Here is a 57,158-nt window from a genome sequence, read left to right on the forward strand (position 1 = left end):
TCGCCACAGCAAGCCCCCTCACCACAGCAAGCTCCCTCGCCACAGCAAGCCCCCTCGCCACAAAAGCCCCCTCGCCACAGGGTTATCTGTCGGTCTCAGTGGTTCACGGTGTAAGCCAACATCATCGACAACTGGCACATCGGCCGGCCACTCTCGGCGTGCCACTGGTTGAACGCGCCCTGCACCGTGGCCAGGTCCCGCAGGCTGGTGGGCACCTTGTCGACAATCTTCTGTGCATTCAGCGCCGCCACCACGTCATAGCTGGGCACGAACGTGTCCTTGCCCACCATCCGCAGAAAACGCGGCGCCGACAACCCGCCCAACTGATGGCCGTGCTTGCTCAGGTACTTCCACAAGCCGACGATATCGGTCACCGGCCAGTCAGCGATCAACGCACCGAAGCTGCCCTTTTCCTTCTCGATATCCAGAATCATCTGCGCGTTGCGCGGCACGCTCTTGAGTTTGCCCAGGTGGCGAATGATGCGGGTGTCCTGCATCAGCCGCTCCAGGTGCTCGGCGCCCATCAGCACGACTTTTTCCGGGTCGAACCCAAAGAACACCTGCTCGAACGCCGGCCACTTGGCGTCCACCACGCTGTGTTTCAGGCCAGCGCGGAATACCCGCAGCGACAGGGTCGACAGGTAGCGATCATCACTGATCTTGCGCAGTTTCGCCGGGGTCAGGGGCACAGGCAGATGGGCTTCCAGCTCGGCCGCCGAACCAAACCGGTTCAGACAATATTCGTGCAGCCACTTGTAATCGCGCATGCCCTCTCCTAAGGATTGAAATGAAAACGGCGCCCAGGAGCGCCGTCTGTCAGAGCGGTGAAAGCGCTCAGAGGTTCACTACGTTGACGAAGCGCGACGCCGCGGTTTCGTCGATACGCAGGCTGGTGAAGTCGAACAGGTTACGGTCGGCCAACTGCGAGGGCTGCACGTTCTGCAAGCTGCGAAAGATGCTGTCGACGCGGCCCGGGGTCTTGCGGTCCCACTCCTGGAGCATCTCCTTGACCACCTGGCGTTGCAGATTTTCCTGGGAGCCGCAGAGGTTGCACGGGATGATCGGGAATTGCTTGAGGTCGGAGTACGCCTGGATGTCCCGCTCATGGCAGTACGCCAGAGGGCGAATCACCACATTGCGCCCGTCGTCGGCCCGCAGCTTGGGCGGCATGGCCTTGAGGCTGCCGTTGAAGAACATGTTCAGAAAGAAGGTTTCGACGATGTCATCGCGGTGGTGACCCAGGGCCATCTTGGTCGCGCCGATTTCGTCGGCGAAGGTGTAGAGCGTGCCACGGCGCAGGCGCGAGCACAGCGAGCAGGTGGTCTTGCCTTCCGGGACCAGCTCCTTGACCACCGAGTAGGTGTCCTTCTCGACGATGTGGTACTCGACCCCCAGTTCCTTGAGGTAGGCCGGCAGCACATGCTCGGGAAACCCCGGCTGCTTCTGGTCCATGTTCACGGCGACGATCTCGAACTTGATCGGTGCAACCTTTTGCAGGTGCATCAGCACGTCGAGCAGGGTGTAGCTGTCTTTGCCGCCGGACAGGCAGACCATGACCTTGTCGCCCTCTTCGATCATGTTGAAATCGGCGACTGCCTCACCGGCCTGGCGACGCAGGCGTTTTTGCAGTTTGTTCTGGTTGACCGTAAGAGTGCCCATGGCGCTTGGATCCGCGAAAGGTGTGTGACGAAAAGCCGGGTATTTTACCGGGATGGACGACCGAGTTCCAATGTGGGCTTGTGTGGGAGCGGGCTTGCTCGCGAAAGCGGCCTGTCAGTCAATATGTGTGTGACTGACCCACCGCCTTCGCGAGCATGCCCGCTCCCCCAATTGACTGCATTCCAATCAACAGACCCCGCCGCGATTAAGCCCAATGTTTACAGCGCAATTTGCTCTAAAGCCCTACGGTTTTTCCGGTCATCACTTCCTATACTGCGACATAAGGTCGCACATATATCCAGACCTTTCAGGCCAATTGGCCCGTGGGCGCTCCACTGGGGGGCGATGGTAATAACGACAGGAGTGACTGGCATGATCCATCACGTCGTGGGACTTTTCACCCACCCCGATCAGGAATGGCGGGAAATCCGTGGCGATAAAGAAGAAAGCATCAGCCACATGTACCTCACCCATACGCTGATTCTCGCAGCGATCCCCGCGGTATCAGCCTTTATCGGCACCACTCAGGTGGGCTGGGTCATCGGCAGCCGCGCACCGGTGATGCTGACGGTGGAAAGCGCGTTGTGGATGACCCTCATGTCCTACGCGGCGATGCTCGGCGGCGTGGCGGTGATGGGCGCGTTCATTCACTGGATGGCCCGCACCTATGACGCCAACCCCAGCATGGCCCGTTGCGTGGCGTTTGCCACCTACACCGCGACCCCCCTGTTTATCGGCGGGCTGGCGGCGTTGTACCCGCATATGTGGCTGGGCATGGTCGTCGGCACGGCCGCGATTTGCTACACGGTGTACCTGCTGTATGTAGGACTGCCGACCTTCATGAACATCAACCCGGACGAGGGTTTTCTGTTTTCCAGCTCGGTGCTGGCGGTAGGCCTGGTGGTGCTGGTGGCGATCATGGCGTTTACCGTGATCGTCTGGGGGCTGGGCGTAGGCCCGATCTACACCAACTGACGCGGTTCAACCCGCAGGAAAAGCCACCGCAAGGTGGCTTTGTGCGTTATGCATGACCATTCGGCGCCTGACAGATTCGGATACACCCTGGTTTGCGGCATACTGGGCATCTCTGGAGATATGTACAGCATGCCCGAGCAACTCAATACCCGCGTCGAAGATTGTTTCCTGCAAGCCGAATCCTTTTTCAAACGAAGCTTCAAACGCCCCCAGGTCAGCCTCAAGCTGCGGGGCCAGAAGGCCGGTGTCGCGCATTTGCACGAGAACCTGCTGCGCTTCAACCCGCAGCTGTACCGTGAAAACAGCCAACACTTCCTTAAACAGACGGTCGCCCATGAAGTGGCGCACCTGATTGCCCACCAATTGTTCGGCGAGCGCATCCAGCCCCATGGCGAGGAATGGCAGTTGATCATGCGTGGGGTTTACGAACTGCCGCCCGATCGCTGCCACACCTATGAAATCCAGCGGCGACGGGTGACGCGGTATATCTATCGCTGCCCGTGTGCCGACAGCGACTTCCCGTTTTCGTCCCAGCGTCACGGGCTGGTGAGCCAGGGGCGGCGGTATTTGTGCAGGCGGTGCCGGCAGACCCTGGTGTTTACCGGGGAAACCAGGGTGGAATAAGGGCCTCATCGCAGGCAAGCCAGCTCCCACATTGGAATGCATTTCAACTGTGGGAGCTGGCTTGCCTGCGATAGCGTCAGCCCAGGCGCTACTGAATCACCTTGGCACGCCGCAGATCGTCTATCTGCTGAGCACTGAAGCCCAACTCCGCCAACACCTCTTCGCTGTGAGCGCCCAATGCCGCTCCGATGTGCCTGGCCGCCGGCAAGCCTTCGGAAAACTTCAACGGACAGGCTATCTGCGCCTGTGCGGAACCATCGCCCCGCGGCACTTGGCTGATCAGCTCCCGGGCCTTCAGCTGTGGGTGTTCAACGGCCTCGCTCAGGCTCAATACCGGTTCGACACACGCATCAATCCCGGCAAACAGCTCACACAACTGATCAAAGCTGCGTTTCTCGAACTCGACCTGCAACGCCAGCTTGAGGGCTTTCTGTTGCTCGGGCTTGGGCGACAAACCCTGCGCGGCCAACTCCGGCCGCCCGAGCGCCGTACACAACGGCTGCATAAAAGCCGGCTCCAGGCTGCCCACCGAGAACCAGCGCCCGTCCCGTGACCGATAATAGTCATAGAAACTGCCGCCATTGAGCACCTGGTTCTCCCACGCCGGCTCCACGCCACACGCCAGGTAACCCGCGCCGGCCATGGCATTCAGGCTGAAGGCGCAATCGGTCATGCTCACGTCCAGGTGTTGACCCACCCCGCTGTGCTGCCGGGCAATCACTGCCGCGAGCAAGCCGATCACCGCGTGCAACGAGCCGCCGCCCACGTCCGCCAACTGCACGCCCAGGGGCAACGGGCCGCTGTCCTGACGCCCGGTGTAGCTGGCGATACCGGCCAGGGCCAGGTAGTTGATGTCATGGCCGGCGCGGTCCTTGTAGGGGCCGGTTTGGCCGTAGCCGGTGATGGAGACGTAGATCAGCTTCGGGTTGATTGCCTTCAAGGCCTCGTAGCCCAGGCCCAGACGCTCCATCACCCCGGGGCGAAATTGCTCCAGCACGATGTCGTAGTCCGCCACCAACTGCCCCACGATCGCCACGGCCTCGGCCTGCTTGAGGTCCAGGGCCAGGCTGCGTTTGTTGCGGTTCAGGTAGGCGTGGCTGGCGGACACGCCGTGGTCATGGGGCGGCAACACCCGCAGCAGGTCCATGCGCGTGGGGGATTCGATGCGCAGCACCTCCGCGCCCATGTCGGCCAGCAGCAACGAGGCAAACGGCCCCGGCAGCAAGGTGGAGAAATCCAGTACTTTGAGGGACGCCAAGGGGCCTGACATGAAGACTCCGATTCCGGTTCGATAGCTCACAGAGTAGGCAAGCCTGACCATCAGCGGCAATCACCTAAACCATCATCCGCAGTGACCGATGTTTCCAGGAGGCCTAACGCGAGACGCAGAGCCTCAGTGGCGGCATTCCCACGCAGAGGGTGGGAACGATCGAACAGGCATAAAAAAACCCATCCGAAGATGGGTTTTTTACACGCGGTGCAGCCTTACTTGACGGCGGTTGGGGTCGGGCCTTCGGCCACACCCAGGTCGTCTTCTTCACGGGTCTCGGAGATACCGCGGCCACCGGAAGCCAGTTCGACTTGCAGCTTGTCTTCGTCCAGTTCCTTGACCCACTTGGCCACAACCAGGGTCGCAACGGCGTTGCCTACCAGGTTGGTCAGTGCGCGGGCTTCGGACATGAAGCGGTCGATACCCAGGATCAGCGCCAGGCCGGCAACCGGCAGGTGGCCAACAGCCGACAGGGTCGCGGCCAGTACGATGAAGCCCGAACCGGTTACGCCAGCCGCGCCCTTGGAGGACAGCAGCAGTACCAGCAACAGGGTGATCTGGTGGGTGATGTCCATGTGGGTGTCAGTCGCCTGGGCGATGAACACGGCAGCCATGGTCAGGTAGATCGAAGTACCGTCCAGGTTGAAGGAGTAGCCAGTCGGGATAACCAGACCCACTACCGACTTCTTGGCGCCCAGGCGTTCCATCTTGATCAGCATGCGTGGCAGTGCGGATTCGGACGAGGAAGTACCCAGTACGATCAGCAGCTCTTCACGGATGTAGCGGATCAGTTTCAGCACGCTGAAGCCGTGTGCGCGGCAGATGGCGCCCAGCACCAGCACCACGAACAGGATGCAGGTGATGTAGAAGCAGATCATCAGCTGGCCCAACTGCACCAGCGAACCGACACCGTAGGCACCGATGGTGAACGCCATGGCGCCCAGGGCACCGAGTGGCGCGAGCTTCATGATCATGTTGATGATGTTGAACATCACGTGGGCGAAGCGATCGATGAAGTCCAGCACCGGCTTGCCGTAGGCACCCAGGCGATGCAGGGCGAAACCGAAGATCACCGAGAACATCAGCACTTGCAGGATGTCACCGGTGGCGAACGCGCCAACGATGGTGTTCGGGATCACGTTCAGCAGGAAGCCAACGATGCTCTGGTCTGCACCGGCGGTCACATAGGCTGCGACTTTCGAAGCGTCCAGGGTAGCCACGTCGATGTGCATGCCGGCGCCCGGTTGCACAACGTTGACCACGATCAGACCGATCAGCAGGGCGATGGTAGAGACGACTTCGAAGTACAGCAGCGCGTAGCCGCCGGTTTTGCCGACCGATTTCATGCTTTGCATGCCAGCGATGCCGCTGACAACGGTGCAGAAGATGATCGGGGCGATGACCATTTTGATCAGCTTGATAAAGCCGTCACCCAGTGGCTTGAGGGCCACGCCGGTCTGCGGGTAGAAGTGGCCGAGCAAAATACCGATAACGATTGCAACGATCACCTGGAAATACAGGGATTTGTACAGTGGCTGACGAGTCGTCATTGCAAAGTTCCTCAATCGTCCCGTGTGGCAAATATCCGCCATTGCCCACGACACTTGAATTGCGAACCCTCCTGCACTGGAGGGATTTGTTGTTTGAGAGCCTGCTCAAGGCCGGTCTCCCTGCGCTCTGTATCGCAAGCGGCGTGCCACTTTTGCCGAAAACCGCTGAAGGCCTTTAGACATCGGCGCTCGGGGGATTTTCAGTTTCAGACAGCGCCCATAGACAGTGGCGGGTTTCCGCCTACACGCCTGATCTCGTCCTACAATTTGGCGGATATCCGCCTTGTTGCCCCCGCGCAGGATGGCTAACATCCGCCATTCAATGGACGAGGCCCCTCATGCGTGAACGTACCATCGCCAGTCACTACGCCCGGGCCGCCCTCGGCGGTGCACGCCGGGCGGGCGTCGACTACTCGGGCCTGCTGCAGCACGTGGGCATTACCCCGGAACTCCTGAGCGAACCCCGCGCCCGCATCGCCCCGGAGCAATTCACCCGGCTGCTGCAGATGCTGTGGCTGGAACTGGATGACGAATACCTGGGTTTCGCCGAAGGCCCGAGCAAGCGCGGCACGTTCGCCATGATGTGCCACGCGCTGATTCATTGCCGCACCCTAGAGAAGGCTCTCGAACGCGGCTTATTATTTTATAGCCTATTCCCGCAAGGTCCGCGTTGGCGTCTGACGCGCGAAGGGGAAATGGCCCGCTTGAGCCTGGACGACTCCCAGCTCTGGGACCCGGATCACTTTCTCAGTGAATGCCTGCTGGTGATCTGGCATCGCCTCGGCAGTTGGCTGATCGGCCAGCGTATCCGCCTGGACCAGGCCACGTTCAGCTACCCGATGCCGCCCCACGCCACTGAGTACGACTTGCTGTTCCCCTGCCCGCAGGTGTTTTCGGCGCCCACCAGCAGCCTGGTGTTTCCCAGCCGCTACCTGAGCCTGCCGCTGTTGCAGGACGAACGCACCCTCAAGCATTTCCTCGAGCGCTCACCCGCCGACCTGTTGTCACGTCCGGATGAAGGCGACAGTTTAAGCAGCCAACTGCGGCGTTTATTAAGCCGTGATCGCACGCCCTGGCCCGACCTGGAAGCCGTCGCCCAGCACCTGCACATCAGCCCGCAGACCCTGCGTCGGCATTTGCGGGAAGAAGGCACCAGCTTTCAGGCGCTCAAGGATGAGTTGCGCCGGGACATTGCGATTTATCACTTGGGACGGGCGGATTTGTCGTTACAGGAGATCGCCGAGCAGTTGGGATTTTCCGAACCGTCGGCGTTTCATCGGGCGTTCAAGAAGTGGACCGGGTTGACGCCGGGGGCCTATAGAGCACAAGAGAGTTAGATAAGCGTTGCCAGTACCCGCCTCATCGCGGGCAAGCCCGGCTCCCACAGTTTGATTTGTGGACACAGTCACAATGTGGGAGCTGGCTTGCCTGCGATGAGGCCGGTGCAGCCATAAAGATCACACGGCCGGAAAGTGAATCTTGAACGCCGCACCACCCAGCGGTGAATCCCCCAGGGTCAGCCGCGCACCGTAGCTTTCAATAATGTCCTTGACCACCGCCAAGCCAATCCCCTGCCCCGGGTGCTGGCGGTCCAACCGCTCACCCCGTTGCAGGATGCGCGCACGCTGGTCCGGCGGCACGCCGGGGCCGTCGTCTTCAATACACAGTTCGGTGCCTTCCAGGCTTTCCTGCACGCTGATGCGCACTTCGCTCAGGCACAAACGGTAGGCGTTTTCCAACAGGTTGCCGAGCAGTTCCAGCAAGGCGCCCTTCTCGATCGGCACGTCGCACGCCTCCGGCAAATCGAAAGCCACCTTCACGCCCTTGTCGCGATAGACCTTGTCCAACGTGTCGCACAGGCTTTGCAACACCGGCTCCAACCGCACCTGGTGGCGCACCAGGCCGCTTTTACGCAGGCTGGCGCGTTGCAACTGGTAGCTGATCTGCTGGCTCATGCGCTCGATCTGGGATTGCAGCACCCAGGCCTGGTCCCGGTCTTCGGGGCGTTGGGCCATGTCTTCGCTCACGCCCTGAAGTACCGCCAACGGGGTTTTCAGGCTGTGGGCCAGGTCGTCCAGGGAATCGCGGTAACGGGTACGTTGCTCACGCTCGCTGTGGAGCAGGCGGTTGAGGGAGCCGGTCAGGCGCAGCAATTCGCGGGGGTGTTGCTCACTGAGGCTTTCCCGGGTGCCGCCCTCGATTTCATCCAGTTCCTGGCTCAGCCGGCGCAAGGCCTGCAGGCCCCAGGTCAGGCCCAGCCACAACAGGGTCAGCAACACCAGCAAGGCGGCGCCAAAGCCCAAGTAGAGGTTTTCCCGCAGGCCTTCGAGGGTCAGTTGGTATTCACGCACCGGTTGCAAGGCGACGATACTGAACGCCGCACTCTTGCCGCCCAGCAGCTTGACCTCGACGTCATAGACAAAGAATTCCTGGCCGTTGGCCTCGCGGATCCGCGCAAACTCGTTGCCGCGCCCGTCGTAGCGCGGTTTGTAGTTGATGTTCTCTTCCTGGGTGGCGCGGGAACGCCAGACCAAATGGCCTTCACGGTCATAGATGTAGCCCAGCAGGCGGCTGTCGGTGAGGTTGAAGCGCTCATCGGGCAGCTGCGCGGGCATCAGCAGGCGATTGTTTTCAACCCGGGCAGCCGAAATCAGCGTCGTGACATCCGACGCCAGGCGCTGCTCGATGGAGTCCTGCAGGGCCAGGCTGAAGGCGCCCTGCATGGCCGGCAACAAGGCCAGCATAAACAGCACGGCCAGGGTGGTGGCCGCGAGCATCAACCGCACACGTAACGAGCGAATCAACGGCAGCGCTCATTGAACAGGTAGCCCAAGCCACGCACGGTATCGATCGGTTTGAAACCCGCCGGGCCTTCCAGCTTGCGGCGCAGGCGGCCCACCAGCACTTCGATGACGTTTGGATCGCGCTCGTCGTCATCGGGGTAGAGCTGCTCCATCAGGCGGTCCTTGGCGACCACTTGCTGATGGTGGCGCATCAGGTATTCGAGGATGCGGTATTCGTAGGCGGTCAGCGCCAGTGGCTGTTCGTCGAGGGACGCCTGCTTGCGATTGAGGTCCAGCAACAGGGGCCCGGCGACGATGGTGGATTGGGTAAAACCGCTGGAGCGGCGCAGCAGTGCGTTCATCCGCGCTTCCAGCTCTTCGAACTGGAACGGCTTGACCACGTAGTCATCGGCACCGGCGGCCAGGCCTTCGACCTTGTCCTGCCAGTTGCCGCGGGCGGTCAGGATCAGGATCGGGAATGTCTTGGCCTGGGCGCGCAGTTGGCGGATCAGGTCCAGGCCACCCATGCCGGGCAGGCCCAGGTCGATGATCGCCAGGTCGTGGTTGAATTGCCCGGTCTGGTACAGCGCCTCTTCAGCGTTGGCGACGGCCTCGACCACGTGACCGCTGTCGGTCAGGCGGGTCAACAGGTGATGACGCAGCAACGCCTCATCTTCGACAACCAGCAATTTCATAACGCTCTCCACGGCAAATCAACTTTCCAACTGGGGTATATCATAGCGGCCTTGCAGGTCTTGCTGGCGCAATTTACTGCCGTTGAACTGACCTGACAGGTTTTCGTTGCCCACGCGGTAATCCGGCTGCGGGGTGTGCTGGCCCAGGGATTCACCCCAGGGCGCCGCGTGTTCGCCGGCGTCCTCGAAGCTCACGCGCTGAATAAGACTGTAGGGCTTTTTGCTCTTCTCTTTAGAGAAACCCGCGAAACTCGCATCAGAGGCCTGGACGCCAGCAGTGGCGCTGAGCATGGTTAACGCCAACATCAGCTTCTTGATCGCAGTCATGGTCTACCTCATACGCTTTGGCTTTGGGTACCGGGCCAGACTACGCAGACGCCCCTGAACTCCCCCTGAACACTCTCTGAACCTGGGCTGAACCGAGGCCGGCTACTGTGTAAAGAGTTATTTACGTATCCCCGGCCGCAGGCTATCCAGCGGCCCTCCAACTCGGCAAAATACCCGGCATGAATTCCCTACCCGCCTGCTGCACCCCACTTGATGCCCATTGGCCGTTGCCCGTTGCCCTGCCCGGCACGGTCTTGCTGAGCACCCGTTTTGACCCGGCCCTGCTGGCCATCGGTGACTTCCAGCGCAGCGCTGTGCCACCGCCCGCGAGCATCCAGCGTTCAGTAGCCAAGCGCCAGGCGGAGTTTCTGGCCGGTCGCCTGTGCGCCCGCGCCGCCTTGCAACAGTTGGATGGGCTGGATTGCGTGCCGGCGATTGGCGAGGACCGCGCGCCGGTCTGGCCCGCCCATATCAGCGGTTCGATCACCCACAGCACCGGCCACGCAGCGGCCATCGTCGCCCACAAGGCTCAGTGGCGCGGGCTGGGGATGGACCTGGAAAACCTGCTGAGCCTGGAGCGGGCGGAACGCCTGGCCGGGGAAATCCTCACGCCCGATGAATTGCAGCGCATGGCGGCCGGCCCGCGGGAACAGGTTGCGCAGCTGGTGACGTTGACGTTTTCAGCGAAGGAGAGCCTGTTCAAGGCGCTCTACCCGATCGTGCAGAAGCGCTTCTACTTTGAGCATGCCGAGTTGCTGGAATGGTCGGATACCGGCCATGCGCGGCTGAGGTTGCTGACGGACTTGTCCGCAGAGTGGTGCCATGGCAAGGAGCTGGAGGCGCAATTTGTGGTGGATGAAGGGCAGTTGTTGAGCCTGGTGGCCATCCAAGCCTGATTGATCTCTGTGGCGAGGGGGCTTGTCCCCCGTTGGGCTGCGTAGCGGCCCCAAAAAAGCGGGAGCGCTACGCACTCCAACGGGGGACAAGCCCCCTCGCCACAGGACAAGCCCCCTCACCACAATGAATCAGGTTTTCTCTTGGTCTCGTGGCCAACTCAGGCTGAAACACGCCCCTCCAAGGTTGTTGCTCTTGCCGATCAACGCCCGGCCGCCGTGCCAATGGATGATCCGCCGCACAATAGACAACCCCAACCCGTGCCCGCCCGAGGCCCGGGTGCGGCTGTCGTCCAGGCGCAGGAACGGGGTGAAGATCCGCTCCCAGGCACTTTCCGGCACGCCCGGCCCGTCGTCTTCCACGTCGATGCGGCAGCGCACCTGGCCCACCTGGTAACTGATCAGCACGTGGCCCTGGGCATGACGCATGGCGTTGCTCACCAGGTTTTGCAGGGCGCGGTGCAGGTAACGCGGCTCGGCCTCCACCCAGGCATCATCCCAGTGGGCCGATGACAGGCAGATACCCCGGGCCACGTTGATTTCCGGGCGCAACGGCGAGAGTTCATCAATCACCTGATCGAGCAAGGCGCTGAGGTCGACCCGCTGGAAATTCAGGGCCGGCGAGCCTTGTTCCAACCGCGCATAGGTGAGCATTTCGTCCACCAGGCCGTCGAGGTCCTGGATATCGCTGTCCATGCCTTCCATGTACTTGCGCCGCGCCTCAGGCGTGGCCGCATCACCGATCATTTCCAGGCCAAACCGCAGGCGCGCCACCGGGGTGCGCAGTTCGTGGGACACCGCGCGCACCAGTTCACGCTGGATCGCCAACAGCCGTTGCAGGTGTTCGGCCATGCCGTTAAAGGCGGCGGCCAGGCGCCCCACCGAATCCGCACCCCGGGCCGGCACCCGCACTTCCAGGCTGCCTTTGGCGATGCGCGTGGCGGCGGCTTCCAGGCCACTGAGGCGCCGCTCCAACTGGCGCACCAATAGATAGACGATCAAACCGATCAGGGTCAGGCTGATCAGCGCGATCAGGATCAGCCATTGCGCCGGGTATGGGTTCATCTGGTACAGCGGGCCGATTTCCAGGACCCAGGGCGTGCCGACCATGCCGGCAAATACGCGGATCGAATCGCCACCCTTGCCCAGGGCCATCACGGTATCGCCCTCGGAGACGCGGCGGCGCTGGTCTTCATCCATATCCGCCTGTTCAAGCATCAGCAGGTGCATCTCGAAACCAAATCCTTTGGCCTCTTTCAGGTCGGCGAGTTTCTGCGGTTGCTCGGCCACCGGGAAACGCACCAGTTCATCGGCCAGCAGGTAAATCGTTGCGCGGGCCAGTTGCTCGCTGATTTGCTGCACTTCGCCGGTGAGCACCAGCTGTTCCTGGTCACTGACCAGTCGCAGCACCCTGGCCGCATGGGGGCCGGTCTGCTCCACCAGCACCTGGCCACGTTGCAGGCGCGTGCGCTGGCTCAGGTCCAGGTGGGCCTCGGCCACCGTCTGCAATTCCAGTGGGATGCCCAGCAAGCGTTCCCACACCGCCAGCGCACGGCGGCGCTCGATGGCACTCATGGGTTGCAGGTTGTCGCCCATCAGCGCGAAGGTGCCGTGGGCCAGGCGCTCGCGGTATTGGCCGCTGCGCACTTCATTGAGCAGGTGCAACGCCAGCACGCCGAGCAGCGCCACCAGGATCAGCGCCGCGCACATGCCGCCGTAGATGCGCAGGAAGATTGAGTTCACGGCGTAAGGTCAGCGGCGGCTTCGGGGACGAACAAATAGCCTTTGCTGCGGATGGTCTTGATCAACCGCGGGTGGATCGGGTCGTCGCCGATTTTCGGGCGGATGCGCGAAATGCGCACGTCGATGGAACGGTCCTGGCCGTCATAGCCAATGCCGCGCAAGGCGGTGAAGATCTCTTCCCGGGACAGGATCCGCCCGGCATTCGCCACCAGCAGCCACAGCAGGTCGAACTCGGCGCTGGTCAGTTCGATACCGCCTTCGTGCAGCCAGGCTTCACGCAGGGCGTTGTCCACCACCAACGGGCCGAATTGCAGGCGTCGCAGTTTTTCGGGGATGGCCGGCTCGACGCTTTCGCTGCGCCGCAGCAGGGCCTGGATCCGCGCCAGCAGCAGGCGCGGGCGCACGGGTTTGCACACGTAGTCGTCGGCGCCCATGTCCAGGCCCAGCACCTGGTCCATGTCGTCGGTGCGCGCGGTCAACATCAGGATGACCCCGTCATAGTGCTCGCGCACCTTGCGGCAGATGCTCAGGCCGTCTTCGCCGGGCAACATCAGGTCGAGGATCACCAGGTCTGGCTGTTCGGCGATGATCCGCGCCGCCGCCAGGGCGCCGTTGCCTTCCACCGAGACCCGCAGGCCGTTGCTCTCCAGGTAGTCACGGGTCAACTCAGCCAGTCGTTCGTCGTCCTCGACAATCAATACCTGCCAGGCTTCATGCTCCATGCGCTACCTCGGTTCTCAATTATTGTAGGAGCGGGCTTGCCCGAGAAAACTCAAGGGCGCCGCGTTTATTCAGGTTTCCAGCGTTTTCGTTGACGTCTTTCGCGGGCAAGCCCGCTCCTGCAGTTGTCATTTAGGTGAGGCATAAACGCTAGGAATAACGGCCGATTGTAGCAACGGGCCAGGCCTGTAGTACACGCGCGCAAATGCGTTCGGACATCGTGTTTTTTTGTGATAGGGTTCGCGCCCGCAAAAATTCGACCGGATGTTTTTAGCTTGGAATATTCGGTGACAAACGGCGCAATGCAGCAGTACTGCGGCCTACACGGCTGTTCCACGTTTCATACACATTTTACCCACAGCGTTATCCACAGGTAGTGCGTTGCCATACCCCCAAAAACGCATTATCTTGTAGGTCGTCGCCAAAAAAACCCTACATGTAGGGTTTTCAGCGAAAAAACCAAACACAAATCAGACAAGAAACTCAAGTCCTTTCTTGCTCCTGTTTGGTTGAACTTACGCCTTTTTCAGAAGACCAAACCGCGCACGCGGATGGCAGCCGTTTTCCGCCCAGATCAGGCAAAAACGGTACGGGTGTTGCAGTACAAAACTGTCACCCACCAGGAATACGGTAAAGAGCTTCACGGCTTGTAACCGAAGACTTCGGCATGGAAGCGGCGCGATCAGCTCCCTTCCTCCTGTCCCGAAGTTGTTATGCCAGGCCCAGGCCTGTTGTAAGTGCTTCAGGACGGAACGGTGGGCACCGTGATGGTGCCCAAATAAATATAGAATGTGGAGACAACCCCCCATGCAAACCGACACAACTCGCGAGAACCCGCAAGGCTCCGTGCCGCAGGCCGCTGATTCGAATATGGATCTGTCCGCCACCGCGCCGGGCCAACTGCGTGTGATCAAGCGTAACGGCACTGTCGTTCCTTACACCGATGACAAAATCACCGTCGCCATCACCAAAGCGTTTCTTGCAGTTGAAGGCGGCACCGCTGCTGCCTCGTCGCGCATCCACGACACCGTTGCCCGCCTGACCGAACAGGTCAGCGCAACGTTCAAGCGTCGCATGCCATCGGGCGGCACCATCCACATCGAAGAAATCCAGGACCAGGTCGAACTGGCCCTGATGCGTGCCGGCGAGCAGAAAGTGGCTCGCGACTACGTGATCTACCGTGACGCCCGTTCCAAGGAACGCGCCGTTCGCGCACCGTCCGAAGAAACCGTACAAGCCCACCCGTCGATCCGCATCACCCGCGCCGACGGCACTTTCGCGCCGCTGGACATGGGCCGCCTGAACACCATCGTCACCGAAGCCTGCGAAGGCCTGGAAGAAGTCGACGGCGACCTGATCCAGCGCGAAACCCTGAAGAACCTGTACGACGGCGTGGCCCTGACCGACGTCAACACCGCCCTGGTGATGACCGCCCGCACCCTGGTTGAGCGTGAGCCGAACTACTCGTTCGTGACCGCCCGCCTGCTGATGGACACCCTGCGTGCCGAAGGCCTGAACTTCCTGGGCGTCGCCGAGAGCGCGACCCACCACGAAATGGTCGACCTGTACGCCAAGGCGCTGCCGGCCTACATCGCCAAGGGTATCGAATTCGAATTGCTGAACCCGATCCTGGCCACCTTCGACCTGGAAAAACTCGGCAAGGCGATCAACCACGAGCGTGACCAGCAGTTCACCTACCTGGGCCTGCAAACCCTGTACGACCGTTACTTCATCCACAAGGACGGTATCCGCTTCGAACTGCCGCAAATCTTCTTCATGCGCGTGGCCATGGGCCTGGCGATCGAAGAGAAGCAGAAAGAAGACCGTGCCATCGAGTTCTACAACCTGTTGTCGTCCTTCGACTACATGTCGTCCACACCGACCCTGTTCAACGCCGGTACCCTGCGTCCACAGCTGTCGAGCTGCTACCTGACCACCGTGCCGGATGACCTGTCGGGCATCTACCACGCGATCCACGACAACGCCATGTTGTCCAAATTCGCAGGCGGCCTGGGTAACGACTGGACGCCGGTGCGTGCACTGGGTTCGTACATCAAGGGCACCAACGGCAAGTCCCAGGGCGTTGTACCGTTCCTCAAAGTGGTGAACGACACCGCGGTGGCCGTGAACCAGGGTGGCAAGCGCAAAGGCGCGGTGTGTGCCTACCTGGAAACCTGGCACATGGACATCGAAGAGTTCATCGAGCTGCGCAAGAACACCGGTGATGACCGTCGTCGTACCCACGACATGAACACCGCCAACTGGATCCCTGACCTGTTCATGAAGCGTGTCTTCGATGACGGCAAATGGACCCTGTTCTCGCCATCCGAAGTACCGGACCTGCACGACCTGACCGGCAAGGCCTTCGAAGAGCGCTACGAGTACTACGAAGCCCTCACCGAGTACCCAGGCAAGGTCAAGCTGTTCAAGACCATCCAGGCCAAAGACCTGTGGCGCAAAATGCTCTCCATGCTGTTTGAAACCGGCCACCCTTGGCTGACCTTCAAAGACCCGTGCAACCTGCGCAGCCCGCAGCAGCACGTGGGCGTGGTCCACAGCTCGAACCTGTGCACCGAGATCACCTTGAACACCAACAAGGACGAGATCGCCGTTTGCAACCTGGGCTCGATCAACCTGCCGAACCACATCACCAACGGCAAGCTGGACACCGCCAAGCTGGAACGCACCGTGAACACCGCCGTTCGCATGCTCGATAACGTTATCGACATCAACTACTACTCGGTACCCCAGGCGCAGAACTCCAACTTCAAGCACCGTCCGGTAGGCCTTGGCATCATGGGCTTCCAGGATGCGCTGTACCTGCAGCACATTCCTTACGGTTCCGACGCTGCGGTCGAGTTCGCCGACAAGTCCATGGAAGCGGTCAGCTACTACGCGATCCAGGCGTCCTGCGACCTGGCCGACGAGCGCGGTGCCTACGAGACGTTCCAGGGTTCGCTGTGGTCCAAGGGCATCCTGCCGCTGGACTCGCAACAGATCCTGATCGAGCAACGTGGCCAGAAGTACATCGACGTTGACCTGAACGAATCCCTGGACTGGGCGCCGGTACGTGCCCGTGTGCAGAAAGGCATTCGTAACTCCAACATCATGGCCATCGCACCGACCGCCACCATCGCCAACATCACTGGCGTGTCGCAGTCGATCGAACCGACCTACCAGAACCTGTATGTGAAATCGAACCTGTCGGGCGAATTCACCGTGATCAACCCGTACCTGGTTCGCGACCTGAAAGCCCGCGGCCTGTGGGACTCGGTCATGATCAACGACCTGAAGTACTACGACGGTTCGGTGCAGCAGATCGAGCGCATTCCGCAAGAACTCAAAGAGCTCTACGCGACGGCTTTCGAAGTGGACACCAAGTGGATCGTCGACGCGGCCAGCCGTCGCCAGAAGTGGATCGACCAGGCTCAGTCGCTGAACCTGTACATCGCCGGCGCATCGGGCAAGAAGCTGGACGTGACCTACCGCATGGCATGGTACCGTGGCCTGAAAACCACTTACTACCTCCGTGCCCTGGCCGCCACCAGCACCGAGAAGTCGACCATCAACACCGGCAAGCTGAACGCGGTTTCCAGCGGCGGCAACCACGGTGATGATTCGGTGCTCGCCGCACCTGCCGGCCCGGCACCCGTGCCAAAGGCTTGTGCGATTGACGAGCCGGATTGCGAAGCTTGCCAATAAGCTGAGCAGGTCCCGGGTTTAACCACCCAGGCGTGAATAACCCCCGATAGGCCTACGGCGTATCGGGGGTTTTCTTTTGCCCGCTTGGCGCTCGCGGGGTACATGAAACAGGCAGCGGCCATCATCGCCGGATCATCGCCCTTGAACCGCGCGTGACAGCCCCCTGATTGTCAGTCACTCCAGCCGGTGAGCAAAAAAAAGCCCCTCATTCGAGGGGCTTTTGGGTGAAGCGGGTTAAAGCGACAGCATCAGGTCATCTGAATGATGGTCTGCATGATGGTGCTTTGGGTGGAGATGGTCTTGGCGTTCGCCTGATAGTTGCTCTGGGCCTTGATCAGGTCCACCAGCTCGTTGGTCAGGTTGACGTTGGAGTTCTCCAGGGAGTTGGCCACGATCGAACCCAGGGTACCGGATTGCGGGGTATCAAAACCTGGCTGGCCTGAGGCGAAGGTTTCTTTCCAGGTGGTGCCGCCGTTTGGCTGCAGGCCCTGTTCGTTGTTGAAGCTGGCCAGGGAGATCTGGCCGATGGCCTTGCTCTGCTGGTTGCTGAATGTGGCGAACAGTACGCCCGTGCCGTCGATTTTCAACCCGGTGATTTGACCGGTGGCGTAGCCATCGGTAGTCGGCGGGTTGCGGTAGGTGGCGGAGTTGTACTGGGTGATGCTGGCCATGTTGACGGCAATGCCATCCGGGTTGGCAGCCGCACCGTTAGGCGTCCAGACGCCATTGACCAGGCCGCCCGGCTTCCAGTCGGCAATCGTCAGGGTGGTATTGGACGCGGTGGCTGGCGGAGTCACGATCCCGGTGAGCTTGCCGGAGGTGTCAAACGACAGCGTCGAGGCGACCGGTGCCTTCACATCCGTACCGGTACCGCTGATCGGCGAGCCGTCAGGGTTGCGCCCATCAATCAGGGTGTAGGACTTCCAGGTGTTGGAGTCCGTCTTCACCAGGTACTGCACCATCGGGTGCGCATTGCCCTGGGTGTCGTAGAGCGTGGTGGAGTACTGGGTGGTGAAGCTGTCAGTCTTGGTCGGATCAAACGGGTGGGCCGTCTGATCGATCGGCAGCTCGGACGAGTTCAGGTTACTGGTGGAGTCCACCTTGCTCGACGCCTTCGGCGGCAGGTTCGACAGGTTCAGTTGCAGGTCGGTCAAGCCACCCTTCTGGATGTTGCCGTCGGCGTCCGCCGCGTAGCCTTGAAGACGCGCGGTGCCGGTGTTGTCGGTGATGTAGCCGTCCTTGTCCGAACGGAAGGAACCGCTACGGGTGTACTCCAGCGAACCGTCGCTGCCTTTCTGTACGAAGAAGCCGCCGCCCTGGATCGCCATGTCCAGGATGCCACCGCTGTTGTTGACGTCACCCTGGGTGAACTGCTGGGACACGGCCGCCAGGTTCACGCCGTTACCGACGCTGTTCTGGCCGGTGCCCAGCTTGGAGGCCGCGTAGATATCCGCGAATTCCGCACGGGACGACTTGAAGCCGGTGGTCGCGACGTTGGCGATGTTGTTGCCGGTCACGTCCAGTTGTTTGTTGGCCGCATAGAGACCGCTAAGGCCGATGTTAAAAGACATTGTTCTCTCCTTTTGCCGTATTTAGCCGGCTCTATGTACCGATAGTCTGAATTTGCGACAGCTTGATACTGCCCATGCCGCCCGCCAGGTTAAGCATCATTTCGCCGCCGTTCGTACCCAGGGTTACGCTGGTCACGGTTGCCGGCAGCGAGGTGGCCAGGGCCACCGAGTCGCCCGCGTCATTCTTGGTGGTGGCGTTGAAGGTGTAGGTGCCGGCAGGCGCCACCTCACCCGCATCGTTCTTGCCGTCCCACACAAAGCTGGAATTGCCGGCACTCTGGGCACCCATGTCGATGGTGCGAACCACGTTGCCGTCCTTGTCGGTGATCTTGACGGAGACGTTGCCCGTCGCCGCCGTCACCGCCACGGAACCGGTCATGCTCTTGCTGGTGTCCACCACGGCCGTGTCGGTCTGGGTGATCACCGAGCGACCCACCAGTGACGATGCCTGCAGCGCCTGCGAGGAGCTGTAGCTGCTGGAGATCGCATTGACCGAATCGTTCAGGTTATTGATGCCTTCCAGGCTGCTGAACTGCGCCAGTTGGGCCACGAACGCGCCGTTGTCCTGGGGCGACAGCGGGTCCTGGTTTTTCAGCTGGGTGACCAGCAGTTGCAGGAACGCATCCTTGCCCATCGCCTGGTTGCCGCTGGCGGCACTGGCAACGCTGGAAACGTTGTCTGTAGCCGTCTGAACCTTGGAATTGAAAAGATTCTGGACCGCCGTGTTCGTCGAACTGTTATCAACAATAGCCATTATTTGGCGCCCCTTATCACTGACCCAGGGTCAGGACTTTCTGCATCATGGTTTTGGCGGTGTTCATCATTTCCGCATTGGTCTGGAACGAGCGGCTGGCGGAAATCATGTCAGCCATTTCCTCGACCACGTTGACGTTGGGGTAGTACACGTACCCTTTGGCGTCAGCGGCGGGATGGTTCGGCTCGTAACGGGCGTCGAGGTTGCTTTGGTCTTCGACCACACCGAGCACCTGCACGCCTTGGCCGGCGGCATCCTGGTTCTGGAACAGCGAGTCGCCGCTGCCGCTCTGGCCGCCTTGGCCATCCTGGAACATGGTGGCGAACACCGGGTGCCGGGCGCGGTAGGTCTTGTCAATGCTCGAAGACACGGTCTCGGCGTTGGCGATGTTACTGGCGACGGTGTTGAGACGCGTGGTCTGGGCGCTCATGCCACTACCGGCAATATTGAAAACACTGGCGAGGGACATGGCTTACTCTCCACGCAGGGCTGACATCAGCCCTTTGAATTTGCTGTTAAGCAGGGTAAAGCTGGCCTGGAAGTTCACCGAGTTCTCGGCGTAGGCCGATTGCTCCAACTGGGCGTCCACGGTGTTCTGGTCGATCGACGGTTGCATCGGCGTGCGATACATCAGCGTGTCGTCGCCATTGCCCAGGCCTTGCGCTTCGATATGACGGCTGTTGGTCATGTTCAAGGCGAAGGTGCCGTTCTTGGTCTTGTCTTGCTGGGCGGCGAGCACGGCAGAGAAGTCCAGGTCCCGAGCCTTGTAGTTCGGGGTGTCGGCGTTGGCAATGTTGTTGGCCAGGACTTCGGCACGCTGGGCGCGGAAGCCCAGGGCTTGTTCGTGGATACCGAGCGCTTTATCGAAGCTGATGCTCATGGCGGAAACCTTTAGGGGCTGACCTGCTTTTCGTAACTAGGATTTAGCAAGGGCCATGCCAAGTTGCTCGGCCGCCGTAAATCAAGGGTTTGCGAGGACATTGCCGCCGGCAATGCCAGAAAAGCGGCAAAGGGTTTCCGCGAAACGCCAGTAAAGCGGCAATGAAGGTTTGCCGCTTTGCGGCGCAGGGAGAAAACGGCGGGACACAAAAAAATGTGGGAGCGGGCTTGCTCGCGGATGCGGTGGGTCAGTCGATGCCTCTTTGACTGATCGTGCGCATTCGCGAGCAAGCCCGCTCCCACATTTTGATCTTCACTCGGGTCTCAGGCCGGTGTTACTTGGCCTGGTAGATGATCCCGGGGCTGCACTGCACCATCTGGTAATGATCCGGCAAACCGTTCAACGCCTCGGAAGCACCCAGGAACAGATAACCGCCGCGCTTGAGGGTGCCGTGGATGCGTAGCAGGATGTCTTTCTTCACCTCGGCCGAGAAGTAGATCAACACATTGCGGCAAAACACCATGTCGAACTTGCCCAGGCTGGCATAACTGTCCAGCAGGTTGAACGAGCGAAACTCCACCCGGCTCTTGATCGGCGCCTTCACCGCCCAACGCCCTGCGCCCTTGGGGTCGAAGAAACGCTGCAAGCGCTCCTGGGACAACCCGCGCCCCAACGCCAGGCTGTCGTACTCGCCGGTCTTGCAGTTGGTGAGCATGGTGCCGGAAAGGTCCGTGGCCACAATCTGCGCCCCGGCTTTCAACTGGCCCATGTTGGTCCGCTCGAACTCATCGATGGACATCGAAATCGAATACGGCTCCTGCCCCGACGAACAAGCCGCCGACCAGATGCGCAGGCGCTGGCCCGGAGCGGCCTTGATCGCCTCGGGGAGCACCTTGCTCTTGAGCACTTCAAACGGATAGGTATCGCGAAACCACAAGGTTTCGTTGGTGGTCATGGCATCGACCACCATCTCCTTGAGCCCGCTGCGCGGCTGGCCCTGGATCCGCTGCACCAATTCCCCGAGGGACTTGATGCCTTGCTGCTCCATCAGTTTGTTGAGACGGCTGGATACCAGGTACTGCTTGTTTTCACCGAGCAATATGCCACAGGCTTTTTCCAGGAAGACCCGGAACTGTTCGAAATCCAAATTACCCGTAGACAATGATACCGCCTCTTAAATCGTGTGACCGCCAGGGAAAAAGCCCCTAGCCGTGATCTGCTGCCTTGATCCGGTCGACTACCCGGGATGCCAGGTCATCAGGGCGGAATTTGGCCAGGAAGTCATCGGCACCGACCTTCTTGACCATCGCCTGATTGAATACACCCGACAACGAAGTATGCAGGATGATATGTAGCTTTTGCATGCGTGGGTCGTTGCGTATCTCGGCCGTGAGGGTGTAGCCGTCCATTTCCGGCATCTCGATGTCGGAGATCATCATCAGGAATTCTTCTTCCGGCTTCTTGCCCTCCTCCACCAGCTTGCGCAGGTAATCCAGGGCCTGGCGACCGTCATTGAGCGCGACCACCTCAACGCCAACCGTCTGCAGGCAACGGGACACCTGTTTGCGCGCCACCGAGGAGTCATCCACCGTCAGCACCCGCAGCGAGATCGCCTTGTGGGCCGTCTCGGCGTCTACCACACCCACCGAAATGGCCTCCGAGGTCGGGGCTACTTCGGCGAGGATTTTCTCCACGTCGATGATTTCCACCAACTGGTTGTCGACCCGCGTCACCGCCGTGAGGTAGTGATCACGGCCGGTGCCCTTGGGCGGCGGATGGATCTCTTCCCAGTTCATGTTGACGATACGTTCCACCGAACGCACAAGGAAACCCTGGGTCTTGGTGTTGTACTCGGTAATGATCACAAACGGATTCTCGCGGTCCTGCAAACCGGCCGAACCGGTGGCCATTGCCAGGTCAAGAATCGGGATGGTCGCACCACGGATGTTGGCCACACCGCACACCACCGGGCTGGACTTGGGCATTATTGTCAGCTTGGGGCACTGCAACACTTCCCGCACTTTAAAGACGTTGATCCCGTAAAGCTGCTTGCCGTCCAGACGAAACAGCAGCAACTCCAGGCGATTCTGCCCCACCAGCTGTGTGCGCTGGTTCACTGAATCCATTACACCCGCCATGCCCAGACTCCTACGCTAAAACCTAGGGGTACGACGTGTACCCAACACTAAACGGCACGAGCTTTGCTTTTTTATTCGCCATGAACATCAAAACGACAGTTTCCCGACGCCTCCGACCCCCACGGTTTCGCAGATTCCTCTGCGCCTCGATGGCATTGTTTGCGTTCGCCACGGGCCAAATGGCGCGTGCCGACAATGTCACCTTGCCTGATCTGCTTATCGGCGTCACTCAAGGCTTTCTTGAATTCACTGTAGAAGATTATCTGGCCACCACGCAGACACCCGGACGCTATGAAATCCAGGTCAACCAGTTGGATCCGCGCCTGCGCATGCCGATGTGCGACAAGGAATTGACAGCCACCCTGGAAAGCCCCGCCCAACCCATCGGGCGTGTGACGGTGAAGGTACGTTGCGACGGCGCCTCGCCCTGGACGGTGTTTGTGCCAGCCCAGGTCAAACTGTTTCGCGACGTCGTGGTGGTGACCCGGCCGCTGAAACGCACCGGCATCATTGGTTATGATGACGTGGCGATGCGGGAGCGGGACATCAGCATGATCAGCCAGAGCTATCTCACGTCCATAGACCAGGCGATCGGGCAGAAACTTACCCGACCAATGGTCGCCGATCAGGTGATTACCCTGGTCCACCTCGAACAGGCCGAAGTGGTGCGCAAGGGAGACCAAGTGGTCATTTCCGCCAGCAGCGGCGGCCTCAATGTAAAAATGCCGGGGGAAGCCCTGTCCAATGGCGGCATGAGTGAACAGATTCGCGTCAAGAACCTCAACTCCAACCGCGTGATCAAGGCCCGGGTGACTGCACCGGGGCAAGTTGAGGTGGCTTTATAGATCACTGGCATCGGACGCCAGCTTTTCCTACACTGTGCGCAAAGCAGCATCGCGTATAGGTTTATTGTCAATCGAGCCTAAAGTTTGTCCGGGTATGGCCGAAAACATGGCAAGCGTCCAAATACCCAGAGGTTTTTTTAACATGGTCATCGATTTCAGTCGTTTGAATAACGCCCTGCCAACGCCCGGTTCTTCGCGCACCCATGGTGCCAAAGACAGCGTTGAAGCCAAGTCCCAGCCTCTGCCTGCCAAGACAGAACTGGCCGGTGCCAGCCAAAGCGGGGAATCGGTACACCTGAGCAATGAGGCTCAACAGTTGCAGAAGGTCACTGACTCGCTGAGCGATCAACCGGTTGTCAATAAAGCCCGCGTGGCCGAATTGAAGCAGGCGATTGCGGATGGCAGCTATAAGGTCGACAGCAACCGTGTAGCCAGCAAGCTGCTTAACTTCGAAGCCGAGCGCTAGGCAAAGGCCTGCGCCAGGCTTTTGGACGCTTAAACCCCAAGGCCAGCCATGCACGACGAAAACTTGCTACAACTGATCATTGAAGATTTGGCTCCCGCACAACGCTTGCTGGAGTTACTTCGGGAAGAATCCCTGGCCTTGTTCGGCCGCGACATGCGCATGCTGGAAGAAATTCTGGCGCACAAGCAATCGCTGATTGTCCTGCTGGAGCAGCACGGCAAGAAACGCAGCCAGATTCTCGTCAGCCTGGGCTTGCCTGCCGACCACAAGGGTCTGGAGCAACTCGCCAGCCACTCGACAGTGGGCGACCAGTTGCTGGCCCAGAGCAAAGAACTCAACCAGTTGCTGACCCTGTGCCAGGAAGCCAACGCCCTCAACGGCCAGGCGATCCAGCTTCAACAAGCCACGACCGCCAATCAGTTGCGTATCCTCCACGGCGGCGAGCCTCCGGCCCTCTACAACGCTCAAGGCTCTACCTCACGCCTGGCCAAGCCAAGCACCCGCAGCCAAGCCTGAAACCAGTTTGCGCGCGCCCTATCCAAGGCGCGCCACATGCTGGCAAAATGAAAGCACTTGCGTGTAGTCGTATTTTGTCTGGAGATGGAAGAACCGTGTTCAACGCCCTTAACGCGGAAGATGCTCCGCAGCCACCCAAGGTACTCACCACGCCGCTGGAAATCGCTGGCACCTTGCGGATGCTGCACGAGAGCCATGACCCGCTGATCATCACCTTCCACGAACGCAACCAGCGCTTTCAGAGCTACCTGGTCGAAATCGACCGGGACAGCAAGACACTGGCGCTGGACGAAATGATCCCGCGGGACGGCGAACGCTACCTTGAGAATGGCGAAGCATTCCGCATTGAAGGCTTCCACGATGGCGTGCGAGTCGCCTGGGAAAGCAACGGCACCCTGACCGTCGATGAAGCCGGCGGCCACCGCATTTATCGCGGCAGCATGCCCGACGAAGTGATTTACCATCAGCGCCGCAATGCCTTCCGCGCCGCCCTGAAGCTGGCCCAATTGGTCGGCGTGGAGCTGGGTGGCGATAAGCTCAAGGCGCCCATCGGCGGCAAGCTACTGGATATTTCCGCCACCGGCTGCAAATTGCGTTTCGAAGGGGACATCTCCGAGCGCCTGCAACTGGGCCAGGTCTACGACCGTTTTATCGCCGCCCTGCCCTTCGGCAGCATGACCACTTCGGTGGAACTGCGTTACCTGCACTTCGAAGAAAGGATCAACACCACCTTCGCCGGCGTACGTTTTCACAACATGAGCGGCCTGGTGCAGCGCCAGGTCGAGCGGTTTGTGTACCAACTGCAGCGTGAAGCCCGTCGGTTTGACAAGGACGACGATCTTTAAGCACTAAAGGTCGCGATAAAAAAACGGGCAACTCCCTTGGGGAGCTGCCCGTTTTTTGCTTTCAGGGGCGCGCCCTGCTCAAGTCGTGGGGATGATCATCCGGGTCCGGATGCTCAGGGGGCTCGGTGACAGCTGCGGGCTCATCCACCGTCGACTCAGGCTCGGCCTCGGGCTCAGGCTCCGGAACCGGGGTCTGCATCTGGTCCTGCACCACCTGTTCATCCACCCGTGGGTCGAGGCACGCCACCAGCGGCGAACTGGACATGCTGTCCGGCATTGCCACGTGGTGCAGCGGTGCGTCGTCCACCTGATGCAGGTTGGTGACCGCCTTGGGCCGGATGCGCCAGACCAGAATCAACGCACACAGGCTGAAAAACGCATACAGCATGTGGCTGCCGAACAGCTTCATCGCCACACCGGCCAGCAGCGGGCCCACACTGGCGCCAACGCCGTAGGTCACCAGCAACATCGCCGTCAGCGATACCCGGCGATCACCTTCGACGTGGTCGTTGGAGAACGCCACGGCCAGCGGGTACAGGCAGAACTGCACCAGGGAGCAGAGAAAGCCTGCGACGAACAGCACTTCCAGCGGCACCTGGGTCATGATCGCCAACGGCAACGCGGCCACTGCCAGGCACAAGGCGAAGCAGCGAATCAACAGCGCGCGGTCATAACGGTCAGACAACCAACCCAGCGGCCACTGCACCAGCAGCCCGGCAAAAATGCAGCAACCCATGAACATACCGACCTGCTCGGTAGTCAGCCCTTGCTGGGACGCGTAGAGCGGCGCCAGACCATAGAACGAACCCACGATCACCCCGGCCCCCAACACCGTACTGAGGGACTGCGGCACCCGCTTGATAAAGAAGCGCGGCTCCATCGGCGCCGGGTGCAGAGGCGCCGGGTGAATGCGTCGGGTCATGGCCACCGGCACGAGGCACAGCGCAAAACACAGCGCGACCAGCATCAGCAACTCAAGCCCCAGCTGCGGGTGCATCACAAGAATCAGTTGACCCAGCACCAGGCCGAGGTACGACGCAATCATGTAGCCGCTGAACACCACGCCCCGCTGCTTGGCCTCTGCCTGTTCGTTGAGCCAGCTCTCGATAACCATGTATTGGCACATCATGCCAAGGCCGACGATCATCCGCAGCACGATCCAGGCCGGCAACCAGTTGATCAGGCCGTGCCCGAGCACCGCCGCGCCGACGATCCCGGCGCAGGTGGCATAGGCCCGGATATGCCCGACCCGGGCAATCAGGCGGTGACCGATCTTGCCCCCCAAGACCAGGCCGAAATAGTTGGCGGCCATCAACGCACCGACCCACAGGCTGTCGACGTGGTCCGCCGCCAGGCGCAAGGCCAGGTAAGTGCTGAGCAGGCCGGAGCCGATCAGCATCATCAAGGAAGCAAAATAAAGGGCTCGAAAAGATTTCCAGATCTGGCGCATCGGCGTTCCGAGCGGCTCCTTGCAGTGGGGTTCAGGGCTATCGGAATGATAGTCCCGCGTCGTCGGGTCCGGACAGCCAAAACACGCGGTTGCCGGGGAATATTTTGCTCACGCCAATTGGCTACGTGTCAGACGCTCGACAGTGACCTGCGAGGTACACGATACAGACGAATACTTGCACCGCCCTGCCCTTGCCTCCCGTGTGAACCTCAAATGCCGGTATCGTTCGGTCCGTGTTGGAAAAGACTGACGCTCAGGCCCCCGGCCACAAAAAAGCCCCGTCAGATACATCTGATCGGGGCTTTCTGACGCTTCGGCCGCGCGGGCAAGAACGGTTATATGGTGTCCCAGGGCCGGTTCGAACGGCCAACCTTCCCCTTAGGAGGGGGATGCTCTATCCAATTGAGCTACTGGGACTAATGACAGCCGACCGGCGATAGGCACGGCGACAGACGGCGTGCATGTTAACGGCGCAGGTGAATTTTGTCATGTCGTCCTTGGGCTTTTTGAGTGTAGGCCTACGCCCGCAGCAGCAAGCCATATTCCGCCCAACGAATACGGGCAGTTCGCAGCCATCGTGCAAAATGCACTCCCCCAAAATGCCATCATTGCAAATTGCAACATCACGACAATTTGGACTGTATTTAACTATTTGATTTTAAAGGATTTATTACCAAATAAAGACTGGCACGGCGCCTGCAATCCTTTATCCTATAAATACAGTCCGGCCCAGCCATCTGCGGAGAACATGCCCATGAACAGCGCACTTCTACTAGCCCTCAATACCGTTGCACTGGCTGCGCTGGTGATGTTCCATTTTCAATCCGCATCTTCCGACGACGCAGCGCAGGTCAGCCAGGCGATCCCTCATCACCTGCAGCAACGTCCGCAGTTGGCGGTCATGAAGCCGAACATGCAATCACCGCTGCAACTGACCCAGGGCACCCAAGCCGCCCCTGCGACTGAACACTGGGTTTTCTGAACCGCTTACCGGAGTATTCCATGACCAAGTCTGCCTGGCTGTTTCTGACCCTGGCCCTGGCCGCCGTGGCACTGGGCCTGAACGTGCTGTCGCAAGACGTACAAACAGCCGCCTTCGTGGCCGCTGCGGTGTTTGGCAGCCTGTGGGTAGTGACAATCGTCATTGGTCGCCGCATCAAGTTCGATCCCGTACTGCGCTGAATCCCCGCTCGTCGCCCCCTGCGCTAAAGCTGCCGCTCAACCGTTCACTCGTCCGAACGGTAGACCATATGTCGCTCCGCCCTCGTAAATTGGCAATTTGCCACTAATCTTAAAGTTAAGGGCAAAAGGCCATATTGCTATAGCATGTGCGCCCAAAAGCCTTTTGCGCCAAGAGCCTGCGGCCTCAACCTACATTTGGGTGCGTCCGCGGAAAAGTTTTCCAACCAGTCCGCAAATTTTGAAATGAGTACTGGCATAAAGCCGGTAGCCGGTTCAATATTTGTCACAGAATTGACGCCAAGGAACTGGCAAATCTGAGGCATGATGCGGCCTCTTTGCAATTCAGGTTGAACATTTGGCAGCAAGCCTTGTCCTAACATGCATCTTGCGGCCAATTCCAAAAACCGCTCCCCTGAACTAACCGGTTAAATATATGCGCCCATTGAAACAGGCAATTTATTCCAGCCGTACGGCTGACAAGTTCGTCGTACGTCTGCCAGACGGAATGCGGGAACGCATTGCCGAGGTGGCTCGCAATCATCACCGCAGCATGAACTCTGAAATCATCGCACGCCTGGAACAAAGCCTGATTCAGGAAGGTGCGCTGGGCGAAGAGCTGAGCATGCGCCTGGACAGCCCCGAGCTGTCACTGCACGAACGCGAACTGCTGCAGCGTTTTCGTCAGCTCTCCCACCGCCAGCAAAATGCTCTCGTCTCGCTTATCGCCCATGACGTTGAGGCAGCCGCAGAAGCCAACTGATTGGCAACCGAAAGCTGAAAGCCAGCCATGAGCTGGCTTTTTTTTGCCTGGGATTTGGCAACGATTGGATCAAGGGGCAAAAGCCCCTGACCTATAGAAGGGATCAAAGCAGGAAGATGGTCGCCAGGCCAAGGAAGATGAAGAAGCCACCACTGTCGGTCATTGCCGTGATCATCACACTGGCGCCCATGGCCGGGTCTCTCCCAAGGCGCGCCAGGGTCATCGGAATCAGAACGCCCATCAGCGCCGCCAGCAGCAGGTTAAGCGTCATGGCCGCGGTCATGACCACCCCGAGGGACCAACTGCCATACAGCAGGTACGCCACGATACCAATGACACCCCCCCACACCAGGCCGTTGATCAGCGCGACGGCAAGCTCCTTGCGCATCAAACGCTTGCCATGCCCCGTACCCACCTGATCCAGGGCCATGGCGCGTACGATCATGGTGATCGTCTGGTTACCCGAGTTACCGCCAATCCCGGCCACGATCGGCATCAACGCCGCCAGTGCCACGAGCTTCTCGATGGAGCCTTCAAACAGGCCAATCACCCGTGAAGCAATAAACGCGGTAATCAAATTGACCGCCAGCCAGGCCCAGCGGTTACGCAGGGACTTCCAGACGGAAGCAAAAATATCTTCTTCTTCCCGCAGACCGGCCATGTTGAGGACTTCGCTTTCGCTTTCCTCACGAATCAGGTCGACCATTTCATCGATGGTCAGACGACCGATCAGCTTGCCGTTCTTGTCGACCACCGGGGCCGAGATCAAGTCGTAGCGTTCGAACGCCTGGGCGGCGTCATAGGCGTCTTCGTCCGGGTGGAAACTCACCGGGTCACTGGCCATGACGTCGGCGACTTTCTTGTCCGGGTCGTTGACCAGCAGCCGCTTGATTGGCAGCACGCCCTTGAGAATGCCTTCGTAATCGACCACGAACAGTTTGTCGGTGTGGCCTGGCAGCTCTTTGAGGCGGCGCAGGTAACGCAGAACCACTTCCAGGCTGACGTCTTCGCGGATGGTGACCATCTCGAAGTCCATCAATGCGCCGACTTGCTCCTCGTCATAGGACAACGCCGAGCGTACGCGCTCACGCTGTTGGCCATCGAGGGTTTCCATCAGCTCATGGACGACGTCACGCGGCAGCTCGGAAGCCAGGTCAGCGAGTTCGTCGGCATCCATGTCCTTGGCGGCAGCCAGGAGCTCGTGATCGTCCATGTCGGCGATCAGGGTTTCACGGACCGAGTCGGATACTTCGAGGAGGATATCGCCGTCGCGGTCAGCCTTGACCAACTGCCAAAGCGTCAGCCGGTCATTAAGCGGCAAGGCTTCGAGGATGTAGGCGACGTCGGCGGAGTGCAGATCATCGAGCTTGCGTTGCAGCTCAACGAGATTCTGCCGGTGGACCAGGTTCTCGACCCGGTCATTGTTCGCGCCTTCCTGGCGATGCGTCAGGTCTTCGACCACACGCTGGCGCTGCAGCAGCTCGACGACTTGAGCCAGGCGATCCTGCAGGCTTTCTTGTGTTTTCTTTACTTCAACTTCGGTCATAGGCGAACTCCACTCCCAGCAGCGGGGCACGCCGGAAGGATCAATCAGTCAATTCATGATTGGTAGAACGGGGTACTGAGTCACTACTGGGTAAGTCCATGGAGGTGTTCCATAAGCCCCGGCGGGGCTGACGGGCGCAATGATACACCGGGCGGCCGCTTTTAACGTCAAAAAACTGGAAAGAACAAGCGCTTGCGACACAAAGCTGAGCATTGGCCGCACATAGGAACTGCGACGACGCAGACCGAAAGGAAAACACATGGGCGAGAGAAAAAGCCGCTGCGGCCAATAAAAACCCCAGACGGCAAAAAGCCCGCACTAGGCGGGCTTTTTGTTGTTTGGTGCACTCGACAGGATTCGAACCTGTGACCGCTCGGTTCGTAGCCGAGTACTCTATCCAGCTGAGCTACGAGTGCAGATTGTGTTTTTAGACCAGATCACAACTGGTTGAAGCCAAGCTACCTGCATTGCTGCAACTAACTCTTAAATGGTGCACTCGACAGGATTCGAACCTGTGACCGCTCGGTTCGTAGCCGAGTACTCTATCCAGCTGAGCTACGAGTGCATTTGTTGCCGCGCATTATAGGCCGTTCAATCTCTATGTAAAGCTATTTTTTCGTTTAGTTTCAACAACTTAGCGAAAAAACCAGATTGCAACGTACTAAGCAAATAATGGCGGAGAACGGGGGATTCGAACCCCCGACACCCTTTTGAGGTGTACTCCCTTAGCAGGGGAGCGCCTTCGGCCACTCGGCCAGCTCTCCGCAACACGGGGCGTATATTAACCAGCTTCATCCCCGTTTGCAAACATAAAAAACGATAAAAATTAATGGCTTGGTTCTTCGTCCTTCTCTTTCTTGATCCGCAGGTAGATTTCCTCGCGGTGGACAGCCACCTCTTTCGGAGCGTTAACCCCGATACGCACTTGATTGCCTTTGACGCCGAGCACGGTCACGGTGATTTCGCCATCACCAATAATCAGGCTTTCTGCGCATCGACGAGTCAGAATCAGCATACCTTTCTCCTCACGCATTTCATTTCGGGAACAACAGTCTGCAAAAAAAGGCATTCGACCTACAACCCAACGGTCATAGCCCTACCCGCCTAAGTATTGTCGAGCACAGGCAAAAGAACAGGCCTTCACCACGCACCCGGCAAAAAAATGAAAGGCGCGGATCACCGCGCCTTCCTGGCAACGCTTCACTCGCCCTGTCGGGCCGGAGCGTCCAGCTCAAAAGCGGTATGCAGTGCGCGTACAGCCAGTTCCAGGTACTTCTCTTCGATCACCACCGAGACCTTGATTTCCGAGGTGGAAATCATCTGGATGTTGATGCTTTCCTTGGCCAGGGCCTCGAACATGCGGCTGGCAACGCCCGCATGGGAACGCATGCCCACACCCACGATCGACACCTTGGCAATCTTGGTATCGCCAACCACTTCACGGGCGCCAATCTCGCTCGCGGTGTTCAACAACACCTTCTGCGCCGCATCGTACTCGTTGCGGTGCACGGTGAAGGTGAAATCGGTGGTGTTATCGTGCGCAACGTTCTGCACGATCATGTCGACTTCAATGTTTTCGCCACTGATTGGCCCGAGAATCTTGAAGGCCACGCCCGGGGTGTCTGGCACGCCACGGATGGTCAGCTTGGCTTCATCGCGGTTAAAAGCGATGCCGGAAATGATCGGCTGTTCCATGGATTCCTCTTCATCAATAGTAATGAGGGTGCCCGGACCCTCCTTGAAGCTGTGCAGTACGCGCAGCGGAACGTTGTACTTGCCGGCGAACTCAACGGCACGGATCTGCAACACCTTGGAACCGAGGCTGGCCATTTCCAGCATCTCTTCGAAGGTGATCTTGTCCAGACGCTGGGCCACGGACACCACCCGCGGGTCGGTGGTGTAGACGCCGTCCACATCGGTGTAGATCTGGCATTCATCAGCCTTCAGGGCTGCTGCCAGGGCCACGCCGGTGGTGTCGGAACCGCCACGACCGAGGGTGGTGATGTTGCCGTGCTCATCGACGCCCTGGAAACCGGCTACAACCACGACACGACCGGCTTTCAAGTCAGCGCGAATCTTCTGGTCATCAATCTGCAGGATGCGCGCTTTTGTGTGCGCGCTGTCCGTAAGAATGCGGACCTGGTTGCCAGTGTAGGACACCGCTGGCACGCCACGTTTATTCAGCGCCATGGCCAGCAGCGCAATGGTCACCTGCTCACCCGTGGAAATGATCACATCCAGCTCACGGGGAACCGGTTGTTGATCGCCACTGATTGCCTTGGCCAGCTCGATCAGGCGATTGGTCTCGCCGCTCATGGCCGACAGCACCACCACCAGGTCATCGCCGGCATCGCGGAATTTCTTAACCTTGTCGGCGACCTGCTCGATTCTTTCGACGGAGCCGACCGAGGTGCCTCCAAATTTCTGTACGATCAAAGCCATTTCTAAGCCGCCTCAGCCCGTAAAGGGGCGCCCAATAATCAATCAAACCGCCACTGCCTGAACCCGCGACTAGACCACGGGCTCATTAACAGCGTCTTAAATACCTGCCTCGACAAACGGCACGGTCAGGGCCAGGGCCGCGTCCAGGGCACCGGCGTCTACACCACCGCCTTGCGCCATGTCCGGACGACCACCGCCCTTCCCGCCCACTGCCGCGGCGGCTTGTTTCATCAAATCACCGGCCTTGAGTTGGCCAGTCAGGTCTTTGGTTACACCGGCAACCAGAACGACCTTATCCTCATGGACACTGCCGAGCAGGATCACTGCGCGGCCGAGCTTGTTCTTCAACTGATCGACCAAGGCCAACAGCGCCTTGCCATCCTGACCGTCCAGGCGCACGGCCAGGACTTTCACGCCTTTGACATCCAGAGCGGAGGCCGACAGATCGTCGCCCGCCGCGCTGGCGGCCTTGGCCTGCAACTGCTCCAGCTGTTTTTCCAGCTGGCGGTTGCGTTCCAGTACGCCGGAGAGCTTGTCGATCAGGTTGTCGCGGCTGCCCTTGACCAGGCTGGCCGCTTCCTTGAGTTGTTCTTCAGCCGCATTGAGGTAGGCCAGGGCCGCAGCACCGGTGACCGCTTCAATACGACGTACGCCGGAAGCCACACCGCCTTCGCTGATGATTTTCAGCAGGCCGATGTCGCCGGTACGGCTGGCGTGGATACCGCCGCACAGCTCCACCGAGAAGCTGCCGCCCATGCTCAGCACGCGCACTTCGTCGCCGTACTTCTCACCAAACAGCGCCATCGCGCCTTTTTTCTTGGCGGTCTCGATGTCGGTTTCTTCGGTTTCCACCGGCGTGTTCTTGCGAATCTCGGCGTTGACGATGTCTTCCAGGGCCTTCAACTGCTCAGGCTTGATCGCCTCGAAATGACTGAAGTCAAAACGCAGGCGCTGGCTATCGACCAACGAACCCTTCTGCTGCACATGCTCACCCAATACCTGACGCAACGCGGCGTGCAGCAAGTGAGTGGCAGAATGGTTCAAGGCAGTTGCATGCCGTACGTCGGCATCTACCTGGGTGTCCACCGGCGCGCCGACGGTCAGGTTGCCCAGCACCAACACACCGTGATGCAGGAATGCACCGCCGGTCTTGGTGGTGTCGCGCACTTCAAAACGGCCGGACGTCGAGCTCAGGAAACCACAGTCGCCCACCTGGCCACCGGACTCGGCGTAAAACGGGGTCTGGTCGAGGACCACAACGGCCTCGTCACCTTCGTTCAGCACGTCGACCGACTTGCCGTCCTTATAGATAGCCACGATCTTGGCCGAGCCAACGGTGGCCTCATAACCAATGAACGAAGTCGCCACATCAACCTTTACCAGGGTGTTGTAGTCCAGGCCAAAGGAACTGGCGGAACGGGCACGGACGCGCTGGGCTTCCATCTCACGCTCAAACCCGGCTTCGTCGACCGTCAGCTCGCGCTCACGGGCGATGTCGGCGGTCAGGTCCATCGGGAAACCGTAGGTGTCGTACAGCTTGAACACTACGTCGCCCGGCACCACGGTGCCTTTAAGCTCGGCCAGGTCCTGTTCGAGGATCTTCAGGCCGTGCTCCAGGGTCTTGGAGAACTGCTCTTCTTCAGCCTTGAGCACGCGCTCGATGTTGGCTTGCTGCTGCTTGAGTTCCGGGAAGGCATCGCCCATCTCGGCCACCAGCGCGGCAACGATCTTGTAGAAGAAGCTGCCGGTGGCGCCCAGCTTGTTACCGTGGCGGCAGGCGCGACGGATGATGCGGCGCAGCACATAGCCACGGCCTTCGTTCGACGGCAGCACGCCGTCGGCGATCAGGAAGCCGCAGGAACGGATGTGGTCCGACACCACCTTGAGGGACGACTGATTGTCGTTGGCGCAACCAATGGCCGCGGCCGAAGCGCTCAGCAGGTTGGTGAACAGGTCGATCTCGTAGTTGGAGTGAACGTGCTGCATCACCGCACTGATCCGCTCCAGGCCCATGCCGGTGTCGACCGACGGGGCTGGCAACGGATGCAACACGCCGTCGGCGGTGCGGTTGAACTGCATGAACACGTTGTTCCAGATTTCGATGTAGCGGTCGCCGTCTTCTTCCGGCGAGCCCGGTGGGCCGCCCCAGATGTCGGCGCCGTGATCGTAGAAGATCTCGGTGCAGGGGCCGCACGGGCCGGTATCGCCCATGGTCCAGAAGTTGTCGGAGGCGTAAGGCGCGCCTTTGTTGTCGCCGATGCGAATCATGCGCTCCACCGGCACACCGATTTGCTGGGTCCAGATGTCGTAGGCTTCGTCATCGGTGGCGTAGACGGTCACCCAGAGCTTTTCCTTCGGCAGCTTCAGCACGCCGGTCAGGAACGTCCAGGCGAAGGTGATCGCATCTTTCTTGAAATAGTCGCCGAAGCTGAAGTTACCCAGCATCTCGAAGAAAGTATGGTGGCGGGCGGTGTAGCCCACGTTTTCCAGGTCGCTGTTCTTGCCGCCGGCGCGTACGCACTTCTGGCTGCTGGTGGCGCGGGTGTAAGCGCGCTTTTCCTGGCCCAGGAAGCAGTCCTTGAACTGGTTCATCCCCGCGTTAGTGAACAGCAGGGTGGGGTCATTGCCTGGGATCAAGGAGCTGGAGGCGACACGGGTGTGACCTTGCTCTTCGAAGAAGCGAAGGAAGGCTTCACGGATTTCTGCGCTTTTCATTAGGTTCTTCCACGGAGGCTGCGGCCAAAGGCCAGTGCTAAACGTCATCAGACGGAGCGACGGCAAAGGGCCGCATTATATCGGCCCTTTGCCCGTGGTACAGCGTGTTTATGTGATAGAAACAGTCAATTAGACGGTCTGCACTGTCATTTTCGGGAAAACTCGACGAATGTCGCGAGCACTTGCTCGATCTGCGCCCGGCTGACGTCCAGGTGAGTGACCATGCGCAGACGCGGCGCGGCGCTCAACGTGATCCTGCGCTCGGCAGAAAACGCCTTCAAGGCCTGGGCCCGATCACCGATATCGACGTAGACCATGTTGGTCTGCACCGGCTCCACCGTGTAACCCGCCTTGCGCAGTTCATCCCCCAGCCATTGGGCGTTGGCGTGGTCGTCGGCCAGGCGCTGCACCTGGTGGTCCAGGGCATACAGCCCCGCCGCCGCCAGCGAGCCGGCCTGGCGCATGCCGCCACCGACCATCTTGCGCAAACGGCGCGCTTTGGCGATCAACGCCGTGGAGCCGCACAACACCGAGCCAATCGGCGCCCCCAGGCCCTTGGACAGGCACACCGACACCGAGTCGAAATGCCGGGCAATCTCCCGGGCATCCACCCCCAGCTTGACCGCCGCGTTGTAGAGCCGCGCGCCGTCGAGGTGCAAAGCCAGGTCGTGTTCACGGGTAAACGCCCGCGCCGCCGCCAGGTATTCAAGGGGCAACACCTTGCCTTGCATGGTGTTTTCCAGCGCCAGCAAACGGGTACGGGCGAAGTGGAAGTCGTCGGGCTTGATGGCCGCCAGCACGTGGTCCAGGTTCAGCGAACCATCGGCCTGCACTTCCAGCGGCTGTGGCTGGATCGAGCCAAGTACCGCGGCGCCACCCCCTTCGTATTTGTAGGTGTGGGCCTGCTGGCCGACGATGTATTCCTCGCCACGCTCACAGTGCGCCATCAACGCCAGCAGGTTGCTCATGGTGCCGGTGGGCACGAACAACGCGGCGGCAAACCCCAGGCGCTTGGCCAGCTCGGCTTCCAGGCGATTGACGCTCGGGTCTTCGCCGTAGACGTCGTCGCCACTGACGGCAGTGGCCATCGCGTCGAGCATGCCGGGGGTGGGTTGGGTCACGGTGTCGCTGCGCAGGTCAATCACGGTCATCAAACTAGCCTCTAGCGGATTGGAGCATTCCTTGTGTTACCGATTACTGCGGGCAAAGCCGCGGAATATCAAGCCCCGCGCTTGCACAATCGAATACCAACCAAACAAACCGATATAGGTTATCGATAAACCAACCGTGCAGTTTCTGAAAAACCATGATAAAAACTCTCCGCCGCCAGGGTTCTGGCGGCAACGTTCTCAGGGCGGGGTGTAATTCCCCACCGGCGGTAATTGCACGCAATGTGCATAGCCCGCGAGCGCTTGGCGCCTCGAACTGCCTCGGCAGGACGGCGACAAGGTCAGCAGACTCGGTGTGATCCCGGGGCCGACGGTCATAGTCCGGATGAAGAGAGAACGGGATTGGCACCTAAGGGCCGCACGCTGATGCCATGTTCACATGCGCCAGCTGTCCGTACCCTTAAATCCCATTCGATTCATAACGCCCTGTTTTTTTCTTAAACAGGAGTCAGAACATGCAACCCACCGCAATCGACAGCAAAAGCAAAAACCACCACGGCGAACGTGTCGCGTTTATCCAGGCCTGCTGGCACAAGGATATTGTCGATCAGAGCCGTAAAGGTTTCCTCGCCGAAATGATCGCCCAGGGCTACCAGGAATCGGACATCGATTTCTTTGAAGTCGGCGGCGCCTTTGAAATGCCCCTGCACGCCAAGCTGCTGGCCAAGTCCGGCCGTTATGCCGGTATCGTCGCGGCCGCCCTGGTGGTGGACGGCGGGATCTACCGTCACGAGTTCGTGGCCCAGTCGGTGGTGAGCGGCCTGATGCAGGTTCAGCTGGAAACCGAAGTGCCGGTGTTCTCGGTGTCCCTGACCCCGCACCACTTCCACGCGGGCAGCGAGCACCACACCTTCTTCTACGAGCACTTCGTGCACAAGGGCCAGGAAGCGGCACGCACCTGCGCCGACACCCTGCACAAGGTTCGCGCGCTGCGTCGCAACGAGCCACGGGCTCTAGCGGTTTAAGCAACACCACAAAGCCCAGTCTCAGAGCCGGGCTTGTGTGGGAGCTGGCTTGCCTGCGATAGCATCGCCTCGGTGTATCTGGCAGACCGAGTTGATCCTATCGCAGGCAAGCCAGCTCCCACATTTGACCGAGTCGGCCTCGGGATTCAGGCAAGGCCAGCATCCGTGGTCGGCACAATCAATATCCCGGCCCGCAAGCCATTCTTGACCTTCGGGTTCGGGAAGATGATGCGCGCGCCCTCCTCCTCGATCACCCAGCGGGTCTTGGCAATGTCCTCGGCCAGCAGGTAACCCTTTTCCAACTCCGAAAAGTTTTCCACGTCGGCCGGCAAATGCAGGACGAAGGCATCGCTGTGCTTGATGACTTCCCGGGAGACGCTGAACAGCTTCAGGCCGTCGAGGCTCTCGGTGGCCGGCTCGGTGCCTTCGATGATCTGCGTGAGGCGGGTTTCCAGGCGGGACACGTCCACGCCCTGGTTCTGCCCGAAAGGCCGGGCCTTGCCCAACTCCAGGGTGAAGGACTCGGCGTCAAGCTGCTCATAGGTAAACGCGGTAAAGGTGATCGAGGTCTTGTTCTGCAACAACACCGCTTCCATGCCGGCGGCGCACAGGCGCGTCAATTCACGGCGCGAATGCTGGCGACCGTCCTTCCACGGGTACAGCGCGAACTGCTCGATCTTTGAGCCACGAATGGCGGTGTGCAGGTCGTAGTGCAAACGGCTACGCCCGGGCACGCTGAAGAACGTGCGAGCCAACTGCTCAAGCTCGGCAGCGCGCATGGCTTCGGGGCCGATGTTTTGTTCGTGACGGCCATTGAACAGCCGGTTGACGTCCAGTTCGAGATAACGCTCGCCGCGGCGCATGGCCTCGGGGTTACCGAACAGGAACAGAATACGGGTACGGGGCTTGATCTCCCCGCGGGCAATGCCATGCAGCAAGCGGTCGGCCAATTCGATCGGCGCGGTCTCGTTGCCATGGATGCCGGACGACAGCAGCACGTCGCAGCCGTTGTCCCGCGCCTCAGGAGGCCGCACTTCCAGCGCGCCCTCACTGAGCCAGCGCAGTTGCACGCCGTCGACAGTCAGTTGAATTTTTTGCGCCGGTTCGCGACCGGCGAGGGTCAGTTCAAGCAGTTTGCCGAGGGCGAGCATAAGCAGCTTCCTTAGTGGTTGCAGCCAGGACCGTGGACGTGATCGTCGTCATCACCTTCAACGTCGGCCGGTTCCATTTCCAGTTGCAGGCTCATCAGGTTGGTGGCCAATGGACGCATCAGCAGGTTGGCGTATTCCGCGTCGCCTTCTTCCACGTCAACGCCGATCAGCAGTTGGCCACGGCCGTCGTGCTGGATCCAGATCTCCTTGCCCTGCCAGACCACGGCGACGCGGGTGCAGGAGGTTTCCAGCTGGGTGCCGTCGGTGTCTTCAAGGATCAGTTTCAGGGTGTCGGTGGTCATAAAGAGTTCTCAGCCGTGCGGCGTTAATTGATCTGGAAAGGATAAACCGAGCCCAGTTTAAGGATTTGCGTCAGTTCATCCAGTGCCGTCCGGCACTCAAGCAGCAATTGCGGGTCAGCCAGGTCGGTTTCCCGCAGGCTGTCGCGGTAGTGCTTGTCGACCCATTGGGTCAGCGTGCCGTACAACGGCGCCGTCATGATAACCCCTGGGTTGACCGCCGCCAGTTCGGTTTCATTCAAGGCTACGCGCAAGCGCAGGCACGCCGGGCCTCCGCCGTTCTGCATGCTTTGCTTGAGGTCGAAGACTTTTACTTCGCGGATCAGCCCGCCGGAGGACGTCAGGCCTTGCAGGTACTGCCAGACGCGCTCGTTGGCGCGGCATTCTTCCGGCACGATCAGCAGCATCGAGCCGTCGGCGCGGGTCAGCAACTGGCTGTTGAACAGGTAGGAACGCACCGCATCTTCAACGCCAACCTGGGCCCGGGGCACGCAGATCGACTGGAAATTGCCGCCGACTTTACCGAGCTTGGCCTGCAATTCGCCGAGCATCTGTTCGGTATTGAGGAACGCGTCCTCGTGATAGAACAGCACTTCGCCGTTGCCCACCGCGATCACGTCGTTGTGAAACACACCGGCGTCGATCACCGCCGGGTTCTGCTGGGCGAAGACCACGCCGTCATCCCGCAGGCCGTGCAGGCGAGCGACTGCCTGGGAGGCTTCGAGGGTCTGGCGCGCCGGGTACTTTTGCGGTGCCGGGTAGCGGGTGTCGAACGCACTGCGACCGAACACGAAAAACTCTACGCCCGCCTCGCCATAGTCACGGCAGAAGCGCGTGTGGTTGGCCGCACCTTCGTCGCCGAATTGCGCCACGGCCGGCAAGGCGGCGTGGTGGGCAAAGTGTTTCCCATCGGCAAACATCGCCCCCAGCACGCGGCTGGTGGTCGGGTGTTCGATGCTGCGGTGGTATTTGCAGTTGAGGTTGGCAGCGGTGAAATGCACACGGCCGTCAAGGGTGTCGGCACTCGGGCTGACGGTGGCGGCGTTGGCCACCCACATGCTCGACGCCGAGCAGCTGGCAACCAGCAGCGGCATGGCCTGCTTGGCCGCTTGCTGGATGACTTGCGCGTCGGTGCCGGCAAAACCGAGGCTGCGCAAGGCGGCCACATCGGGACGTTCCTGGGGCGCCAGCACACCTTGCACAAAGCCCATTTCCATCAGGGCTTTCATCTTCGCCAGGCCCTGCAACGCCGCTTCCTTCGGGTTGGAGGACTGCTGGCTGTTGCTCTGGGACGCGACGTTGCCGTAGGACAAACCGCCGTAGTTATGGGTCGGCCCCACGAGACCGTCAAAATTGACTTCACAGGATTTCATCGGCGAGGCTCCACGAACATCTGTATTTTTATAGGCATCAAGTGCAGATCTGTATCTGTTAACCCGATCAAGTGTGGGAGCTGGCTTGCCTGCGATGCAGGCAACTCGGTCATTCAGATACACCGAGGTGATGCCATCGCAGGCAAGCCAGCTCCCACATTAGATCAGTGTCACTTTCACTTAAGCGTTACGCCCGGGGTCAGTGTGGCCGGCAGCACCAGGCTCGGGGTCTCAAGGGAGGCCACCGGGTACGCGCAATAATCGGCCGCGTAATAGGCGCTGGCGCGATGGTTGCCCGACGCCCCTACGCCACCAAATGGCGCGCTGCTCGCAGCCCCCGTCAGTTGCTTGTTCCAGTTGACGATCCCGGCCCGGCTCTCCAGCCAGAACTGCTGGTAGCGCGCTTCGGAGTCCGACAGCAAACCGGCGGCCAGGCCGTATTGGGTGTTGTTGGCCTCGGCAATGGCCCCCGCAAAATCAGCGTAGCGGATCACTTGCAGCAGCGGGCCGAAGAGCTCTTCGTCAGCGCGCTCGGCGACCTCGGTCACGTCGATAATGCCGGGGGTCAGCAACGCGGCCTGGGCCTGGGGCTGAGTCATTTCCAGCAGCGCGACGGCACCGTTGGCCAGCAGCAATTCCTGGGCATCCATCAACGCCTTGGCGGCGCCGAGGGAAATCACCGAGCCCATGAACGGCGCAGGCGTTTGATCGAACGCGCCGACTTCAATGGTCGAGCTCACAGCCACCAGGCGTGCGAGCAGCGCATCGCCCCAGGCGCCTTCCGGCACCAGCAAGCGACGAGCGCAGGTGCAACGCTGGCCGGCCGAGATAAACGCCGACTGGATAATGGTGTACACGGCGGCATCCACATCGGCCACTTCGTCCACCACCAGCGGGTTGTTGCCGCCCATTTCCAGCGCGAGGATCTTGTCCGGGCGCCCGGCGAATTGCTGGTGCAGATGGTTGCCGGTGCGGCTGGAGCCGGTGAAGAACAAACCGTCGATACCCGGATTCGCCGCCAGGGCGATCCCGGTTTCCCGCGCGCCTTGCAGCAGGTTCAACACGCCCGCCGGCAGGCCGGCGTCGATCCAGCATTGCACGGTCAGCTCGGCGACTTTCGGGGTCAGTTCACTGGGCTTGAACAGCACGGTGTTACCCGCCAGCAACGCCGGCACGATGTGCCCGTTAGGCAAGTGACCCGGGAAGTTGTAAGGGCCGAACACCGCCACCACACCGTGGGGCTTGTGGCGCAGTACGGCGGTGGCGTCGCCCAACGGGCCGCTCTTCTCGCCGGTACGTTCGCGGTAGCTTTGCACCGAGATCGCGACCTTGTTGACCATGCTGGTGACTTCAGTCGCCGACTCCCACAAGGGCTTGCCGGTTTCCTCACCGATGCAGCGGGCGAGTTCGTCGGCACGGCTTTTCAGGTTGGCCGCAAAGGCCTCCAGCACGCTCAAGCGCTCTTCCAGGGAACGCTTGGCCCAGGCCGGGAATGCCTGACGCGCGGCCTGAACGGCGGACTCGACCTGCTCGGCGGTGGCGCCATTACCCGACCACACCACCTGCTGGGTCACCGGGTTCAGCGACTCAACCACGTCACCCTGGCCAGCCAGCCATTCACCTGCGATATACAACGAATTCATTATTTCGACTCCCGGGCAGCGGACAACGGTACGGCACGCACTTGATCACCGGCGATCAGTTGCAGGCGCTTGGCGGTCTGTGGATCGACCACCAACGTGCCCGCCGCCAATCGCGCCGGTGCTGCGGTAATGCGGCACTCTTCGCGTTTGCGGTTATGGATCAGGAACGGCGTGGCGTCGTCCCCCGGCGTGCCAATCGCCAACACCAGCGCTTCGCTGTCGCGTACGGCGCGGATCTTGGTGGTTTCACACTCAACCGCCGGGCCGGCGTCGAAGATGTCGACGTAACCCTGGTAGCTGAAGCCTTCACTCTTAAGCATGCTCAAGGCGGGCTCGGTGTCGGTGTGGACCTTGCCGATCACGTTGCGCGCGTCTTCGGACAGGAAGCAGCTGTACAACGGAAACTTCGGCATCAGTTCGGCGATAAACGCCTTGTTGCCCACGCCGGTGAGGTAATCGGCCTGGCTGAATTCCATCTTGAAGAAGTGCCGGCCCAGGCTTTCCCAGAACGGTGAGCGCCCGGCTTCGTCGGACATGCCGCGCATCTCGGCGATGATCTTGTTACCGAACAGCTGCGGGAATTCCGCGATGAACAGCATGCGCGCCTTGGCCAGCATGCGGCCGTTAAGGCCGGTGCGGTAATCGGCGTGCAGGAACAGCGAGCACAGCTCGGAGTTGCCGGTCAGGTCGTTGGCCAAAAACAGCGTCGGGATTTCACGGTAGATGTTCAGCTCCTGGGAGGCGCTGACGGTCAGGCCCACCCGGAAGTTGTACCAGGGCTCGCGCAGGCCCACAGCGCCGGCGATGGCGGAAATCCCCACCACCCGGCCTTCGTCGTTTTCCAGCACGAACAGGTAGTCTGCATCACCGCGCCCGGCTTCGCCGCGAAAGGTCTTTTCAGCCCAGCCGACCCGGTGGGTCAGGCGCTCTTCATTGGCCGGCAAGGTGGTGAGGCCGGTGCCGGTGCTGCGCGCCAGATCAATCAGGGCCGGTAAATCGCTGCTGCGTACGGGACGAACGATCATGCTATCTCCTCGAACGGGCCGCTGTTGTCAGCCACCCGCGAAACTCTGTTTATACCGCTACCAGGCGCACGCTCGCGCCTTCGCCAACGCCCAGGGCCTCGGCGGTTTCCAGGTCCAGGACCACCGGTTTGCCCGGCGCGTAGTCCAGCTCCAGCATCACCGCGCGGTAATCCTGCAACTGGCCGTTGCTGACCAGGTATTGACGGCCGACACCCTTGGCCATCTCGCCGATCTTCACCGGCACCACACGGCTCTGGGCGATCGAGCGAATGCCCGACACCCGTGCGTGCAGCGTGGGGCCGCCGTCGAAGATGTCGATGTAATGGTCGGTCTCGAAGCCTTCGCGCATCAGGATGTCGAAGGTGATCTGCGCCCGCGGGTGCACCTGGCCCATGGCTTCCTGGGCGGCATCCGGCAACAGTGGCACGTAGATCGGGTAGTGCGGCATCAGTTCGGCGAGGAAGGTCCGGCTCTTCAACCCGCACAGGCGCTCGGCGGCGGCGTAGTTGAGGTCGAAAAAGTTGCGGCCAATGGCGTCCCAGAACGGCGAGTCACCGTTCTCGTCGCTGTAGCCCACGATCTCGGTGACCACCGAATCCGCAAAGCGCTCCGGGTGCCCGGCCACAAACAGCAGGCGGCCGCGGGAGTTGAGTTCCGACCACGGCGAGCCCACCAGCTCCGGCACCACGTAGAAACTGGTCAGCAGGCTGTTACCGGTCAGGTCATGGCACTGGGAGAGCACGTGGATCTTGTTGTGGATCTTCAGCTCGCGGGAGGCGTGCACGAAGGTTTCGTTACGGAAGCTGTAGAACGGTTCCGAGTAGCCAGCGGAAGCGACGATGGCCGAGCAGCCCACCAGCGTGCCGGCGACGGTGTCTTCAAGGACGAAGAAATAGCTTTCTTCACCGTTGAAGCTGACTTCGGCGGCGAAGGACGCTTCGCTTGCGGCGATCTTGTCGCTCAGGCGTTCGACATCATCCGGCAAGGAGGTGACACCAATCGGGCTGTCCGCAGCCAGACGCTGTACCTCGCCCAGATCAGCCATTTGCGCGGGGCGCATCACCAGCATGGTGTCACTCCTTAACTCGAAAACTCACAGAGGGAAAAATGCCGGACAGGGGAACTGCCTACACAGGACTTATTGTGTAAGCAGATCCATGTGGGAGCCGGGCTTGCCCGCGATGACGGTGTGTCAGTCAGCACAGATGTTGCCTGTGGCACCGCCATCGCAGGCAAGCCAGCTCCCACACTTGATCCGGTCCGGCCTTAAAATTTTTGTTCGACGCCAGGATCGCCAGGCGCCAAACGGTCCATCAGGCTTGCGTCAGCTTTTTAACAGCACGTTCGAAGCGGTCCAGGCCTTCCTGGATATCGGCATCTTCCACCACCAGGCTCGGGGCGAAACGCACCACATCCGGGCCGGCTTGCAGGATCATCAGGCCTTCACGCTCGGCGGCGTTGAAGATGTCCTTGGCTTTACCTTTCCAGGCGTCGCTCAGCACGCAACCGAGCAGCAAGCCCAGGCCGCGCACTTCGGTGAAGATGCCGTATTGCTGGCCGATCTTCTCCAGACGGGAAACGAACAGGTCGTGCTTGGCATTAACGCCCGCCAGCACTTCTGGCGTGTTGATCACGTCGATCACCGCTTCCGCCACTGCGCACGCCAGCGGGTTGCCGCCGTAGGTGGTGCCGTGGGTGCCGACCACCAGGTGCTTGGCCAAGTCCTCGCGGGTCAGCATGGCTGCGATCGGGAAACCACCGCCCAGGCTCTTGGCGCTGGTGAGGATGTCGGGCACGACGCCGTAATGCTGGTAGGCGAACAGCTCGCCGCTGCGGCCCATGCCGGTTTGCACTTCGTCGAACACCAGCAGCGCGTTGTTCGCGTCGCACAGGTCGCGGGCGCCTTGCAGGTACGAAAGCTCAGCCGGCAATACGCCGCCTTCGCCCTGGATCGGCTCCAGCACCACAGCGCAGGTCTTGTCCGAAACGGCGGCTTTCAGCGCCTCCAGATCGTTGTACGGCACGTGGGTAATGCCGACGATTTTCGGACCGAATCCGTCGGAATACTTCGACTGGCCACCCACGTTCACGGTGAACAGGGTACGGCCGTGGAAGCTGTTCAGCGCGGCGATGATTTCGTATTTCTCGGTGCCGAAGCGGTCGAACGCGACACGACGGGCCAGCTTGAAAGCGGCCTCGTTGGCTTCGGCGCCGGAGTTGCAGAAGAACACACGCTCGGCAAACGTGGCGTCGATCAGCTTGTGGGCCAGGCGCAGGGCCGGCTCGTTAGTGAAGACGTTGGACACGTGCCACAGCTTGTTGGCCTGTTCGGTCAGTGCACCGACCAGCGCCGGGTGGGCGTGGCCCAATACGTTGACCGCGATGCCGCCGGCAAAGTCGATCAGCTCTCGGCCCGCCTGGTCCCATACGCGGGAACCTTCGCCACGCACGGGGATGAAAGCGGCAGGTGCGTAGTTGGGAACCATGACCTGGTCGAAATCGGCACGTTGCACCGGGGCTTGCTCAACGGACATCGGAGTCTCCTGAAGAGGAACGCCTGCCTGAAACTGGCGGGCGATGCAGGGATTGTAAGGACAGTTTTCAGCGCGGCCTTGCCGCCAAGCGACAACTTCTTATAGCGCCAACCCGCGATTTACGCGGGTTTACGCCAATGCGACAAATAGCATCGCAATGGCGCAGTTTAAACGCTGGCGCAAGGTTTGCGGCATCGGCTCGTCAATTTGTGCGCGGCCTGCCAAAAACCATCTATGCACCGCTCGGGCCACCCCACGCTTTGGTCCCATGACGCGCTACTCCCTTTGGAAGCGTTGCCATGAACGACCGCACTTCAAGCCCCCATTACCGCCAACTGATCAGCGCCGTACCGGCGTGGCTGGGAAGCGCCAGCCCTGCCCGGCAGCAGCACCTCCACCGCGCGCCCCTGGCGATTCCACCGTGGTACAGCCGCGCCCCGGACGCCGATCACCGCACCCTCAAGGCCCTCAACAGCGCGGCCTGGGACGCCCAGAACCCGGTGGACAAGGCGCTGGACAAGCTGCTGAACATCAACGCCTTTGCCCGCCCCAAGCTGCAACAGGCACTCAAGGCGCAGTTCGCCCTGGAGCTGGATGTGGAGACGACGCTGATCCGGTTTTACGTGCCCGCCACGATCCCCTGGTTTCCCGTCCGCTCCGGCGCCGCACGCACCTGGACCGTGTCACTGCTGGACGCAGCCCTGCATAACTTCGAACCCGACGAAACCCGTCCCGACTTCTATGAGCGCGCCTCCAGTTACCTGCGCAACGTCGCCGATGCCGCGCAGTTCGAAACCCTCGCCGACGTCAAAGACCGCATGAGCATCGACGCCTTCACCCAACTGTGCCGCAGGCTGGACCTTGGCGGCCAGTACCAGGCCTATCTGGCCGAGCAACTGCTGGAGCCGGTGGCCTCGGCCGTGCTGCAACGGCAGGTCGACGCCAGCCAGAACGCCGCCCTCAAGGCGGCGCTGCACATGGCGGTGATGAAGCAGGACCTCAGCGTGACCCTGCGCGCCCTGATTGAAGGCCTGGTGGACAGCCTGCAGGGCATGCGCCTGGACGGCAAGACCTGGCAGGCCCACGACCTGACGATGATGTCGGCGCAGTTGACCGGGATTGTGCTGTTCGCACCGGACCTTGAGCGCTACCGAGAGGCTGTGCCGGTGGTGGCCTATATCCCGGACGACCCTGAACACCCCATCAAGCAATACACTTCCAGCGCCGAGCTGATGCAGGCACTGAGCCGCAAACTGCGCAACCGCGCCTATCAGGATTTTTTCAGCCGGTTTGTCGCCCATGAAGAGCGCGGCTATTTCTTTGCCGACCTCAATCAGCGTTTAAGCCACGTGACCTGGCACCCCCATGTCAGCGGCGACCCGATGCCCACGTGGCGCGACACGCCGGTCAATAACCCCAACCTGCAATTCGCCGCCCACACGATCAGCGGCAACCTGCTGACTCATCTCTATCAACGCAAACTCAACAAGGTGATCAACGACGCCGCCGTGATCGCCGTCTCCACCGCCAGCGCCAACCGCAAGGCACGCTGGGAGCGCTGGGACGCCCTGCAAAACATCGCCACCACCCTGCTGGAAATCGCGGCCTTTATCGCCGCGCCGTTTTTCCCGCCCTTGGGCGCGCTGATGCTCGGCTACACGGTTTACCAGGTGCTGGATGAAACCTTCGAATCCATCATCGACTGGGCCGAGGGCCTGAAGCGGCAAGCGTTCACGCACTTCATGACACTCATGGAAACCCTGGTGCAATTGGGCCTGTTTGCCGTGGGCATGCCCATCGCCGAAAGCCTGCTGCGCCAGGCGTTGCCCCAGGCGCTGTGGGATTTCATCGACCGCCTGAAGCCGGTGCAACTTCCCGACGGCCAGGCACGCCTTTGGTACCCGGACCTGACCCCTTACAGGCTGCCCGCCAACCTGCCGCAGGCACAGCCCGGCCCAGGCATTCCCACCCGCGTGCGCTTGCCTGAGGGGCATTTTGGGGTCAAGCCCGTGGGCGAAACCGATGTATTCAGGCTCCAGCACCCTACACGCCCGAACGCCTACCAACCCTTCGCCCGGCACAACCGCGCCGGCCTCTGGCACACCGAACTGGACGAGCCACTGACCTGGAGCGACGACCAGCTTATCCAGCGCCTGGGCCCGCTTGCCGAAGGCCTGCCCCTGGATCCAGTGCGGCGCGCCTGCGCCTTCAGCGAAACCGACAGCAACGCCCTGCGCAAACTGCACCTGGACAGCGAACCGCTGCCACCGCTGCTGGAAGACCAGCTCAAACGCCTGAGAATCGACCAAAACCTGCAACGCTTTATCGACCAGATGAACAGCGACGACCCGATGCTCTATACCCGGGCAGACCCGCAAACCCAGTTGCAGCTCCTCACCGCCTATAACCTATGGCCCGAAACCAAGGCCTTGCGCTTCCTTGATGCCCACGGCAAGACCACCTGGCAATACGCCCCCAAGACCCGCTACCCGGTGGTGCAGATTCACGAGGCGCAACTGGCCAGGGGCGACTTGCTGAGCATCGTCCTGCAAACCCTGAATGAAACGGAGATCAGAACCCTGGTGGGCGAACAACCGGGTGAGTCGCCCAATGCGCTGTCGGTGCGCACCGGCATGCTGCGCAAAAAACTGGCACAACTGGCCGATGACAAACGCGCCGCCTTGTTTGACTCGCGCTACCGCGGCCTGGAAGCAACACCCGCCCCCAGCATTCAGGCGCTGATCGATACCCAGCCAGGCCTGCCCACCAGCGTTGCCGAGGAGCTGCTGCGGGGCGCCAGCCACGAAGAACGGCAGCAAATCCAACGGGCCAGGGTACCCGCACGCCTCACGCAACTGGCACGCTGGGCCCAGCAGGAAGTGCGGTTGACCCGAGCGTATGAAGGGCTGTTTCTCCGGTCGGCGGATACGCTGGATACCGACGTGTTGATCCTGCACTCCCTGGAGCGCCTGCCCGGCTGGTCGAGGGAGGTGCGTCTCGAGGTGAAAAACCTCTCCGTCAACGGCACCCTGCGCGACAGCATCGGCCACCCCACGGCACCGATTCGTAAAGTACTGGTGATGAACGAAAACGCCCGGTACGACACCTATGATCAGCACGGCACCCAGCTCTATGGCCACACCGACTTGCACACCGCAATCCTGCAGGCCCTGCCGGATGCCCAGCGTAAAGCCCTGGGTTTGAATATCGGCGAAGGCAAAAAACTGCAACAGGCCCTGCGCAACCATCCGCTGCCCCGCAATGGCCTGCGGGAGATCCTTATCCAGCACCCGGTGAGCAAACCGGCCTACGACCCCAACACCATGCGCCTGCCCGGCGGCATGAACGGCTATCGCCCCGCCTCCGCCAGCCGTACCCTTGAAGACCGCGCACAGCAGTTGTTCCCCAATGCGCAGCCGGAGCAACTGCAAGAACTGGTGACACGGCTGGGGCGGCAACCTGGCGGTGCAATGAGCGCGCTGGTGATGCTGCAAGCCGAATACACCCGGCTGCAGCACGACCTCTCGCTCTGGGAAGCCAATACCCCTCGACTGTACCCGGGAACCGAGGTTCGCATCAGCCGCCAGGAATACGCCGACGCCCTGCAGGCACGCACACAGTGGGCGCAAAAAATCAAAGACTGCTGGCGCCAGGAAACCGAGCTCGATCAGGGCTTTCAGAGTGGCGACGGTGGTTACCGACTGCTACTCACCCCAGCGCCACCCGGACCTTTGCCGAGGCTGAATCTGCGGATGGAGCACGTCACCTTCCTCGACCTGACAGGCGACGCCACCACCCGCGGCGCTGACGCATTCTTGCGCGCCTTTCCGGCACTGCGTCACCTCGCGTTGCGCAATATCCCCTTGAACGCCATCCCGCCGACCGTGTTCGAAATGCCGGGGCTGACCGACCTGGTACTGAGCAACTGCGGCATTACCTTAAGCGGCAGCGACCACGCCGCCCTTGCCGCGATGGCCCGGCTGCAAGTGCTGGACCTTTACGCCAACCCCCTGGCGCAGGTACCGAACATTCAAAACCTGCCCGATCTGACCTTCCTGGACCTGGCCGAGACCGGCATCAGCACCCTGCCCCAGGGCCTCTTCCACGCCTCGAAACTGGACACGGCGATCTTTCGCGACAACCGCATCGGCGAGTTGCCGGCGGAGCTGTTCGAGCTACCCGAAGCGTTCAGCAACGCCTTCGACTTCTCCGGCAACCCGCTGTCACGTGCCACCCTGAACAAGATCAAGGCGTACTACCAACGCACCGGCGAACACTGGGCGGTCCAGGCGCCGCCCACCGATATCGCGCGCACCGAAGCGCTCTATCCGACCTTTGGCCCCGAGGAAGCCTCGCGTTTTGTGATGGGGTTGCCCGGCGATCTCGACGCGGGCCAACGGATCCTGGCAGGCCTGCAACAGGAGTATCAGACACTGCAAAGTGACCTGGGGCTGTGGGTGGTCTCACAGCCGGCAGAACACCCGATGCTGGGTGTGCCCCTCGATGCCCAAAGCGCCGCCATCGAGCAGTTTAAACGCGCCCAACTCAAGCAGTTGCTCGAACAAACCTGGCGCCGCGAAACCGAAGTGGACATGGAAAACACCGAACCGCACATCACCCACAAGCTGATTTTCAGGCAACCCCTGCTGGGCGAATACCCGGCCCTGCGGGCGAATTTCGAGCATGTGTCGATGATTAAGCTGGAATGCGACAACATCACCACCAGCGTGGATGAGTTCCTCAAAAGTTTCCCGAAACTGCGGGAGCTGAATATTCGCAAAGCAGTGCTGGGGAACATCCCCGAAGCGATTTTCAGGATGCCCAGACTGCGCTATTTAAGCCTGGTTCACTGCCGTCTCAGGCTCACCGAAAACAGCGTTCGCGCCCTGGCGGGGATGGAGAAAATCTTTTACCTGGATCTACAGAGCAACCCGCAACTGACGTTTGCGCCCGACGTCAGCCAGATGCCCGACATTGCCCTGCTGGCGCTGAGCCGATGCTCAATCAGCGAGTTCCCGACAGGGTTATTGACCCGCGGCAAACTGGAGGTCGCGGACTTGCGCAACAACCGGATCGCCCACTTGCCGGCCGCGCTTTACGAAGCCCCGCGAACACTGGCGAATAACCTGTATTTGTCCGGCAACCCCTTCACCGCGAGCGGCCTGGCGCAGGTGGTGCAGTTTGCCCGTGACACCGGGATCGACCTGCTGCGCCCTTTGACCGTCGACAATTTTCCACCGCTGATACCGATGGAAATCGAGGCCTAGGAATAACCTTCAACCGCGCTCGGACGGCACCGACGATAATTCGAACGGGCTGCTGCTGCGGCGCTGGTTGCGGTCTTCGCGGGGGGTGGCGCCGAAGAAGTTACGGTAGGCGCTGGAGAAATGCGGCCCCGAGGAGAAGCCGCACGACAGGCCGATCTGGATGATCGACTTGCTGGTTTGCATGAGCATCTGGCGGGCCTTGTTCAGGCGCAGTTCCAGGTAGTACTGGCTGGGGACGCGATTGAGGTATTGCTTGAAGATGCGCTCGAGCTGTCGTCGGGACACGCACACGTGCTGGGCGATTTCGTCGGTGGTCAGGGGCTCTTCGATGTTGGCTTCCATCAGCAACACCGCCTGGGTCAGCTTCGGATGGCTGGAGCCCAGGCGGTTTTGCAACGGAATGCGCTGGCGCTCGCCGCCTTCGCGGATGCGCTCCACCACCAGTTCTTCCGAGACGGCGCCGGCCAGTTCGGCGCCGTGATCACGGGCCAGCACCGCCAGCAGCAAGTCGAGTACCGACATGCCGCCACAGGCGGTGAGGCGGTCACGGTCCCAGTCGAACAGGTGGCTGGTGGCGATGACCTTGGGGAAGCGCTCGGCAAAATCGTCCTGCCAGCGCCAGTGCACGGCGGCGCGGTAACCGTCGAGCAAACCCAGTTGGGCCAACGGGTACACACCGGCCGACAAACCGCCAATCACACACCCGGCCCGCACCAATTGCTTGAGCGCGGTGCTGAGCTGGGACGCGATGACCGTCGGCGGCTCATCCGCCAGCAGGAACAGTTTTTGAAACCCTTCCAGCTTGCCCGCCCAGGGCTCACCCGGCAGTTGCCAGGCACCTTCCATGGCTGGCTCGGCCTGCAAAAACGAGAGTTCGTACACCACGTCCGGATGCACCCGCTGAGCAACGCGCAAGGCCTCCTCAGCCAGCGCAAGCGTCAGTGCTTTAGTGCTGGGCCAAATCAGGAAACCTATTCGATGGGCAGTCATGGAGTGCTATCCGAAGCGAAAAACAGTGTTAGAGGCATGGGCCAATGCTAGCCCGTAAGTGAACACAAATCTGTAGGAGCGAGCTTGCTCGCGAAAATCGCCAACGATAACGCGGGAAACCTGACACCCCGTGGTGCTCTCGGGTTCTTCGCGAGCAAGCTCGCTCCTACAGTGACGGGCGGGGAAGCATGCCCTAAATCAGTGCACAGAGGCAGCAATGATTACTTCAAGCTACCGGAAAGAAACTGCTGCAAACGCTCGGACTGCGGGTTAACCAGCACTTCACGCGGGTTGCCACGTTCTTCGACAATGCCTTTGTGCAGGAACACCAACTGGTTGGAAACCTCACGGGCAAAGCCCATTTCGTGGGTCACCACCACCATGGTCCGGCCTTCCTGGGCAAGGTCCTGCATCACCTTGAGCACTTCACCCACCAGCTCCGGGTCGAGGGCCGAGGTGGGCTCGTCAAACAGCATCACCTCAGGCTCCATCGCCAACGCACGGGCAATCGCCACACGCTGCTGCTCGCCACCGGACATGTGGCCCGGGAACGCATCCTTACGATGGCCCACGCCGACTTTGGCCAGGTAGTGCTCGGCCTTGTCCCGGGCGTCTTTTTTCGACATGCCCAGCACATGCACCGGCGCTTCCATGACGTTTTCCAGCGCGGTCATGTGGGACCACAGGTTGAAGTGCTGGAACACCATCGACAGCCGCGAACGCATGCGTTGCAGCTGTTTGGGGTCCGCGGCCTTCATGGCGCCGTCTTTGTTGGCCACCAGTTTCAGCTCTTCGTTATTGAGCAGAATCTTGCCGGCGTGGGGTTGCTCCAGCAGGTTGATGCAGCGCAAAAAGGTACTTTTGCCCGAACCACTGGACCCGATGATGCTGATCACATCACCGGCCGCGGCGGCCAGGGACACCCCTTTGAGCACTTCATGACTGCCATAGCGTTTATGCAGGTCTTGGACTTCAAGTTTGTACATGCGGTCGGTTCTCACAAAAACAGTGGGTCAGTCGTTGAGCAAGCGCCCGTGCCGCAGCGCTTCGCGCCCCGCCACCTTGGCCAGCCAGAATCCCGCTTGGGCATAACGTAGCCGTTCAACGGCAAACAACACCCCCGGCGTGCCCGCGCACACAATGCTCACGCGGTCGGACAAGGGATCGATCACTTCAAATATCGGGTCGCCGGCTTCCACCACCTCCCCGGCTTTACGCAGGTAACTGATCACGCCGGCGTGGGGCGCGAACAACAACTCGGTGCCTTCGAAAGGCAAGCCTTCGCAGGGTTCGTGTTGCGGCGCCGGCCACTCGCCACGGATCAGGCCTTGCTCGGCGAGGAACGCCAGAATGCCTTCGGCGTGGAAAATCGCTTCGTCACGACCGGTATCGGCCTGGCCGCCCAGCTCCAATGTAGTCGCCAGGCACGCCAGGGGAATCTGCGCCTCCGGGAACGCCCGGGACAAGCGCAACCATGGCAGCGAACAGGCTTCGTCAAACGAACTGCCGCCGGAATCTTCCGCCAGCAGGCCAACCTTCACATTCAGGTGCGCCGACAGCGAACGCCACTGCGGCCAGTGCTGCGGCAGCGCGTACATGTGCAGCGCGGCCTCGGCATCGCAATGCAAATCGAGCACCACGTCGGCAGTGCAGGCATGGCTCAGCAGGATGCGCTGCATGCCTTGCAACTGGCTGCTCGGCTCGGGCAATGCATTGAGTGCATCACTCATGGCCTGGCGGATCATGCGCACGTTGGCGTGGGGATCATCGCCCAATTTGCCTTCGAGCAGCTCGGCTACCGGCTCGCTCAACTCAACGAAATCCCGGTTGAAATTCTTGCCGCTGCCGATCTCGAAACGGCCCTGGTGGCTGCCTTGCAGCAACTGCCCCAGGCCCATCGGATTGGCCACCGGCACCAGCTCGATCACGCCGTTGAGGGCGCCTTGCTGTTCCAGTTCGGCCAGGCGCTTTTTCAGCTCCCAGGCGGCCCGCATGCCGGGCAATTCATCGGCGTGCAGGCTGGCCTGGATATAGGCCTTGCGCTCGCCGCTGCCGAAACGGAACACCGTCAGCTGGCGTTCACAGCCCAGGTGCCCCCAGGGCAACAGGTGATCGATACGTTCCATATCAATGCTTCCGTGGAGCCAGGTAGCTCAGCCAGCGGCCTTCGGCCAACTTGAACAGGCGCACCAGGATAAAGGTCAGGCACAGGTAGAACGCACCGGCGGTGATATACGCCTCGAACGGCAAGTAGTACTGGGCGTTCACTGTGCGCGCGGCACCGGTGATGTCGATCAGGGTCACGATGGAGGCCAGGCTGGTGGTCTGCAGCATCATGGTCACTTCGTTGCTGTATTGCGGCAGCGCCCGGCGCAGGGCCGATGGCAGCAGGATCCGGCGATACAGCTTGTAGCGCGACATGCCCATGGCCTTGGCGGCTTCGATCTCGCCATGGGGCGTGGCCTTGAGGCTGCCGGCGATGATTTCGGCGGTGTAGGCGCTGGTGTTCACGGCGAACGCCAGGCAGGCGCAGAAGGTCGCACTGGACAGCATCGGCCACAGGAAGCTTTCACGCACCGCTTCAAACTGGGCCAGGCCGTAGTAGATCAAAAACAGCTGCACCAGCATCGGCGTGCCGCGGATCACGTAGGTGTACAGCCAGGCCACGCCGTTGACGATCGGCTGCTTGGACACGCGCATCAGGCCCAGGGGCAAGGCCGCGAGCAAGCCGAAGAACAGTGAGATGGCCAGCAGTTTCAGGGTGGTCAGCAAGCCGCCGAGGTACAGCGGCATGGCGTCCCAAACGACGTTGTAGTCGAAGATCATAGATCAGCCGCCTTTACGCCTACCGAGTAGCGCTTCTCAAGATGACGCAGGGCCAGCAACGACACGCTGGTGATCACCAGGTACATCGCCGCCACCGCGAGGAAGAAGGTAAAAGGCTCGCGAGTGGCGTCTGCCGCCTGCTTGGCCTTGAACATCATGTCTTGCAGGCCCACCACAGAAATCAGTGCGGTGGCCTTGGTCAGTACCAGCCAGTTGTTGGTAAACCCGGGGATCGCCAGCCGAATCATCTGCGGCACCATCACCCGGAAAAACACCTGGAACGGGCTCATGCCATAGGCCATGCCGGCTTCGGCCTGGCCCTTGGGAATGGCCATGAAGGCGCCACGGAAAGTTTCCGAAAGGTAGGCGCCAAAGATGAAACCCAGGGTGCCGATACCGGCGGCCAAGGGGTTCAAGTCAATGTAGTCGTTGTAGCCCAGCAGGGGCGCAACGCGGTTAAGCAGGTCCTGACCGCCGTAGAAAATCAGCAGGATCAGCACCAGGTCGGGGATCCCGCGGATCACCGTGGAGTACAGATCGCCCAGCCAGGCCAACCAGCGCACCGGCGAGAGGCGCAACGCGACCCCGATCAGACCCAGAACAATGGCCAAGGCCATGGACGACAAGGCGAGCTGAAGCGTCAACCATGCGCCATCGAGGATGACAGCCCCGTAGCCTTTCAACATGATTCAGGTCCTCGAAAAGGGGGATGAAAAAATGGCGCAAACTTCAGAGACCCTGTTGCTTGCGCCATTCTGGACAGACAGCTACGACGGTTTACTTGGCTTCTGGGCCGTAAATGTCGAAGTTGAAGTACTTGTCCTGGATTGCCTTGTACTTGCCGTTGGCACGGATCGCTGCGATAGCCGCGTTGATGCGGTCCAGGTTTTCCTTGTCGCCTTTGCGTACCGCGATGCCGATGCCGTCGCCGAAGTACTTGGCGTCGGTGAAGGCCGGGCCGGTGAACGCGTAGCCTTTACCGGCTGGCGTGTCGAGGAAGCCTTCCTGCAACAGGGTGGCGTCGGCCACGGTGCCATCAAGGCGACCGGCTTCTACGTCCAGGTAGATTTCGTTCTGGGAGCTGTAAGGAACAATGGTGGCGCCTTTGGGAGCCAGCACTTCCTTGGCGAAACGGTCGTGGATCGAACCGCGTTGTACGCCGATCTTCTTGCCTTTCAGTTCATCCAGGCTGTCGCTGACAACGGTCCCTTCCTTCAACACCAGGCGAGCCGGGGTCAGGTAGTAACGGTTGGTGAAGTCCACGGACTTCTTGCGATCTTCAGTGATGGACATCGAAGACAGGATGGCGTCGATCTTGCGCACTTTGAGTGCCGGGATCAGGCCGTCGAATTCCTGCTCGACCCACGTGCACTTGACCTGCATCTGCTCGCACAGGGCGTTGCCGATGTCGTAGTCAAAACCGACGATGCTGCCATCCGGAGCCTTGGAGGCAAACGGAGGGTAAGCCGCTTCAATACCAATCTTCAGGGGCTTGCCTTCGGCGAAAGCCTGCATGGACAGCACGGACAGCGCCAGGGCGCCCAACAGCACGAGTTTCTTCATCTTGGGACTCCATCGGTATAGGGCAAAACAGCAGTATGAGCCAGAGCCCACGATGCGACTGAGTGAAACCGAATAGCGTTGCTGCGTCCTGCGCCAATTCAACATCGGCGACGACGAGCGAGTGATCGGCATTCTAACGACAGGCCGGAAGCCGATATTTCCTCAATGCGACAACAATTTACAGAAGCACCGAGAAAGCGGTTCCAGCACATTGACAGCCCCTGAATTTTATGCAGAGGCAAAAGATATTAAACCTGTTAACGCTGCAAATTGCGGGCCTATTATTCGCAAACCCTTCTAGCACGGCAAGTGTAGCGTTTGATCTAATTTTTCAGGGCGTCTAAAACGCGGGTTTTAGGGGCATGGGCGTAGCACTTTGCCTCATGTTTGGGCGTGGGGTTACACATTTACGAGGCTCGGTAACATTCAGAAACTTCCTACAATGAAAACCGATATTTATTGGTATGGGAGTTGAAACGCGATCCACTGTGGGAGCTGGCTTGCCTGCGATAGCGGTGGGCCAGGCAACACAGTGGGGTCTGATACGCCGCCATCGCAGGCAAGCCAGCTCCCACATTAATGCGGTCTTGGCAGTGGCATTTGCCGCTCCTCACAAAAAAAGCCCCACTCGGCCTACGCCGAATGGGGCTCTGCCCTGCAACCCCGCCTTACGCGACGTTCATGGTCTTGTGCGTCTCAATCAAATGCGCCACCACACTCGGGTCCGCCAGGGTGGAGATATCCCCCAACCCGTCATACTCAGCGGTCGCAATTTTGCGCAGGATGCGGCGCATGATTTTCCCCGAACGGGTCTTCGGCAAGCCCGGCGCCCACTGGATCACATCCGGCGACGCAATCGGCCCGATCTCTTTGCGCACCCAGTTTTTCAGCTCCAGGCGCAGCGCTTCATTCGGCTCTTCACCGTTTTTCAGCGTGACGTACACATAGATGCCCTGCCCCTTGATGTCGTGGGGCACACCCACCACCGCCGCTTCCGCGACTTTCGGGTGGGCAACCATGGCGCTTTCAATCTCGGCAGTGCCCATGCGGTGGCCGGACACGTTGAGCACGTCGTCCACCCGGCCGGTGATCCAGTAGTAGCCATCCTCGTCACGGCGCGCGCCGTCACCAGTGAAGTACATGCCACGGAAGGTCTTGAAGTAGGTGTCTACAAAGCGGTCATGGTCACCGTACAGCGTACGGGCCTGGCCCGGCCACGAATCGAGAATCACCAGGTTGCCCTCGGCGACACCTTCAATCAGGTTGCCCAGGTTATCCACCAACGCCGGTACCACGCCAAAG

50 protein-coding genes, 4 tRNA genes, 1 pseudogene and 1 riboswitch (1 of these 56 cut by a window edge) are annotated in these 57,158 nt (G+C 60.6%); of the genes and pseudogenes, 15 read left to right on the forward strand and 40 right to left on the reverse strand.

Annotation, left to right across the window (positions count from 1 at the left end; genetic code table 11):
• Positions 1 to 95: 95 nt before the first annotated feature.
• Positions 96 to 767 carry a DNA-3-methyladenine glycosylase I gene (locus HX855_RS13990; protein ID WP_063027900.1) on the reverse strand — a complete coding sequence of 224 codons (672 nt, stop codon included), beginning with the start codon at positions 765 to 767 and terminating at the stop codon, positions 96 to 98.
• A 67-nt stretch (positions 768 to 834) separates the two neighbouring features.
• Positions 835 to 1,659, reverse strand: coding sequence for a tRNA 2-thiocytidine(32) synthetase TtcA (ttcA, locus tag HX855_RS13995; RefSeq protein ID WP_177083754.1), 825 nt, complete (start codon positions 1,657 to 1,659; stop codon positions 835 to 837).
• Between the two features lie 372 nt (positions 1,660 to 2,031).
• Between ttcA and HX855_RS14000 the strand changes: the two genes are divergently transcribed.
• Entirely contained in the window at positions 2,032 to 2,634 is a 603-nt protein-coding gene (locus HX855_RS14000; RefSeq protein ID WP_177083752.1) for a Yip1 family protein, read from the forward strand.
• 129 nt (positions 2,635 to 2,763) lie between these two features.
• Complete coding sequence (locus HX855_RS14005; RefSeq protein ID WP_177083750.1) at positions 2,764 to 3,258, forward strand: SprT family zinc-dependent metalloprotease; 495 nt, start codon at positions 2,764 to 2,766, stop codon at positions 3,256 to 3,258.
• Positions 3,259 to 3,346: 88 nt separating this feature from the next.
• On the opposite strand, the gene HX855_RS14010 is transcribed toward HX855_RS14005, so the two are convergent.
• Entirely contained in the window at positions 3,347 to 4,528 is a 1,182-nt protein-coding gene (locus tag HX855_RS14010; RefSeq protein WP_177083749.1) for a CaiB/BaiF CoA-transferase family protein, read from the reverse strand.
• 215 nt (positions 4,529 to 4,743) lie between these two features.
• Positions 4,744 to 6,078, reverse strand: coding sequence for a dicarboxylate/amino acid:cation symporter (locus tag HX855_RS14015; protein ID WP_177083748.1), 1,335 nt, complete (start codon positions 6,076 to 6,078; stop codon positions 4,744 to 4,746).
• A 338-nt stretch (positions 6,079 to 6,416) separates the two neighbouring features.
• On the opposite strand from HX855_RS14015, the gene HX855_RS14020 reads away from it, so the two are divergent.
• The gene (locus HX855_RS14020) at positions 6,417 to 7,415 is read left to right on the forward strand and encodes an AraC family transcriptional regulator (protein WP_177083747.1); all 999 of its coding nucleotides are present in this window, start codon (positions 6,417 to 6,419) and stop codon (positions 7,413 to 7,415) included.
• Positions 7,416 to 7,535: 120 nt separating this feature from the next.
• Here HX855_RS14020 and HX855_RS14025 read toward each other — a convergent pair whose 3' ends face one another.
• From HX855_RS14025 to HX855_RS14035, 3 genes are read right to left on the reverse strand one after another with little or no spacing between them, the layout of a single operon-like run.
• Complete coding sequence (locus tag HX855_RS14025) at positions 7,536 to 8,882, reverse strand: ATP-binding protein (protein ID WP_177083746.1); 1,347 nt, start codon at positions 8,880 to 8,882, stop codon at positions 7,536 to 7,538.
• Positions 8,879 to 9,556, reverse strand: coding sequence for a response regulator transcription factor (locus HX855_RS14030; protein WP_003214228.1), 678 nt, complete (start codon positions 9,554 to 9,556; stop codon positions 8,879 to 8,881). The genes HX855_RS14025 and HX855_RS14030 overlap by 4 nt, the downstream gene beginning before the upstream one ends.
• Positions 9,557 to 9,574: 18 nt before the next feature.
• Positions 9,575 to 9,883, reverse strand: a complete 309-nt coding sequence (locus HX855_RS14035; protein WP_177083745.1) for a hypothetical protein — start codon at positions 9,881 to 9,883, stop codon at positions 9,575 to 9,577.
• Between the two features lie 179 nt (positions 9,884 to 10,062).
• Between HX855_RS14035 and HX855_RS14040 the strand changes: the two genes are divergently transcribed.
• The gene (locus HX855_RS14040) at positions 10,063 to 10,779 is read left to right on the forward strand and encodes a 4'-phosphopantetheinyl transferase (protein WP_177083738.1); all 717 of its coding nucleotides are present in this window, start codon (positions 10,063 to 10,065) and stop codon (positions 10,777 to 10,779) included.
• Between the two features lie 129 nt (positions 10,780 to 10,908).
• On the opposite strand, the gene HX855_RS14045 is transcribed toward HX855_RS14040, so the two are convergent.
• The 3 genes from HX855_RS14045 to HX855_RS33290 form a co-directional block, all read right to left on the reverse strand.
• Complete coding sequence (locus tag HX855_RS14045) at positions 10,909 to 12,519, reverse strand: ATP-binding protein (protein WP_177083736.1); 1,611 nt, start codon at positions 12,517 to 12,519, stop codon at positions 10,909 to 10,911.
• Complete coding sequence (locus HX855_RS14050; RefSeq protein ID WP_177083734.1) at positions 12,516 to 13,241, reverse strand: response regulator; 726 nt, start codon at positions 13,239 to 13,241, stop codon at positions 12,516 to 12,518. Before HX855_RS14050 ends, HX855_RS14045 begins: the two co-directional genes overlap by 4 nt.
• 513 nt (positions 13,242 to 13,754) lie before the next feature.
• Positions 13,755 to 13,883 carry a hypothetical protein gene (locus HX855_RS33290; RefSeq protein WP_256352959.1) on the reverse strand — a complete coding sequence of 43 codons (129 nt, stop codon included), beginning with the start codon at positions 13,881 to 13,883 and terminating at the stop codon, positions 13,755 to 13,757.
• Positions 13,884 to 14,046: 163 nt separating this feature from the next.
• On the opposite strand from HX855_RS33290, the gene HX855_RS14055 reads away from it, so the two are divergent.
• Positions 14,047 to 16,941 (forward strand): ribonucleoside-diphosphate reductase subunit alpha, encoded by a 2,895-nt coding sequence (locus HX855_RS14055; RefSeq protein ID WP_177083732.1) that lies wholly within the window; start codon positions 14,047 to 14,049, stop codon positions 16,939 to 16,941.
• 248 nt (positions 16,942 to 17,189) lie between these two features.
• Here the strand turns inward: HX855_RS14055 and flgE are convergent, their stop codons facing one another.
• From flgE to HX855_RS14085, 6 genes are all read right to left on the reverse strand, one after another.
• On the reverse strand, positions 17,190 to 18,512 hold the full coding sequence (gene flgE / locus HX855_RS14060) for a flagellar hook protein FlgE (protein WP_177083730.1): 1,323 nt from the start codon (positions 18,510 to 18,512) through the stop codon (positions 17,190 to 17,192).
• Positions 18,513 to 18,543: 31 nt separating this feature from the next.
• Positions 18,544 to 19,266: a flagellar hook assembly protein FlgD gene (gene flgD / locus HX855_RS14065; RefSeq protein WP_177083728.1), complete on the reverse strand. Its 723-nt coding sequence runs from the start codon at positions 19,264 to 19,266 to the stop codon at positions 18,544 to 18,546.
• A gap of 16 nt (positions 19,267 to 19,282) precedes the next feature.
• Positions 19,283 to 19,735 carry a flagellar basal body rod protein FlgC gene (gene flgC, locus HX855_RS14070; protein ID WP_177083726.1) on the reverse strand — a complete coding sequence of 151 codons (453 nt, stop codon included), beginning with the start codon at positions 19,733 to 19,735 and terminating at the stop codon, positions 19,283 to 19,285.
• Between the two features lie 3 nt (positions 19,736 to 19,738).
• The gene (flgB, locus tag HX855_RS14075; protein WP_177083724.1) at positions 19,739 to 20,146 is read right to left on the reverse strand and encodes a flagellar basal body rod protein FlgB; all 408 of its coding nucleotides are present in this window, start codon (positions 20,144 to 20,146) and stop codon (positions 19,739 to 19,741) included.
• Between the two features lie 334 nt (positions 20,147 to 20,480).
• Positions 20,481 to 21,308, reverse strand: coding sequence for a protein-glutamate O-methyltransferase CheR (gene cheR / locus HX855_RS14080; RefSeq protein ID WP_078738684.1), 828 nt, complete (start codon positions 21,306 to 21,308; stop codon positions 20,481 to 20,483).
• Positions 21,309 to 21,351: 43 nt separating this feature from the next.
• Positions 21,352 to 22,284, reverse strand: a complete 933-nt coding sequence (locus HX855_RS14085) for a chemotaxis protein CheV (protein ID WP_177083722.1) — start codon at positions 22,282 to 22,284, stop codon at positions 21,352 to 21,354.
• An 80-nt stretch (positions 22,285 to 22,364) separates the two neighbouring features.
• Here HX855_RS14085 and flgA point away from each other — a divergent pair, with 80 nt between their 5' ends.
• The 4 genes from flgA to HX855_RS14105 all read left to right on the forward strand — a co-directional run bounded on the left by flgA (position 22,365) and on the right by HX855_RS14105 (position 24,956).
• Positions 22,365 to 23,129, forward strand: a complete 765-nt coding sequence (flgA, locus tag HX855_RS14090) for a flagellar basal body P-ring formation chaperone FlgA (RefSeq protein ID WP_177083953.1) — start codon at positions 22,365 to 22,367, stop codon at positions 23,127 to 23,129.
• Positions 23,130 to 23,271: 142 nt separating this feature from the next.
• Positions 23,272 to 23,595 carry a flagellar biosynthesis anti-sigma factor FlgM gene (gene flgM / locus HX855_RS14095; protein ID WP_177083720.1) on the forward strand — a complete coding sequence of 108 codons (324 nt, stop codon included), beginning with the start codon at positions 23,272 to 23,274 and terminating at the stop codon, positions 23,593 to 23,595.
• 48 nt (positions 23,596 to 23,643) lie between these two features.
• A complete protein-coding gene (locus HX855_RS14100; protein WP_177083718.1) occupies positions 23,644 to 24,111 on the forward strand; it encodes a flagella synthesis protein FlgN in 468 nt (155 codons plus the stop codon).
• A 95-nt stretch (positions 24,112 to 24,206) separates the two neighbouring features.
• Entirely contained in the window at positions 24,207 to 24,956 is a 750-nt protein-coding gene (locus HX855_RS14105) for a flagellar brake protein (RefSeq protein ID WP_177083716.1), read from the forward strand.
• A gap of 61 nt (positions 24,957 to 25,017) precedes the next feature.
• Here HX855_RS14105 and HX855_RS14110 read toward each other — a convergent pair whose 3' ends face one another.
• Both HX855_RS14110 and HX855_RS14115 read right to left on the reverse strand, forming a co-directional pair.
• Complete coding sequence (locus tag HX855_RS14110; RefSeq protein ID WP_177083714.1) at positions 25,018 to 26,406, reverse strand: MFS transporter; 1,389 nt, start codon at positions 26,404 to 26,406, stop codon at positions 25,018 to 25,020.
• 340 nt (positions 26,407 to 26,746) lie between these two features.
• A tRNA-Arg gene (locus HX855_RS14115) sits at positions 26,747 to 26,823 on the reverse strand.
• Between the two features lie 337 nt (positions 26,824 to 27,160).
• Between HX855_RS14115 and HX855_RS14120 the strand changes: the two genes are divergently transcribed.
• The 3 genes from HX855_RS14120 (at position 27,161) to HX855_RS14130 (ending at position 28,348) form a co-directional block, all read left to right on the forward strand.
• Positions 27,161 to 27,388 (forward strand): hypothetical protein, encoded by a 228-nt coding sequence (locus tag HX855_RS14120; RefSeq protein WP_177083951.1) that lies wholly within the window; start codon positions 27,161 to 27,163, stop codon positions 27,386 to 27,388.
• A 20-nt stretch (positions 27,389 to 27,408) separates the two neighbouring features.
• Positions 27,409 to 27,588 carry a PA3371 family protein gene (locus tag HX855_RS14125; RefSeq protein WP_177083712.1) on the forward strand — a complete coding sequence of 60 codons (180 nt, stop codon included), beginning with the start codon at positions 27,409 to 27,411 and terminating at the stop codon, positions 27,586 to 27,588.
• Positions 27,589 to 28,021: 433 nt separating this feature from the next.
• Positions 28,022 to 28,348 carry an Arc family DNA-binding protein gene (locus tag HX855_RS14130; protein ID WP_003193592.1) on the forward strand — a complete coding sequence of 109 codons (327 nt, stop codon included), beginning with the start codon at positions 28,022 to 28,024 and terminating at the stop codon, positions 28,346 to 28,348.
• Positions 28,349 to 28,451: 103 nt separating this feature from the next.
• Here HX855_RS14130 and mgtE read toward each other — a convergent pair whose 3' ends face one another.
• The 8 genes from mgtE to ltaE all read right to left on the reverse strand — a co-directional run bounded on the left by mgtE (position 28,452) and on the right by ltaE (position 36,202).
• Positions 28,452 to 29,894: a magnesium transporter gene (gene mgtE / locus HX855_RS14135; protein ID WP_177083710.1), complete on the reverse strand. Its 1,443-nt coding sequence runs from the start codon at positions 29,892 to 29,894 to the stop codon at positions 28,452 to 28,454.
• Between the two features lie 339 nt (positions 29,895 to 30,233).
• A tRNA-Arg gene (locus HX855_RS14140) sits at positions 30,234 to 30,310 on the reverse strand.
• Between the two features lie 72 nt (positions 30,311 to 30,382).
• A tRNA-Arg gene (locus HX855_RS14145) sits at positions 30,383 to 30,459 on the reverse strand.
• A gap of 108 nt (positions 30,460 to 30,567) precedes the next feature.
• A tRNA-Ser gene (locus tag HX855_RS14150) sits at positions 30,568 to 30,658 on the reverse strand.
• Positions 30,659 to 30,720: 62 nt separating this feature from the next.
• On the reverse strand, positions 30,721 to 30,909 hold the full coding sequence (gene csrA, locus HX855_RS14155; RefSeq protein ID WP_002554426.1) for a carbon storage regulator CsrA: 189 nt from the start codon (positions 30,907 to 30,909) through the stop codon (positions 30,721 to 30,723).
• A 185-nt stretch (positions 30,910 to 31,094) separates the two neighbouring features.
• Positions 31,095 to 32,336 carry an aspartate kinase gene (locus tag HX855_RS14160; protein ID WP_177083708.1) on the reverse strand — a complete coding sequence of 414 codons (1,242 nt, stop codon included), beginning with the start codon at positions 32,334 to 32,336 and terminating at the stop codon, positions 31,095 to 31,097.
• Positions 32,337 to 32,432: 96 nt separating this feature from the next.
• On the reverse strand, positions 32,433 to 35,051 hold the full coding sequence (alaS, locus tag HX855_RS14165) for an alanine--tRNA ligase (protein WP_177083706.1): 2,619 nt from the start codon (positions 35,049 to 35,051) through the stop codon (positions 32,433 to 32,435).
• Between the two features lie 146 nt (positions 35,052 to 35,197).
• Positions 35,198 to 36,202 carry a low-specificity L-threonine aldolase gene (ltaE, locus tag HX855_RS14170; protein ID WP_177083704.1) on the reverse strand — a complete coding sequence of 335 codons (1,005 nt, stop codon included), beginning with the start codon at positions 36,200 to 36,202 and terminating at the stop codon, positions 35,198 to 35,200.
• Between the two features lie 190 nt (positions 36,203 to 36,392).
• Positions 36,393 to 36,562: riboswitch (FMN riboswitch) on the forward strand.
• 113 nt (positions 36,563 to 36,675) lie between these two features.
• On the opposite strand from ltaE, the gene HX855_RS14175 reads away from it, so the two are divergent.
• Positions 36,676 to 37,185, forward strand: coding sequence for a 6,7-dimethyl-8-ribityllumazine synthase (locus tag HX855_RS14175; RefSeq protein ID WP_003214313.1), 510 nt, complete (start codon positions 36,676 to 36,678; stop codon positions 37,183 to 37,185).
• 146 nt (positions 37,186 to 37,331) lie between these two features.
• Here the strand turns inward: HX855_RS14175 and astE are convergent, their stop codons facing one another.
• The 7 genes from astE to HX855_RS14210 form a co-directional block, all read right to left on the reverse strand.
• Positions 37,332 to 38,336, reverse strand: coding sequence for a succinylglutamate desuccinylase (gene astE, locus HX855_RS14180; protein ID WP_177083702.1), 1,005 nt, complete (start codon positions 38,334 to 38,336; stop codon positions 37,332 to 37,334).
• An 11-nt stretch (positions 38,337 to 38,347) separates the two neighbouring features.
• Complete coding sequence (locus HX855_RS14185) at positions 38,348 to 38,638, reverse strand: hypothetical protein (protein ID WP_003214319.1); 291 nt, start codon at positions 38,636 to 38,638, stop codon at positions 38,348 to 38,350.
• A 23-nt stretch (positions 38,639 to 38,661) separates the two neighbouring features.
• Positions 38,662 to 40,008: an N-succinylarginine dihydrolase gene (gene astB / locus HX855_RS14190; protein WP_177083700.1), complete on the reverse strand. Its 1,347-nt coding sequence runs from the start codon at positions 40,006 to 40,008 to the stop codon at positions 38,662 to 38,664.
• A gap of 176 nt (positions 40,009 to 40,184) precedes the next feature.
• Positions 40,185 to 41,654 carry a succinylglutamate-semialdehyde dehydrogenase gene (gene astD, locus HX855_RS14195; protein ID WP_177083949.1) on the reverse strand — a complete coding sequence of 490 codons (1,470 nt, stop codon included), beginning with the start codon at positions 41,652 to 41,654 and terminating at the stop codon, positions 40,185 to 40,187.
• Positions 41,651 to 42,676 (reverse strand): arginine N-succinyltransferase, encoded by a 1,026-nt coding sequence (gene astA / locus HX855_RS14200; RefSeq protein WP_177083698.1) that lies wholly within the window; start codon positions 42,674 to 42,676, stop codon positions 41,651 to 41,653. The genes astD and astA overlap by 4 nt, the downstream gene beginning before the upstream one ends.
• A 49-nt stretch (positions 42,677 to 42,725) precedes the next feature.
• Positions 42,726 to 43,745, reverse strand: a complete 1,020-nt coding sequence (aruF, locus tag HX855_RS14205) for an arginine/ornithine succinyltransferase subunit alpha (RefSeq protein WP_177083696.1) — start codon at positions 43,743 to 43,745, stop codon at positions 42,726 to 42,728.
• Positions 43,746 to 43,989: 244 nt separating this feature from the next.
• Complete coding sequence (locus tag HX855_RS14210) at positions 43,990 to 45,210, reverse strand: aspartate aminotransferase family protein (RefSeq protein WP_177083694.1); 1,221 nt, start codon at positions 45,208 to 45,210, stop codon at positions 43,990 to 43,992.
• 299 nt (positions 45,211 to 45,509) lie between these two features.
• On the opposite strand from HX855_RS14210, the gene HX855_RS14215 reads away from it, so the two are divergent.
• On the forward strand, positions 45,510 to 50,477 hold the full coding sequence (locus HX855_RS14215; RefSeq protein ID WP_177083692.1) for a leucine-rich repeat domain-containing protein: 4,968 nt from the start codon (positions 45,510 to 45,512) through the stop codon (positions 50,475 to 50,477).
• Positions 50,478 to 50,486: 9 nt separating this feature from the next.
• Here the strand turns inward: HX855_RS14215 and argR are convergent, their stop codons facing one another.
• The gene (gene argR, locus HX855_RS14220) at positions 50,487 to 51,467 is read right to left on the reverse strand and encodes a transcriptional regulator ArgR (protein ID WP_177083690.1); all 981 of its coding nucleotides are present in this window, start codon (positions 51,465 to 51,467) and stop codon (positions 50,487 to 50,489) included.
• 84 nt (positions 51,468 to 51,551) lie between these two features.
• Between argR and HX855_RS33295 the strand changes: the two are divergent.
• Positions 51,552 to 51,641, forward strand: a pseudogene (locus HX855_RS33295) (outer membrane lipoprotein carrier protein LolA); the annotation flags it as partial.
• A 47-nt stretch (positions 51,642 to 51,688) separates the two neighbouring features.
• Here the strand turns inward: HX855_RS33295 and HX855_RS14225 are convergent.
• The 6 genes from HX855_RS14225 to acs form a co-directional block, all read right to left on the reverse strand.
• The gene (locus HX855_RS14225; RefSeq protein WP_177083688.1) at positions 51,689 to 52,453 is read right to left on the reverse strand and encodes an ABC transporter ATP-binding protein; all 765 of its coding nucleotides are present in this window, start codon (positions 52,451 to 52,453) and stop codon (positions 51,689 to 51,691) included.
• A 27-nt stretch (positions 52,454 to 52,480) separates the two neighbouring features.
• Positions 52,481 to 53,593, reverse strand: a complete 1,113-nt coding sequence (locus HX855_RS14230; protein ID WP_177083687.1) for a M14 family metallopeptidase — start codon at positions 53,591 to 53,593, stop codon at positions 52,481 to 52,483.
• A 1-nt stretch (position 53,594) separates the two neighbouring features.
• Complete coding sequence (locus HX855_RS14235; RefSeq protein WP_177083686.1) at positions 53,595 to 54,293, reverse strand: ABC transporter permease; 699 nt, start codon at positions 54,291 to 54,293, stop codon at positions 53,595 to 53,597.
• Positions 54,290 to 54,979: an ABC transporter permease gene (locus HX855_RS14240; protein WP_177083685.1), complete on the reverse strand. Its 690-nt coding sequence runs from the start codon at positions 54,977 to 54,979 to the stop codon at positions 54,290 to 54,292. Before HX855_RS14240 ends, HX855_RS14235 begins: the two co-directional genes overlap by 4 nt.
• A gap of 91 nt (positions 54,980 to 55,070) precedes the next feature.
• Entirely contained in the window at positions 55,071 to 55,856 is a 786-nt protein-coding gene (locus HX855_RS14245; protein WP_177083684.1) for an ABC transporter substrate-binding protein, read from the reverse strand.
• 668 nt (positions 55,857 to 56,524) lie between these two features.
• A protein-coding gene (gene acs, locus HX855_RS14250; RefSeq protein WP_177083683.1) for an acetate--CoA ligase crosses the window boundary here: on the reverse strand, positions 56,525 to 57,158 show its 3' portion. The gene runs 1,322 nt beyond the window's last position; the window shows 634 of its 1,956 coding nt (coding positions 1,323-1,956); its start codon lies beyond the right edge, outside the window; it ends in the stop codon at positions 56,525 to 56,527.

It is taken from the genome of Pseudomonas sp. IPO3778, assembly GCF_013386825.1.
Lineage (GTDB): Bacteria > Pseudomonadota > Gammaproteobacteria > Pseudomonadales > Pseudomonadaceae > Aquipseudomonas.

Excerpts from the sequence above, each read along its gene's own strand:
- HX855_RS14235 (WP_177083686.1), bottom strand. The coding sequence starts at position 54,293 with ATGATCTTCGACTACAACGTCGTTTGGGACGCCATGCCGCTGTACCTC.
- HX855_RS14005 (WP_177083750.1), top strand. The coding sequence starts at position 2,764 with ATGCCCGAGCAACTCAATACCCGCGTCGAAGATTGTTTCCTGCAAGCC.
- HX855_RS14175 (WP_003214313.1), top strand. The coding sequence starts at position 36,676 with ATGCAACCCACCGCAATCGACAGCAAAAGCAAAAACCACCACGGCGAA.
- HX855_RS13990 (WP_063027900.1), bottom strand. The coding sequence starts at position 767 with ATGCGCGATTACAAGTGGCTGCACGAATATTGTCTGAACCGGTTTGGT.
- ltaE (WP_177083704.1), bottom strand. The coding sequence starts at position 36,202 with ATGACCGTGATTGACCTGCGCAGCGACACCGTGACCCAACCCACCCCC.
- astE (WP_177083702.1), bottom strand. The coding sequence starts at position 38,336 with ATGCTCGCCCTCGGCAAACTGCTTGAACTGACCCTCGCCGGTCGCGAA.
- flgD (WP_177083728.1), bottom strand. The coding sequence starts at position 19,266 with ATGGCTATTGTTGATAACAGTTCGACGAACACGGCGGTCCAGAATCTT.
- HX855_RS14110 (WP_177083714.1), bottom strand. The coding sequence starts at position 26,406 with ATGCGCCAGATCTGGAAATCTTTTCGAGCCCTTTATTTTGCTTCCTTG.
- HX855_RS14240 (WP_177083685.1), bottom strand. The coding sequence starts at position 54,979 with ATGTTGAAAGGCTACGGGGCTGTCATCCTCGATGGCGCATGGTTGACG.
- alaS (WP_177083706.1), bottom strand. The coding sequence starts at position 35,051 with ATGAAAAGCGCAGAAATCCGTGAAGCCTTCCTTCGCTTCTTCGAAGAG.
- astA (WP_177083698.1), bottom strand. The coding sequence starts at position 42,676 with ATGATCGTTCGTCCCGTACGCAGCAGCGATTTACCGGCCCTGATTGAT.
- HX855_RS14215 (WP_177083692.1), top strand. The coding sequence starts at position 45,510 with ATGAACGACCGCACTTCAAGCCCCCATTACCGCCAACTGATCAGCGCC.
- HX855_RS14245 (WP_177083684.1), bottom strand. The coding sequence starts at position 55,856 with ATGAAGAAACTCGTGCTGTTGGGCGCCCTGGCGCTGTCCGTGCTGTCC.
- HX855_RS14010 (WP_177083749.1), bottom strand. The coding sequence starts at position 4,528 with ATGTCAGGCCCCTTGGCGTCCCTCAAAGTACTGGATTTCTCCACCTTG.
- HX855_RS14210 (WP_177083694.1), bottom strand. The coding sequence starts at position 45,210 with ATGTCCGTTGAGCAAGCCCCGGTGCAACGTGCCGATTTCGACCAGGTC.
- HX855_RS14085 (WP_177083722.1), bottom strand. The coding sequence starts at position 22,284 with ATGGCGGGTGTAATGGATTCAGTGAACCAGCGCACACAGCTGGTGGGG.
- HX855_RS14030 (WP_003214228.1), bottom strand. The coding sequence starts at position 9,556 with ATGAAATTGCTGGTTGTCGAAGATGAGGCGTTGCTGCGTCATCACCTG.
- HX855_RS14160 (WP_177083708.1), bottom strand. The coding sequence starts at position 32,336 with ATGGCTTTGATCGTACAGAAATTTGGAGGCACCTCGGTCGGCTCCGTC.
- argR (WP_177083690.1), bottom strand. The coding sequence starts at position 51,467 with ATGACTGCCCATCGAATAGGTTTCCTGATTTGGCCCAGCACTAAAGCA.
- ttcA (WP_177083754.1), bottom strand. The coding sequence starts at position 1,659 with ATGGGCACTCTTACGGTCAACCAGAACAAACTGCAAAAACGCCTGCGT.
- aruF (WP_177083696.1), bottom strand. The coding sequence starts at position 43,745 with ATGCTGGTGATGCGCCCCGCGCAAATGGCTGATCTGGGCGAGGTACAG.
- flgC (WP_177083726.1), bottom strand. The coding sequence starts at position 19,735 with ATGTCCCTCGCCAGTGTTTTCAATATTGCCGGTAGTGGCATGAGCGCC.
- HX855_RS14000 (WP_177083752.1), top strand. The coding sequence starts at position 2,032 with ATGATCCATCACGTCGTGGGACTTTTCACCCACCCCGATCAGGAATGG.
- HX855_RS14130 (WP_003193592.1), top strand. The coding sequence starts at position 28,022 with ATGCGCCCATTGAAACAGGCAATTTATTCCAGCCGTACGGCTGACAAG.
- HX855_RS14100 (WP_177083718.1), top strand. The coding sequence starts at position 23,644 with ATGCACGACGAAAACTTGCTACAACTGATCATTGAAGATTTGGCTCCC.
- mgtE (WP_177083710.1), bottom strand. The coding sequence starts at position 29,894 with ATGACCGAAGTTGAAGTAAAGAAAACACAAGAAAGCCTGCAGGATCGC.
- HX855_RS14020 (WP_177083747.1), top strand. The coding sequence starts at position 6,417 with ATGCGTGAACGTACCATCGCCAGTCACTACGCCCGGGCCGCCCTCGGC.
- HX855_RS14040 (WP_177083738.1), top strand. The coding sequence starts at position 10,063 with ATGAATTCCCTACCCGCCTGCTGCACCCCACTTGATGCCCATTGGCCG.
- HX855_RS14050 (WP_177083734.1), bottom strand. The coding sequence starts at position 13,241 with ATGGAGCATGAAGCCTGGCAGGTATTGATTGTCGAGGACGACGAACGA.
- HX855_RS14185 (WP_003214319.1), bottom strand. The coding sequence starts at position 38,638 with ATGACCACCGACACCCTGAAACTGATCCTTGAAGACACCGACGGCACC.
- HX855_RS14230 (WP_177083687.1), bottom strand. The coding sequence starts at position 53,593 with ATGGAACGTATCGATCACCTGTTGCCCTGGGGGCACCTGGGCTGTGAA.
- HX855_RS14225 (WP_177083688.1), bottom strand. The coding sequence starts at position 52,453 with ATGTACAAACTTGAAGTCCAAGACCTGCATAAACGCTATGGCAGTCAT.
- HX855_RS14015 (WP_177083748.1), bottom strand. The coding sequence starts at position 6,078 with ATGACGACTCGTCAGCCACTGTACAAATCCCTGTATTTCCAGGTGATC.
- csrA (WP_002554426.1), bottom strand. The coding sequence starts at position 30,909 with ATGCTGATTCTGACTCGTCGATGCGCAGAAAGCCTGATTATTGGTGAT.
- HX855_RS14035 (WP_177083745.1), bottom strand. The coding sequence starts at position 9,883 with ATGACTGCGATCAAGAAGCTGATGTTGGCGTTAACCATGCTCAGCGCC.
- flgA (WP_177083953.1), top strand. The coding sequence starts at position 22,365 with ATGAACATCAAAACGACAGTTTCCCGACGCCTCCGACCCCCACGGTTT.
- flgE (WP_177083730.1), bottom strand. The coding sequence starts at position 18,512 with ATGTCTTTTAACATCGGCCTTAGCGGTCTCTATGCGGCCAACAAACAA.
- HX855_RS14125 (WP_177083712.1), top strand. The coding sequence starts at position 27,409 with ATGACCAAGTCTGCCTGGCTGTTTCTGACCCTGGCCCTGGCCGCCGTG.
- HX855_RS14120 (WP_177083951.1), top strand. The coding sequence starts at position 27,161 with ATGAACAGCGCACTTCTACTAGCCCTCAATACCGTTGCACTGGCTGCG.
- astB (WP_177083700.1), bottom strand. The coding sequence starts at position 40,008 with ATGAAATCCTGTGAAGTCAATTTTGACGGTCTCGTGGGGCCGACCCAT.
- flgM (WP_177083720.1), top strand. The coding sequence starts at position 23,272 with ATGGTCATCGATTTCAGTCGTTTGAATAACGCCCTGCCAACGCCCGGT.
- flgB (WP_177083724.1), bottom strand. The coding sequence starts at position 20,146 with ATGAGCATCAGCTTCGATAAAGCGCTCGGTATCCACGAACAAGCCCTG.
- HX855_RS14055 (WP_177083732.1), top strand. The coding sequence starts at position 14,047 with ATGCAAACCGACACAACTCGCGAGAACCCGCAAGGCTCCGTGCCGCAG.